Source organism: Alkalicoccobacillus porphyridii (assembly GCF_007293315.1).
Lineage (GTDB): Bacteria > Bacillota > Bacilli > Bacillales > Bacillaceae_D > Alkalicoccobacillus > Alkalicoccobacillus porphyridii.
Genome location: NZ_VLXZ01000008.1, coordinates 173,015 through 227,306 on the forward strand (window position 1 = coordinate 173,015; position 54,292 = coordinate 227,306).

The window sequence follows — 54,292 nt, forward strand, 5'->3', positions numbered from 1 at the left end:
AATACAGCGGCTGTAGTTGGCTTTGGTGCAGTAGCGCAAAATACAGTCGCCTTTACAGCGGCAGTGGATGCCGTTACTCATTTCCCGGGAAGTCCTCTAGTCGGAGCAGCTGTTGCAGTAGGTGTCATCGCAGGATTAACTGGTTCCTCGTCTGGAGGACAGCAAATTGCCTTGCCATTAATTGCTCCTCATTACTTAGATGCAGGTGTTGACCCTGACGCGCTGCACAGGGTGGTTGCGATTTCCTCTGGTGCTCTAGATACATTGCCACATGGTGGATATGTCGTTACAACCATACGAGCAATTTGTGGCGAGACGCACAAGGCAGCCTATGCATCATTTAGTGCAGTAACCGTTGTAGTTCCGTTACTCGGGGTTGTACTTGCTATTATCCTATTCTCGCTAGGTATGTAACAGATTATTAGAGTAGAAAGGAAGAATAAAGGATGTTTGTACCCGTCATTCGGTTTTTTGATCGCATTGTTCAACGTTATTTACCTGATGCCTTTATTTTCGCCTTAATCTTAACCGTGCTGGTGTATGTTCTTGGAGTGATCATGACGGATAGTTCCCCTGTTGAGATGGTTACTCATTGGGGAGATGGCTTTTGGGATTTGCTTGCCTTTACGATGCAAATGTCACTCATAGTCATTACGGGTTACATGCTTGCAAGTGCACCAGCAGTTACTCTGCTATTACGTCGACTATCATTATTTGCACACACGCCTGTTCAAGCTATAGTGCTCGTCACCATCGTGGCGCTCACGGCATGTTTAATTAACTATGGCTTTGGATTGGTTATCGGCGCTTTGTTTGCACGTCATGTTGCACGCCAAGTTCCGACTGTTGATTACAGACTATTAATTGCTTCTGCCTATAGTGGATTTCTTGTCTGGCATGGTGGATTATCGGCATCGATTCCGTTAACCATTGCCACCTCCGATCATTTTTTGGTAGACAGTCTTGGGGTCATTCCTATTACAGAAACTTTATTTACTCCCTATAATCTGTTTATTGTCGCTGCTTTATTTGTTAGCCTGCCGATCATAAATGCGTTATCATTGAAGGCTACTGACCAAAGCCAGCAGATAGATCCTGCATTTCTTGATTTGGGTAGTAAAAAGGAAGAGGCTGCAACAGTCGCTATCACACCTGCTGAAAAACTTGAGAATAGCAAAATTTTATCACTGCTGATTGGTCTAACAGGAATGGGATATGTTGTTTATTACTTTAGTCAAAACGGTTTAGACTTGAACATAAATATTGTTAATTTTACGTTTTTGTTTTTAGCCATCCTGTTTCATCGTACGCCAAGAAAGCTACTTCAATCTGTAACCGAAGCTGTTAAAAATGCAGGAGGTATCATCATACAGTTTCCATTCTATGCTGGTATCATGGGCATGATGGTGGCCTCTGGGCTCTCTGATCGCATCGCTTTATGGTTTGTTCAAATCTCAACGGAAGAAACCCTGCCTTTATTGACCTTTATCAGTGCAGGATTAATTAACATGTTTATCCCATCTGGGGGCGGACAGTGGGCTGTTCAAGGGCCAATCATGATTCCTGCAGCTCTTGAGCTTGGAGCTGACCCAGCACGGATTGCGATGGCTGTTGCCTGGGGTGATGCATGGACCAATATGATTCAGCCATTTTGGGCTTTGCCCATCCTTGCGATTGCGGGCTTAAAGGTTAGAGATATTATGGGCTTTTGCGTCATTTTATTGTTTTGGTCGTTTATTCCGATTGCGATTGGATTAGTATTTTTATAAAAAATAAGGAGGATGACATCAATTGAGTAAAAAACAAGTGTCAAACATTGAACAGGTGATTGATCACATTCAAGACGGAGCAACCATTATTGTTGGTGGCTTTGGTTTATGTGGAATTCCCGAGAAGGCGATTGTAGCTTTAGCCGAAAAAGGTACAAAAGACCTGACCATTGTCAGCAATAACTGCGGAGTGGATGACTGGGGCTTAGGCCTTTTACTAGCCAACAAACAGATTACAAAAATAATGGCCTCTTATGTAGGAGAAAACAAGCTGTTTGAACAACAATATTTGAATGGTGAGCTGGAGGTAGAGCTTGTTCCACAAGGCACACTTGCCGAGCGCATTCGAGCAGGGGGAGCTGGAATCCCTGGCTTTTACACACCGACGGGAGTTGGGACTGAAATCGCCAAGGGCAAAGAAACAAAAGAGTTTGATGGCAAAACCTATCTATTGGAAAGAGCCATTCAAGGTGACGTGGCTTTAGTTAAAGCATGGAAGGCTGATCCTTATGGCAATTTAATTTATCGAAAAACAGCTCGGAACTTTAATCCACTTGCAGCGGCGGCTGGTAAGATTACCATTGCTGAGGTAGAAGAAATCGTTGGAGTGGGCGAGTTAGATCCAGATTTTATTCATACTCCAAGTATTTATGTTCAGCACTTGTTCGAGGGATCTAACTATGAGAAAAGAATTGAACGCAGAACGGTCAGAGAAAAACAAACGAACGCAGGGAGTGATCAATAATGTCATCACGTCAAGCGATTGTCAAACGTGCCGCACAAGAGATTCAGGATGGGATGAATGTTAATTTAGGAATTGGCATGCCCACCTTAATTGCAAATGAAATTCCAGAAGATAAGGATATTTTTCTTCAGTCAGAGAATGGTTTACTTGGTATCGGCCCCTACCCAGTTGACGGTGAGGAAGATCCTGACTTAATAAACGCCGGAAAAGAGACGGTGACCGCACTCTCAGGAGCTTCCTTTTTTGATAACGCCGAATCATTTGCGATGATTCGGGGCGGACATATAGACCTTGCTATCTTAGGCGGCATGGAAGTCTCGGAAAAAGGAGATCTAGCAAACTGGATGATTCCAGGAAAGATGGTCAAAGGCATGGGTGGCGCAATGGATCTTGTACAAGGCGCCAACAAAGTCGTTGTCATCATGGATCACGTAAACAAAAAGGGAGAAACCAAAATCCGCAAATCGTGCAGCCTCCCCCTCACCGGCCTAGGAGTAGTCAATCGACTGATCACAGACCGAGCCGTATTTGATTTTACCGAAAAAGGCATGGTGCTCGTTGAGACATTAGGAGGATACAGTGTTGATGATATCAGAGGATGTACAGAAGCTGAATTTAGTGTGAAAGAAGCATAGCAAAAGGAGGGACCCTGATTGAAGAGGGTCCCTTTCTTTTTTGTTTGGGCTAGTTGGATTTTGGATCTTGGTAAAATGGGATCCTTCTTGCAACGGCCTCAGCTCTTCTTGGAGAAGAGGGTTGTGTCTTCGTAAGGAGCACATGTTTCTTGCAGAAGCCGCTGTTCTTCTTGGAGAAGAGGGTTGCGTCTTGGTAAGGGGCACATGCTTCTTGCAGAAGCCACTGTTCTTCTTGGAGAAGAGGGTTGGATCTTGGTAAAGGGCATGTTGATCTTGCTAGAGCCACTGTTCTTCTTGGAGAAAAGGGTTGGGTCTTGGTATAGAGCATGTTGTTCTTACTGAAACCTCAGTTCTTCTTGGTAAGGTGGTTCGCCTTGGGTCCAGCCCGTTTAATTGTGTAAATAGACATACCGATGCCTACCCTAAAACAAGCGGACAAAATAGGAGGGCCAACACCACCTGCGGGAAGAACAGGAGATCACTGAAAAACGATCTTTATAAGACTGCGAAAATTAAACATTTTTAGCGGAAGGAGAACCCGTAGACTCCTGCGGAACAGAACGAGTCTGAAGACATCGAAGTGGTGGTTTTCCGCTTCGAGGTCTGAGGCCGTTCCCGCGGAAAGCGTAGGGTTCTCCTGTAGCGGCCCCATTCCACTCATTCTTACGTGACTTTTTCAGTGACCTCGAAGAACAGGCTTATTGAAAAAAACGGGACTTTCTCGCGGAAAGTGTGCCACCTATTTTGGAGCGACGGACCAAGAGCTAATCCTGAGCCGCCCACTACCTACCCTTTCGCACCAGAGATCACAATGCCCTGAATAAAATATTTTTGTGCAAAAAAGAACAGGATGAGAGGTGGGACAACAGCCATGACAGAGGCTGCCATTAATAGCTCCCACGGTGTAGCAGCATAGGCGGCTGTAAAGTTAGCTAAACCTAGAGAGAGTGGGTATAGCTCTTGCGTATTAAGATAAATCAGTGGACCAATGAGGTCATTCCATCTAAACATGAATTCCATGATAGCCGCGGTTGCCATCGCTGGAGTGGAGAGTGGCAGGATAATACGAAAGAATATTGTAAAATACCCCCCGCCATCAATCATGACAGCTTCATCCAATTCCTTAGGAAGCCCCAGATAGAATTGTCGTAAAAGAAAGATTAAAAATGCACTACCAGCAAGGACTGGGACAGTAAGTGGTAGATAAGAATCAATCCAGCCAATCGTGTTAAACAATAGATATTGAGGGATCATAATGACTTGAGGAGGGAGCATCATAGTGCTTAGAATTACTGCAAATAGCACAGTTCTTCCTCGTGCTCGGAATCTGGCAAAGCCAAAAGCAATGACAGCTGAGAAAAAGACAGTTCCAATGACTGTGACAATGGTATACCAGGTTGTATTCCATAAATAGGTGGCGAACGGGTGATTTTCAAAGACCTGACCGTAGTTTGACCAATTCCACGAGGCTGGAAGTAATGAAAGTGGCTCGGAGACAATTTGTTCAAGTGATTTAAGTGAAGTGAAGACCATCCATAGAACAGGAAATAAAAAGATGGATAAGCCAACTCCTAATATGCAATACGTAATGAGCTTACCTATGCTAGATAATTCACCAGGGGCATAACTAGTTTTTCTAAATGAAAGCTTCATACCTTATCGCCTCCTTATTTGTCATACTCGTAGTGGACAGATTTTCTAGAAACATACAATGAAAGAAAGGTTAGGACAAAAATTATAAGGAATAAAATCCAGGCCTGTGCGGATGCATAGCCGATTCGGTTCTGGAAAAAGGCCGTTTCGAACAAATAATACACATAGAAGTAGGACATCCAATCGGGTCCTCCATCAGTAATGACATAGGCCTGAGTAAATATCTGAAAAGAGCTTATTAGGGCAATAATGCCATTAAACAAGATAACGGGAGAAATGAGTGGCACTGTAATCTTGCGAAAGCGAGCCCACATGTTTGCGCCATCGATGGCAGCTGATTCATATAGTTCCTTTGGGAGCTGTTGTAAGCTAGCGAGAAAGATGATCATGGTTCCACCAACGGCTGTTAGTTGCATCAAGGCAAAGGATGGAATAACGGTGAGGGGATCTGTAAACCATCCAGGCCCAGTTATACCAAAAGTGTTATATAAGAAAGAGTTCACAATGCCAAATTGCGGATTTAGGATCCACATCCATAAGAAGGCTACGGATACACCGGATATGATTGAGGGGGCATAGAAGAAGGTTCTAAAAAAGGCTTGCCCTTTAATATTTGCATTTAATAGCAGAGCGAGGGAAAGTCCCAAAATCATAGTAAAAGGAACAGCAAGTGCCGCATAGGCAAATGTAACGAAGAGGGAGCGATAAAAGATAGGGTCTTGGAAAAGATTCATGAAATTTTGAATACCGACAAAGTTAATCGCACTCAAAATGGAGTAGTCAGTGAAGCTAAAATAAAGGGAAGCGAGCATCGGTCCACCAATAAATAACGTGAAACCAACAACCCATGGAGAGATGAATAGCCAAAAATAACGTTCCTCGCGCCGAGTACTTGGAGATGCTTTTTGAATCGGTTCTTTATTAAGAGGGGGGATTTCCTTTTTAATTTCAACGGACATAATCATTTCCTCCTTGAGATGCAGATTAGTAAGTGAGCGTTTCAAGATTTCTCTGAAGCTCTTCTAAGGCGTCATCCACGCTTTTGCGTCGGTCATATACTGCATTAATGGTCATATTCTGATGTTTTAGAATCGGAGCAAAGTTACTAATCAGGTGATTATCCACTGGTCTACCATACTTTTCAATGCTTTCGTCAGCCTTTTGTAAGTCAGCAACAGATAAGCCGGTTCTTTCTGAAATTAATTCGTACCATAATTCTTTTAAACCACTATGTGCTGGACTTTCTAATGTCATTTCAACAAGCCATTTTGCTGCTTTATCAGGGTCCATGAGGAACTTTAAGAATTCCCACGCTTCATCTGGATGACGACTTTGGTCACTTATCGACCATGGGTCCACGTAAATAGGAATTTCTCGTTCGTCATTGGAATAGGGGTAGGCAGCAATGCCCCAGTTCATATCGGTACCTGAGTATTGACGTGTGCCCCAGCCACCCTTCATGACCATACCAATACGTCCGCTTAAAAATGGGTCACTTAATTGGGAGAGAGCAGCAATTTCACTTTGAGGAGGCATTACCTCGTATTTATTAATGAGGTCAAATCGACTTTGAATAGCCTCTCTATTACGAGGATTAGACGTAACCTCTGGCTCCTCCATAACCCCTGTTTCGTACGTTTCATCTGAGAACAAATCTCCTCCAAAGTACCATACGTCTCTGTTCGGGGAGTTTTCATTCAACAGACCATATATTCGTTGCGTAGGCGGTAAATCATTATTTGTGATGGCTTGTGCCGTTTCAATCATAGCCTCCCAATCCCAGCTCTCATCTTCCCAATCAGTAGGAGGATACTCAATTCCTGCTTCATCAAATAAGTCTTTATTATAATAAAGAGCTGAACCCATAGCTAAAGCGGGCAAGCCAAATACACCTTCCTCGTTTTCATAAATATCGAGCAAGGTTTCATCAATACCATCTGTTACATCAGGGTCTTGTTCAAGGTAGGGTGTTAGGTCTTTAAGAGCTCCAAGTGCGTAATAGGTACCAAATCCTGAATCTGCCCAGTTCGGTGACCAAACGTCAGGTACATTTCCACCAGCAATCATTGTTTGTAGCTTTTGATCAATTTCCCCCTGTGGAATGGTTTGAAGTCGTACGCTAATTCCAGGGTTTTCCTTCTCAAATTCATCGATGACTCGGTGCTCCCACTCAATTAAGTTTGGGTCACTCCGCACAAGCCACGTAATTTGAACATCATTTGACTGAGTAGCTTCCTGACTTGAGCAAGCAATCGCGATTGAACAAACAGCAAAAATAGAAGAAATCAACAAGCTTTTCTTATACCTCTTCATCATAAGTCCTCCAATCAATATGATTGTAAACGCTTACATTAATGTGTATTCTCGATGGTGTTGTTGAATACCTTCTGTAAAATAATGAGAAAATCATTCTCATACAGAAGTAGCTGTATTAAACTAGTAGATAAGACCGTAAGAAAGAGGGGAGTAAGATCATGATACGAAATGCAGTAAAACAAGATGCGGCAGGTATTGCAAAGGTTCATGTAGATTGCTGGAGAACGACATATAAGGGTCTCATGCCAGATTCCTTATTAGATAATCTTTCGTATGAGCAACGACAAGAGCAGTGGGAGAATGGTATAGGAACCCCGCAGCAAATATTATTTGTAGCAGAAGATGAGAACCAGGAAATTGTAGGTTTTGCCTGTGGGTCAAAACGAGAGTCAGCCAAAGAACCTCACGCTGGTGACTTGATGGCGATTTATGTCCTTGAAGAGCATCAAGGTAAGGGCTTTGGAAAAGAACTAACGGCACAGATATTTAATCGTCTTCATGAATTAGGCTGTCAGACTGTTTATGTGGAAGTGCTAGCGGAAAACAAATCGAAGTTTTTCTATGAGTCGCTAGGTGCAAAGCTATATCAAGAAGAGCAGATGAGTATAATGGGTGAGGATCTTGATGTCCTTATTTATCAATGGAAAAGCTATGATCATTTGCTACTATGAATGCATTGAATACATATTGAGCAAACGGTAGGTTTTCGATAAGATTAAAGTAGAGGAAGATCTACCACCTTATTCGTTCTCCAAGGAGAGAATGGTAAGTAAAAAGAGGAGACGCTCTATGAATGTAATTAAAGCGCTTTACGAGGTGAGCAACTGGTTAGCGAAAGTAATGTATCTACATTTGTTGTGGACAGGATTTACACTGGTTGGACTCGTTATTTTTGGCATTGCTCCAGCGACCACGGCATTATGTGCAGTCATTCATAAATGGTATAACGAGGATTTTGACGTACCCATCTTTAAAAACTTCTATGCTGTTTATAAATCTGAATTCAAAAAATCCAATGGATTAGGGTTTATTGTGATGTTTACTGCCCTTTTTCTTTATGTAGATCTTCAAATTTCCGAGCAATTTATTCAATCATTTTTTATCCATGCGATCATTCTTATCATTGGATTTCTTAGCTTGATAACAGCTATATATCTTTTTCCCGTTTTTGTGAGATATGAGTTACCTTTTTTCACTTATTTTAAACAATCCTTCTATATAGCCATAGCAAGGCCGATGGAGACCTTAGCCATCCTCGTTAGTTTTGTGCTAATGTACTTTTTGTTTAGCGTGGTTCCGGTACTGTTTGTCTTTGCCGGCTCGTCAATCATCGCAACCCCGATGGTATGGTTTGCGTATCGAGCATGTATTCAAATAGAAGATAAGAAAACAGCCGCAAGTAGTCAGCATGCGGTGGATCATTAATAATAAACCATCCGCTTAAGGACGGAATAAAGCCAACTCCTGGAGAAGGAAAGGGAGGCCACTGAAAAAGTAATATAAGAATGAGCGGAATGGCGCCGCTACAGGAGAACCCTTCGCTTCCCGCGGGAACGGCCTCAGCCATCGAAGCGGAAAACCACCACTTCGATTTCTTCAGACACGTTCTGTTCCGCAGGAGTCTACGGGTTCTCCTTCCGCTAGGGTTCTGACTTGAATAATTAAAGAACGTTTGCTGTCTTATAAAGATCGTTTTTCATTGGCCTCGAGGAAAGGGCAAGGCTGAATTAAGACTGGCATTAGCCAGGATTAGTTCAGCGCCCGCCCCCGGAAAGCGTGCCCCATTCCGTTAGAAAAGTCGATGCTCCAAACACCCTATAAATCTGTACCGCTGTTATTAGCGGTACAGATTTTTTTAATTTCTCCTCCAAAAAACATCGCAAATCTGCTAAAGATATATGTGACAATTCCATCCTCGTTTTACTATAGATTACCCAAGGCAAATCGCTTTGTAACCTGCAATGTAAAGCGATTGTTAATGCTGCATGTAAAGATGTACACATTGAAAAGAATATGACATATTGTAAAGGTTCTATCCGAAATAATGAAAGCGATTTCAAGTGAAAATTCAGATTTTTATAACTTTTATGAGAATGTTACATATTGATACAATTCCCCCTCAAATGTACGATGAGTACAACTTAAAAGGAGGAGGAAATTGATGGGGCTTAATACGAAAAACATGCCGGTTCAAAAGACTAGTGTAATGAAAGTTAAACCAAAGAAAAACCGAAAAATCTTGCAGAATTGGCAGCTTTACATATTTATTTTGCCAGCATTTCTATATTTCTTTATCTTTCATTATATGCCACTCTATGGCTTACAAATTGCCTTTAAGGACTTTACACCGGTTGCAGGAATATCAGGGAGCGACTGGGTTGGATTTAAACATTTTACACGTTTTTTTGAATCATATTATTTCTGGGATCTGATTCGTAACACGTTAGGCATCAGTGTATATGAACTAATTGTTGGTTTCCCATTACCGATTATCTTGGCACTTTTACTTAATGAAGTGAAGGACAATTTCTTTAAAAGGTCCGTGCAAACGGTAACATATGCACCACACTTCATTTCAGTTGTTGTTATTGCCGGAATGGTTATTGCTTTTCTATCACCAGTTACAGGGGTCATAAACCACGGAATTCAGTTTCTAGGGTTTGAACCCATTGCCTTTATGACTGATCCTGCCTGGTTTAAAACGGTCTACGTGCTCTCAGGTGTATGGCAAAGTACAGGATGGGGAACGATTATCTACTTGGCTGCTCTATCTGGTGTTGATCCCCAACATCATGAAGCCGCTGTTGTAGAAGGGGCCAACCGATTACAGCGAATATGGCATATTAATATCCCTTTTATCTTTCCTACAATGATTATTCTTTTGATTATGAACGTAGGGAATATTATGGCGTTAGGCTTTGAGAAGATCTTGCTACTCCAAAACCCATTGAACCTAGAATCTTCCAATGTTATCGCGACGTTTGTTTATAAAGCTGGTCTATTAGATGCACAATATAGTTTTGCTGCTGCAGTCGGACTATTTAATGCAGTGATCAATGCGATACTACTAATCATTGTGAATCAAATTGCAAGAAAGACCAGTGAGACAAGTCTTTGGTAGGGGGGAGAGACCATGAATACAAATATAAGAGAAACGAAAATTGATATCGCGTTTAAAGTATTTGTCTATGCATGTTTGACGGTTGCTTTAATGGCTGTCCTTTATCCTCTCATTTATATTATAAGTGCTTCAATTAGTAGTCCGAGATCCGTTAATAGTGGTCAAATGTGGCTTTATCCGATTGATATCACATTTGCAGGCTATCAGATGATTTTCCAAAATAGTGAGATATGGAGAGGGTATCTGAACACCATTTTCTATACGGGTCTTGGTACATTCATTAACTTAGCTGTAACAATTCCAGCAGCGTATGCGTTATCGCGTCGGGACTTTTTTGGAAGAGGCTTTTTTACAGGTATGTTTGTGTTAACCATGTTCTTTAGTGGCGGTCTTATTCCTACATACTTAGTCGTTAGAGACTTGGGCCTGATTGACACGATTTGGGCGATGGTTTTGCCAAACGCAGCTGCCGTCTGGAATATCATTATTGCTAGGGTTTTCTTTCAATCTACGATACCAAAAGGTTTAGAAGAAGCAGCAACAATAGATGGAGCCTCTAACTTTAAGATGTTTATGAAGATTATCCTACCTTTGTCTGCTCCGATTATTGCTGTAATGGCACTTTTCTATGGGGTAGGACACTGGAACGGATATTTTAACGCCTTGATTTATCTTTCAGACAGAAATTTATATCCTCTTCAAATGGTTTTAAGAGAAATCCTTGTTTTAAATGAGATGCAGTCTAATAATGCCGAGATGACAGGGGAAATGGCTGAAGCCCTGCATAGTAGGCAACAGTTATCTGCCATCGTTAAGTATGGTGTTATGATTGTTTCGACGTTACCGATCATTATTGTTTATCCATTTTTACAGCGCTACTTCGTAAAAGGTGTCATGATTGGATCCTTAAAAGGATAGCAATTGTTTACTTTAGCTGGAGGTGAAAGCCAATGTAAATGAAGCACACAACTGTTGCTCACGTTGCTGTTTAGACCCTGGCTTTATACGGATAAAATTGAATGAGGAGATAGCAATTCATTTATTTTTTATGACAAGTTATGCGCGTGACGTTCATTTCATTGGTAGATCAAAAATTGAGAGGGGTTAAGGGATGAAAAAATCATTAAAGGTTTTAACGGCTGTTGGTTGTTTAGGGGTTATAGCTGCGTGTAGTTCTAATGATACAGGTAATGACACAACATCAAACCCTGATGTTGAAGTAAATAAAGAGGGTTTCCCCATTGTAGATGAGGAAATTACGTTATCACTTATGGCTCCAGGAACTGGGTTAGCTGAGTGGAAGGACATGCCTACATTACAAGAGTACAGTGAAATGACAAACATTCAATTTGATTACACCACGCCTCCTAGTAGTGATTTTGCGACTCGTTTAAATCTATCTTTTGCTAGTGGAGATATCGCTGATATTATTTATGGCGCTGGTACGAGTAATTTAACACCTGGTATGGAGGTTGACTATGGTAGACAAGGGATTCTTATACCCTTAGAAGACTTAATTGCAGAGTATGCACCAAACATCCAAAGACTGTTAGATGAAAATCCTGAAATTGCAAAGTCCATAACAACAGTTGATGGCCATATCTATTCTCTACCGGTAATTAATCAACACCCACATGCGGGTTGGGCTGTGCCGATGTGGTATAACGGTGAATGGCTAGATGCCTTAGATGCAGATGTTCCTACAACAACAGATGAGTTGTATGACTTGTTGGTTAGATTTAGGGATGAAGACCCTAATGGCAATGGTGAAGCTGATGAGATTCCTTTGCTAGACGTGCAAATGAATAGTACTCGTAAAGCATTCATTGCAGCCTTTGGAATGAAAGAGTGGGGTATTGAAGAGGTTGATGGTGAAGTAAGATATGCTCCTATGACAGATAACTATAAAGAGTATTTGACATACATGAATAAATTATATGAAGAAGGATTACTGGATCCAGAAACATTCTCTCAATCAGATGAGCAGAAGAAAGCAAAAGGACAGGATAATAGAATTGGATTATTCCCTGATTGGTTCTCATTCTTTACAACAGGACAAACGGAAGAAGAAGCGGTTAATAATCCAATGTTTCATCCATTATCCAGTCCAATTACAGATGAACCACTCATACCTATTAACCCTGGTATTACAAGAGGTACCTTTTCTATCACTAACAATAATGAACATCCAGAAGCGTCTATTCGCTGGGTAGATTACTTCTATTCTGACGAAGGTGCAGATTTCTTGAATCAAGGGCCTGAGGGATACCTTTTCGAGTTTGACGAAAATGGTGAGAGAGTTGAGCTGGAGATACCGTCACAATATGAAAGCTCGGAAGATTATCGTGGTACATTAACGCCAGCTTACGGTATTCCAACTCCAACTGTTGTACAACGGGTTGAAGGAGTCGAACTATCTCCGTTTGATGAATTTCTGGATGCAGAAACAGCAGAAAAGGTAGATGCTTTTGGAGAGGTACCCATTCCACTTCTTTATTTAACAAATGAAGAACAGGAAATCGTAAACACAATTGAGGTTGATCTTCAATCATACGTTGAACAATTAGAGGCTCGTTTCATCACTGGTGTAGAGCCATTATCTAACTGGGATAAATACGTTGAAACGATTGAAAGCATGAATATTGAGGAATATGTTGATATTTATCAAGAAGCGTATGATCGTTGGGCAAGTAGTTAAGTTGAATGAAAAAAGCTCGTATATTACTTGAAGCTAAGTAGCGTACGGGCTTTTTCTTTTTCTAAGAGGGAGGACCTAATGACGAAGGATCACGAAGCAATTGAGGTAGTGGATGGTGTCCACAATTATAGTAATGAAGAGACATATATTGAGCCCAAAGAAGACATATTGAAGCAACAGCTGGAATGGTTTAAAGACCAAAAGCTCGGGCTGATGATGCATTGGGGGCCTTATTCACAGCTTGGAGTCGTTGAATCTTGGGCATTAAGCGATGAGGATGGGGATTGGTCAAGAGAAGATATCGATTGGGAGACAGATAGTAAGACATTTAAACAGCAATATGTTGATTTAAATAAAAGCTTTAATCCTGTTCGTTTTCAGCCAGAGCAGTGGGCAGAGTTAGCGAGTGAGAATGGGTTTAAGTATTTAGTCTTTACGACCAAGCATCATGACGGATATGCCATGTGGGATACAAAAACAACTGATTATAAAACGACGGGCAAAGATAGTCCGTTCTGTTTTCATAGATATGCAGATATTTGTAGACATCTTTTTGATGCCTTCCGAGCAAAAGGACTCGGAATCTCTGCTTACTTTTCAAAAGCGGATTGGCATGTGCCATCTTATTGGGCCCCGGATATGGAAAAGGGTGAACAGATGTGGCGAGGACCTTCTTATAATCCAGATGAATACCCTGAGCTTTGGGAAGAGTTTGTTCAGTTTACTCATGAACAAATGCGAGAGTTACTGACTGACTACGGTAGGATTGAGGTGCTTTGGCTGGATGCAGGTTGGGTGTCGACCAAAAATAACCAGGACATTCGTTTAGGTGAACTGATAGAGGAAGCTCGGGAAAGGCAACCATGGCTGCTTTCCGCGGATCGGACTGTGGGTGGACCCTATGAGAACATTATTACACCTGAGCAAATGGTTCCAAAGGAGCCCATTCATGTACCGTGGGAAAGCTGCATTACGATGGGAAGTGCATTCTCATTCCGCTTTGAGGATGATTATAAGTCTGGACGGGAGCTTGTCCACTTATTGATTGAGGTCGTTTCAAAGGGTGGTAACTTAGCTTTGAATGTGGCACCACAACCGGATGGACGATTACCTAGAGGTGCTATCAAAGGCATGAAAGAGCTCGGCACCTGGTTAAATGAATATGGAGAGGCTATCTATGAAACGCGGCCAATTGCCCCTTATTTTCAAGAGAACATTGCATTTACAAAAAAAGTAGACACTGTTTATTGTTTTTATTTACTAAAAGAAAACGAAGCTGTAAGCACCATAACCATCCCATATGAAGAAGAAGTCCACAATATTGAATGGATGCACAATGATACGAGTGTTCCATTTCGCAAATCAAGTCTTGGTATAGAAATTGAAAGTCCTAAGCTAGAAAGTACTAAAGACCTTCCGTATGTATTTGTATTTAAGCTAACGTAAGACAATGTGTGAAGGAGTGGTATACATGCAACGAATTAGAAGATGTTTAAACGAATTGGGTGCATTAATTTATAAAGACTCTGTTGACGTAACAGGCTGGATGGCGACTCGTGCCTTCTATCAAAGTCCAGGTTCATATGAGAGAAAGGATTCTGAGCCATTTCCTATTCATGTTGGCGATCATCTAATTAACTCTAGTGAAACGATGTTTATTGAAAATGAACTAACGATTCCTGAGAGCTTTGTGAATGAAAGCATTGGACTTGAATTTAAAGTAGGGCAGCATGGGATAAAAACAAACCATGAGGGCCTAGTTTATGTAGATGGTGTGCCCTATCATGGCGTGGACCGTAACCGTAGCTTTGTGCCGTTACCTGACGCTACATCAGGTAAGCGTACCTATCAAATAAAAATCGAGCTCTTTAATCCTGCGGCTCAGGTCGTTGATCAATTAAATTATCAAAATGAGCCGGCAGAGTTTGCTCCTGCCCCGCTTTATTTATTGGAAAGCAAATGCATACGTCCAAATAAGGCATTGGAAAGTCTATATTATTCAATGAAGGTTTATTTGGAGGCGGCAGTCCTGTTGCCTGAAGAAGATATGAAACGAATGAAAATAGTGAAGGAGCTTACACAGCTAAAGAATTGGATTATAAATACGTCTCAGGAGGATTTGCTTCAGGATGCCACGCTGGTTAAAGAGAAAGAAGCAGCTTTCATTCACTCATTATCAGAATTAGATCAGAATGAACGAGGATACATACATATGGTCGGTCAATCGCATATCGACCTCGCATGGTTATGGCCAATGAAAGAGGCAGTGAGAAAAACGAGTCGCACGTTTTCTACCATGAGTACGTTGCTTGATCAATACGAAGGCTTTCAATATGCACAAAGTCAGCCTCAGGCCTACGACTATGTCAAAACCCATTATCCAGAGCTCTATAAACGAGTCAAACAGCATATTCAAGATGGACGCTGGGAAATTGTTGGTGGGATGTGGGTTGAGCCAGATCTAAATATTCCATCTGGAGAATCATTGGTTCGTCAGCTTCTATACGGAATGAAGTTTTTTAAAGAGGAGTTTGATGTTCAGCCACGTATTGAGTGGTTACCAGACACCTTTGGTTATTGTGCGTCTTTGCCACAGCTGTTAAAAAAGGCGGGCTTAGACTACTTTATGACAACAAAGATGAACTGGAATGATACCAACCCGTTCCCGCATGATCTCTTTCATTGGGTCGGCATTGATGGGACGAGTGTTCTGTCGTATTTAAATCATGGTGTCAATGAGTATACCCATCCAAAAGAGATCAAGGAGCATTGGGACAGCTATAAGCAAAAGGCTGTTCACCCTGAACAGATGCTGCTGTATGGGCATGGTGATGGTGGCGGAGGCGTAACCAAGGAAATGATTGAATATGTTGAACGCTCCTCAAGCCTACCTGGATTACCGACGAATTCGTATAGTACAGCCCACCAATTTTTTGATCGGATTACAGAAGCGGAGCCTGATCTTCCATCATGGGTAGGGGACTTATACTTGGAGCTGCACCGTGGGACCTATACGACCCATGCAAGAAATAAACGCTGGAACCGTCAAGCGGAGGTTCTGTATCGTGATGCAGAGGTCTGGACAAGCTTTACAAATGCCTTTACTCAAGCAAACGTCCAAGCGGATTTAGAAGAGGGCTGGAAAAAGCTCTTATTTAATCAATTCCATGATATTATCCCGGGTACCTCGATTCCAGAGGTGTATGTAATATCGGAGGAAGAGTATAAGCAGCTTTTAGCTCTTGGTGAAGGGATAAAACAGGAAGCCATACAAACGCTTTCCCAGGAAATTCATACAGAAGGAAATGGTAACCCACTGGTCCTTTTTAATAGTTTGTCGTGGGAAAGATCCGAGGTTGTTACGGTAAAGGGAGGCTCTGACCTACTGGACGTCGTGGTTTATAATGAGCAGGATCAGCTGTTAAAGAGTGACGTTCAAGTTTTAGCTGAGGATGAAATAATCCTTACAATTCATGTCCCGGCCATTCCACAAATGGGGTATTGTACTGTGTGGTTACGACCAAAGCCTACTTCGTCAGAAAATCACGAAGAAGCAAACTTTCATCGTACATGGGAGACTAATTATTACAGCGTAGAATGGAATGAGCATGGAGAGATCTCTAGACTTTTTGATAAGAAGGCAAATCGAGAAGTGCTTAGAGAAACAGAAACCGCCAATCAGTTTCAATTGTTTCACGATCAACCAACGTATTGGGATGCTTGGGATATTGATCCACAGTTTGCAGAGCAAGCATTGGCAAAACCCCAGTTGATCTCATCAGAGGTTATCTTAAAAGGACAGACAAAAGACCAATTACGTTTCACGTGGCAGGTCTCACATTCTAAAATTGAGCAGGACGTCATCTTCTATCATCATTCAAAAAGAATTGATTTTGAAACAAAGGTTAGCTGGCACGAAACGCATAAGCTTTTGAAGGTGGCCTTCCCGGTTGATATTCAAGCTAGTAAAGCAACGTTTGAAATTCCCTTTGGAGCCATCGAGCGAGCGACGCATTCCAATACTAGCTGGGAAAAAGCACAGTTTGAAGTGTGTGGACATCGCTTTGCTGATTTATCAGAAGGAACCTATGGGGTCAGTCTTTTAAATGATTGTAAATATGGATATGACGTAAAAGGGAACACGCTTAGGCTGTCGCTACTCAGAGCACCAACATGGCCGGATCCAAACGCCGATCAAGGGGACCATGTGTTTACGTATTCGCTTCTTCCTCATGAGGGTACATGGATCCAAGCAAACGTAACACGTCAGGGCTATCAGCTCAACTACCCGGTGACAAGTGTGCTGACTACATCCCATACAGGGAGTCTGCCGTCGCAGCAAAGTTTTGTTCAGGTTCACGCTAAGCATGCCGTTTTGGATACGGTTAAGCCGTCTGAGGATGGTGAAGGAGTGGTTTTTCGTCTCTATGAATCTAGTGGAGGCAGAGAGTCGATTGAGATTAACTTAAATCAGTCTTTAACTAGTGCATATGAAACAAATTTATTAGAAGAGCAAACGAGTGCCCTCATAACTAAAGATAAAACGATATCAACAAAGGTCACGCCATTTGAAGTGAAAACGATTAAAATACACGAGTAAAAGTTGACGAGATTAAGAGGTGAGCACGTATGAAATATAAAGATTCATCACTCCCAATAGACGAACGCATAGAAGACCTGTTATCTGAGATGACCTTAAAAGAGAAGGTAGGTCAGGTTAATCAGAAAATGTATGGCTGGAATGCTTATGAAAAAACGAGTAACGGAATAGAATTGACGAATGCATTTAAGGAGGAAGTACAGTTTGGAGATGGAATTGGAGCCCTTTATGGGCTTTTCCGCTCAGACCCTTGGTCTGCTGTCACCTACGAAAATGGCATACCTACAAAAGACAATGCCAAGATCTCTAATCAAATTCAGCGTTATCTAATAGAACATACTAGGCTTGGCATTCCAGCGCTCCTATCAGAGGAATGCCCACACGGTCATCAAGCTTTAGATGGAACATTAATTCCAACGAATATTGGTGCTGGCTCAACGTGGAACCCTAATTTGATGGAGGAGGCATATGGCCATATTGCTACAGAGGTTCGCTCAAGAGGCGCACATCTCGGTCTCATATCCACTTTAGATATTTTGCGGGATCCTAGATGGGGAAGATCTGAGGAATGCTATAGTGAGGATCCATATTTAGCCGCGCAAATGACTAGAGCCGCCGTCCATGGGCTGCAAGGAAAAACGCCAGAGGAACAAAAGAATAAACTAGCTGCGATCCTCAAACACTTCGCTGCACAAGGAGCGGGGGAGCGGGGGCTTAACGCAGCTCCCGCTAATATAGGAGAAAGAGAGCTTCGAGAAATTCACTTGCCAGGCATGAAAGCAGGGGTAGAAGCAGGAGCACTAGGGTGTATGGCAGCGTATAACGAAATTGATGGAATTCCATGCCATGCCAATGAAGTATTACTAACGGATGTTCTCAGAGAGGAATGGGGATTTGAAGGCATTGTGATGGCGGATGGAACGGCTAATGATCGTTTGAATTTGCTAACAGGTAGCTATGAAAAATCCGGAGCAATGGCACTAAAAGCTGGAGTTGACTTAAGTCTGTGGGACATCTCTTTTACAAAGCTAGCTGAGGCTGTGGAAAAGGGTTGGGTCGAAGAAGAAATACTTGATCAGGCTGTGCGACGTGTACTAAAGCTAAAATTTTCATTAGGTCTGTTTGATCAGCCATTTACTGATGAAGAGCAGCTGAGAGCCGTGGTCGGAAACGAAGAGTTTAAGAAAGTTAATACTCAAGTTGCTCGTGAATCGGTTGTCCTGTTAAAAAACGACAACCGAACCTTACCATTAGATAAAAAAACGAAGAGAATAGCCGTAATTGGTCCAAATGCTAATCAAATCTATCATCAATTAGGAGATTATACATCTATCCAACCTGATCACAAGGGAACCACGATTCTAGATGGAATTGGCGATTTGAGCCAAGGAGAAGTAACCTTTGCAGAGGGATGTAGTGTTCGTGGTGAATCAAAGGAGGGGTTTGCAGAAGCGATTGAACTTACAAAAGCTTCAGATGTAGCGATCGTTGCGATTGGTGGCAGCAGCGCGCGGAATTTTGACATTCTCTTTGACATTAATGGAGCTGCGATCATGCAAGACAATCCAACAGATATGGATTGTGGTGAGGGTGTAGATGTTGCGGACCTTTCGCTTGGTGGTGTCCAATCTGAGCTTATAAAAGAGCTGGCCAAAACAGGTACCCCTATCGTTGCCGTGTTGATTCAAGGCAGACCACACGCAATTGCAGATATAGTAGATGACTGTGAAGCCATTATCTGTGGCTGGTATCCAGGCGAAGAGGGTGGAACGGCAATAAGTGAAATTCTATTTGGTGAAGTAAATCCAAGCGGGAAGCTTTCTGTATCCATGCCACGATCTAGTGCGCAGCTCCCAATCTATTACAACTATAAGGACCAAGGGAGAGATCCTAAATACTTAGATATGAATGCAGCTCCACTATTTCATTTTGGGCATGGCCTGAGTTATTCTACGTTTGACATTGGAAATCTTCACGTGGTTCATCCCCAGATATCTGTTAAGGATTTAGAGCAAGGAAAAATGGTTGAGATTCATGCAGATGTTACAAACGTAGGTGAGGTAGAAGGTGCTGAAGTCGTGCAGCTATATATTAATGATCTAGAGGCTAGTACCACCCGCAGAGTAAAGGAATTAAAAGCTTTTCAAAAAGTACTTCTTCAGCCGAGTGAAACGAAGAGAGTGACTCTCTATTTAGGAAAAGAGGAGCTATGCATCTGGAACCAACGATTACAATTTGTTCTTGAGCCTGGAGATGTCAAGGTGATGGTCGGAGCAAATTCTGTAGACACGATACAAACAAATATAACCATTACCGACTAATAAAGCGGTAGTTTTGAGGGATTTACGTTCAATAATCTAACAAAGATTATAAATTGAATGTAAATCCCTCTTGCTTGTAAATATGTTTATTCGCTATGATATACATTAGATGCCTAAACATTATAATGAATGTAGAAAAGATCGAGTTTTAGGCATTGGTTTTTAATGAGCACTTTTAAATTGAAAGGGCTTACTTTTGGTGGTGGAAGGGGGAGTAAAATGGCATTTGGCAACCTTAGATCTAAGCTATTATATAAATATATTATCTCCTATCTACTAATATTTCTTGTACCATTTACAATCATGAGTGTCGTCATTTATTTAAATGCAGTTTCTAGTTTAAGAGAAGAAATAGAAAACTCCAATGTCTATAATTTAGAACAAGTGAAGAACTTGACAGAGGAGAGATTATCCGAGTTAGATACTATCGCCGCCAGAATCTCTTTTGACCCTCGCTTAACACCTTATATGGTGAGTCATGGGTATTATAGTGGGGAAGCAACAGATGAGCTTCGTAAATATAAAGCAAATAGTGCAATTATCGAAGAGCTATTTATCTATTACAATAATAATGAAACCCTATATTCTACAAATGGATCTTATTCAATTGATGCTCTAGTGCAAAATAGTTATCAAATAGAACGTTTAGGTAAAGAAAATCTGTTAAATGACCTATCAACAAAAATACCATTGCTTCGAGCTGTTGACGATGTAGTGATTAACGAAGAAACGCATGAAAATTTAGTTGTTTATTTTGCACCAATTGCTCCTAATTCTGAAAAACCACATGGCACAGTGATGTTCTTTATTGAAGAATCTACCATTATTAATATGATAAGGAATATACTTGGAGAAATTGAGGGCAATGTTTATGTGTTTAATGAAGATGGACAAACGATTGCGTCTACTACTAGCGACGATTCTGTAAGTACAGCTGATATCTCATCTTTAGTGAACGGACGTACAGGGGTTAGCTCAGTTCAGATAGAAGGGAAGGATTATTCAACCGTTTCTGTACAGTCTGAAGTTAGTGGATGGACGTTTATCACGGTCATGGACCCTAACCAATTTTTTGGTAAGCTTTTTAACATGCAGCTTATCATTACATCGTTTCTCATAGGCATGTTCATTGTCGGTCTAATTCTTGCTGTATTATTTGGCAAAAATCAATACAAGCCGATTCAGGACTTATTTAATATAGCTAATAAAGGGGAGAAGCAGCCTCAATTATTTAAAGGTGAGAATGAGCTAGAAACGATCGGGAAATCCTTTGCGACATTGTATGAGGATCATGAATTACTAAATGAAACAGTAGATTTACATCAACCGTTTGCCCGTGAGCAATTCCTTGTTCGGCTATTAAAGGGGAGCTACAAAAGCAGTGACGAGATTCAGTCAATGATGGAAACTTTAAATCTATCATTTATGGAAGGGAATTATTTTGTTGCCATCGTTAATTTTGATACAGGTACTTTCTGTGAAGAGAATATAAATGAAAAAGACAATATTATCAGGGTGATATCGAATCTCTCTATTGATCAGGCAACAGCTTACGGTGTGGATTTGCTTTATTCTGATTCCATCGCCATTGTTATCGGCATCGCTTTTGAAGCAAATGATGAAAACAAACATAGAGAAGAGGTTATACAGGTTATTCAAACGCACTTTGAAGAGTACTTTGTACAAGTGCCAACGATTGGTGTCGGTCAGCCTTATAACAAAACATCGATGATCAATAGATCCTACATTGAGGCGCTGGCAACGGTAGAATACAAATTTTCAAAGCCGCAAGGAAGTATCATTTATTTTGAAGATATTGGAACAGAGTCAAAGCACTTGCTTGGTTATCTAAAAGAAGAGCAAGTGAAATATGTACAAAGCTTAAAACAAGGTGATCACACGGTTGCTACTGAGATGCTTACAGATATGTTTGATGCTATGGCGAGCAGGGAGCTATCCATCAATGAAATAAAGTGTATTTGTTTTGATATCATAAATACGACTTTAAAAACGGTATCTGAATTAGGCTTTGATAAACACATACCAGATTTTAATCAATTAATAGATTTTAAATCAATGGACCAATTGCATACAGAGCTTCAAAATGTAGTGGATGTGATATGTGAGGAAGTTGAGGTTAAAAAGGATAGCCATAATATTAAATTACGAGACGAGATCCTAACGTATATACAATCAAACTATAGAAAATACGAGATATCATTAGAATCCGTGGCGCAGGAATTTTACCTTTCTGTATCTTATTTAAGTCGGTTTATAAAGGAGCAAACGGGAGAGACATTTACCCAGTTTATTCAGAACCTCCGAATCCAGTATGTGAAGGAACAATTAACAGAAACAGATGAAGCGATTAAAGACATTGTGGTTCAAGTTGGATATAAGGATGTCGCCAATTTCATCCGCAAATTCAAAAAGATCGAAGGCGTTACCCCAGGGCAATATCGTAAACTTCATAAGTCGTAGAAAGAGCTCTGAGAGAACAGCAATGTCGGGACGAATTCACTCCCAAAATAGGGGGCGCGCTTACCGCAAGAGTACCTGAGCTAACGGGAGATGCCCTTTTATCTCAATGACCCTTATTGTCGAAGCGACTGAAAAAGTCATGTAAGAATGAGCTGACTGGCGCCGCTACAGGAGAACCCGACGCACCCGCAAGAACGGCCTCAGCCCTCGAAGCGGAAAACCGCCACTTCGATGTCTTCAGGTTCTCCTTCCGCTCATGTTCTAACTTAAACAATTGAAAAAAGTGCGCAGTCTGATAAAGATCGTTTTTCAGTGGCCTCCTTTATATCCCGGAGGTGTCGGCCCTCCTATTTTGTCCGTTTTTTTAGAAGTGGCAATGAAGTCTCTATTCACACAAAAGTAAAGGCTTGCCCCTTAGAAGGTATTAGCATGACTTTGAAGTATAAATTCTTATAGACTTGAACCGTTAATTATGATTAAAAGGAATACAGAAAGATTCGAAGGTTTTAATGAGTAAAGGCATATCGCCTTTACTTTTTCTTCTTTTTAGGCCAAAAAATTAACGTGATGATTCAAAGGAACACCTCAGCCTTTGATAAGATTAAGGTATTCAGCTTTCTAAAGAAGAACCAAAGGGTGAGAGATAAACACAGTCTATTAACTGAGTAATATTTGTAAGTTGATCTCTAACACAGAGGAAGGAATGGGCCGACTCATGGGGGAGGAAAGGGAGGCCACTGAAAAAGACGTTTTACCTTAAAAATAAATGCTAGATTAATGACGTGGAAAATGAACAATGTACCTCTTGTCACAAGGGTATCGGGAAAGAGAGGTACATCGGGAGGAAAGCGAAAAAAGTCTGCATACCAAGAGGAGCGGTAGATTTAGCAAGAGGAAAAACCGGCATACCAAGAGAAGCTGATGATATAGCAAGAAGCAAGAGCTCATAGCAAGAGAAAGGGCCTGCATACCAAGAGAAGCTTAGCAAGAAATTCATCAGAAATCCATCGGAAGACGATCTAAACTCGCGTGCGTAATTCGTTAAGCGCAGCCAATCCACCACCATCCCCACCACACGGGGATGGAAAATGCGCGAAATAGGTAGGGTATGCGCGAAAAAAAGTAAAATGCGCGAAAAACATCGGGTCATGCGCGGAAAGATCAATCCAGTGAGCGAAAAAACCGAAAATGCGCGAAAATCATCATGTGCTGCGCGAAAAAGCGGAGTGCGTGCGCGGAAGCCAATAAGCGCAACCTATCCACTTCGAGGGCTGAGGCCGTTCCCGCGGAAAGCGTAGGGTTCTCCTGTAGCGGCGCCATTCAGCTCATTCTTACGTGATTTTTTCAGTGGTCTCGAGGAAAGGGCAGGGTTGAAATAAGATTGGCGCTAGCCAAGATTAGTTCAACGCCCGCCCCCCGGAAAGCGTGCCCCATTCCTGTAGCGACGCCGAAGCCAAAATCATAGATTCTGCTCGATTCAAGTATAATTCGATCTAAATTAAAATGTGTATAGATCACATATAAATTAAGAAATGACATACTAACAATCCTCAATACCTCAGTGCAAAGCTAAAAATACAGATTCTTATGACGATTTTAACTAGTGTCTTAGAGATGCTACATATTGATTGAAGAGCATAAACTCATTAGTATTGTAAGCAGTTACATAAATATAAGTATAAAGATAAAATTAAGCTAAGGGTGTGAGAAGGTTGAAGTCATTACCAGAATCCATGGTTGCCTTAATTGAAGAAGTAAAAAGTCGTTTTCCAGATGATCCAAAAACTCAGAAAATGTTCGAGCAATGCTTCTCTAATACGTATGAGACGACGATTCGTCCACAGCAAGACGGCACGACCTTTGTGATAACCGGTGATATCCCAGCCATGTGGCTAAGAGATTCAGTAGCGCAAGTACGCCCATATTTATTATTAGCTGAGAAAGATCCGCACTTTGCAGAATTAATTCAAGGACTGATTGCTAAGCAAGTTTCCTACATTAATCATGACCCATATGCAAACGCATTCAATGAAGAGAGCAACGGCAATCGATATCATGATGATCAAACGGATATGACGCCTTTAATGTGGGAGAGAAAATATGAAATTGACTCATTATGCTACCCAATTCAATTATCGTATTTATTCTGGAGGGCAACGGGTCGGACCGAGCACTTTGACGATGCCTTTTTGCAGGCTGTTGATAAGATTCTAAAGACCTGGAGAATTGAACAGCACCATCATGAGCAATCTTCCTATTATTTTGTAAGAGATAACTGTCCTCCACAGGATACCTTATCTCATCAAGGCAGAGGGGCACCTGTTGCTTACACCGGTATGACCTGGAGCGGCTTTCGTCCAAGTGATGATGCGTGTACATATGGCTACCTGATTCCATCAAATATGTTTGCCGTTGTCGTCCTTCGACAGCTAGTGGACATTGCACAGGAAGTTCTTCAAAATGATGCACTTGCCAATTCAGCATTTGAACTAGCCAATGAGATTGATCAAGGCATTGAGAACTATGGAAAAGTGGAGCACCCTGAATTCGGAACAATGTATGCATATGAAACGGATGGTCTAGGTCATTACAATCTGATGGACGATGCCAATGTTCCAAGCTTACTTTCGCTGCCATACCTTGGTTATTGTAAGATAGATGACCCAATCTACTTAAATACAAGAGCCTTTATATTAAGCAAAAAAAATCCATATTTCTATGAGGGCACTGTGGCCAAAGGTATTGGAAGCCCACATACTCCGGAGAATTACATCTGGCATATTGCCTTAGCTGTACAAGGCATGACAGCAACGGATCAACAAGAAAAGGACGAGATTCTTTCTCTTTTTAAACAAACGGATGCTAATGAAAACTTAATGCATGAGGGCTTTGATGTAGATAATCCTGAAAATTATACAAGGCCTTGGTTTTCGTGGGCCAATTCTATGTTTAGTGAATTCCTCCTTCAATACTGCCAGTATTCAGTGAAGGGTAGTCCTTTATATGAACATATTGTCACAGCTTCAAAAAAATCATAATAAGAGGTGAAGAATGATGAAGGTAGGTCTCAGTACATACAGCTTACTTGCAGCAATTGAAGCGGGAGAGATGACGGTTTTAGATATTCTCCAGTGGGTGGCGGACAATGGGGGCGAGCATGTAGAAATTGTTCCTTATGGATTTAGTCTAGTCGATGATCGAGCTCTAGCAACAGCAGTTAAAGAGAAGGCTAGTGAACTAGGTTTAGTGATTTCAAGTTATTCCATGCCTGCGAACTTTGTTCAGGAAACGAAAGCGGAATTTGACGCGGAAGTAGCTCGGTTAAAAAAACATGTGGACTTACTTCATTTTATGAATATCCGTCATATGCGCCATGATGTCACATTGTTCACCCTTCCACCAGAAAAAAGAACCATTGAATACTTTGAAAATAGCCTGCCACAAATTATAGAAGGAAGCCGGCAAATCGCTGACTATGCAGCACAATTTGATATTACAACCACGATTGAAAACCATGGAATGGCGGTTCAGCATAGTGATCGTGTACAACGTGTTGTGCAAGCAGTGGATCGACCTAACTTCAAAACCACAGTTGATATAGGGAATTTCCTCTGTGTTGACGAGGATCCAATCGTAGGTGTTAGCAAAAATCTCCCACTCGCTTCTCTAGTTCATGTAAAGGATTTTTATATCAGACCGAGCTATGAGCATCCAGGTGAAGGAAAATGGTTTGAAAGCGCACATGGAAATTTCTTAAGAGGGTCTATCTTTGGGCAGGGGGATGTTAATACACGAGAAATAATAAAACGTATTAAACATTCTGGGTACGATGGATATCTTACATTAGAATTCGAAGGCATGGAGGATTGCCGATTGGGAAGTAAGATCGGTATGGATAACGTAAGAAGGCTTTGGGAAGAGGCATAAGCTATGAGTTTAGAGAAAGAGGTGAATGACTTTGATTACAATTGCCATTATAGGAAGTGAATCTGAAGCTCATGATCAACAGAAGCTGTGGTCGAAGGTGAAGAATGTTCAAGTTATAGCAACCGTTCCTATCACAGAAGCTGCGCAAGGTCTTTCAGATGAGCAGCTTTCAGCTTTACTTTTAGAGGATATTGATGTCATTGATGTATGTGTTTCGGTTGATCAAAAAATAGAGTTAATTCGTACATTTGCAAGAGAAGGGCTTTCAATTATAACCAGCTCTCCTCTGGCCAAAAGAGCGGATGAAGCCTCTGCATTTATTCATGAGTGTAAAGAGAAAAACGTTAGAATTTACAATCGAAATCATTTGAGGTTCTCACCGGAATACATTCATGCTAAAAATGAAGTTTCAAATGGTAGCTTAGGGAAACTCGGAGTAAATAGACTATCAGTAAATATGCCGCATCCTGGCAATGGTCAAGACATCTTCTTTAATCTAGGAATCTATCAATTTGAGTGGTTAGTCGAAGCGTTTGGCCGAGTCAAAAGAGTGATGGCTAAGCATGTTAAAAAGGAAAGTGTAGGTCAAGCGCCTGTTGAATATAGCTTAATTACGTTAAGGCTGGAGGATGATTCCTTTGTGCATGTTGAGCTGCGCTGGTTAGGAACAGAGCTGCGCTCATCATTTGAGCTCACGGGCGATAGCGGAATGCTTACTTATGATAGTAAGCAGGCGCAGCCGATCCAATTCAAGCGATACTCAAGTAGTGAAGATGTAGGGTCTGTTGGTGTTGAAGGTGCTCAGGTAAAAGAGTTAGAGAGTTTTGTAAACCATGTGGATTCTTATAGTGCAGCGGACAGCATCCATGCTTTACAGGTAGCTGAAGCAGCGAAGCAATCAGCCCTAACAGGAAAAGCAGTTGAGTTGAAAGAAGGTGGAATCAAGTGAAGATAGGAATTATTAGCTTCGCACACATGCATGCACTTAGTTATGCCTCTTCTATTACTAAACATAGAGACGCTGAGTTAACGTGTATATGGGATGCAGATGTAAACCGTGGCAAGGAAATGGCTAATCAATTTAACACACATTTTTATCCTTCTTTAGATGAGCTGCTTAACTCAGATATTGATGCTGTCATTATTTGCTCGGAGAACGTGAATCACCGAGAGCATGTGCTAAAAGCGGCTAATCATCAGAAGCATATTTTATGTGAAAAACCAATTGCAACAGAAGTGGAAGCTGCTGTTGAGATGATCGAAGCATGCAAAAAGCATAATGTAATTCTGCAGGTGGCTTATCCTGTTCGTTTTTCTACACCGATCCAAGAGGTAAACCAGTTAATTAAAGCTGGAGAGATTGGCGAGGTATTGGCAGTGAATGCAACCAATCATGGTCAAATGCCTGGAGGATGGTTTGTTGATCAAGCGTTATCTGGCGGCGGGGCAGCAACGGATCACATCGTTCATATCATGGATCTCCTGCGCTGGATACTGGAAGATGAAGTGTCATCTGTCTATGCAGAGCTCGATACTAGATTCTACGATATTGATGTAGAGGATTGTGGTCTTGTCCTGCTTGAGATGGAATCCGGAACCATTGTTTCAATAGACCCAAGCTGGTCCAGACCAAAAACATTTCCTACATGGGGAGATGTCACACTGGAAATTGTCGGAACAGAAGGCTCCTTATCTGTTGATGCCTTAAAAGAGCACTCCTTATTTTATAATGACAAGGCTAATCAAATTGAGCAAAAGCCTTGGGGTGAAGATATGGACGAAAAATTGGTCGAGGACTTCATTCAATGCGTGAAGGAAGGGCGTTCACCGTTTATAAGTGGGATCGATGGATTAAGAACGCTTGAGGTTGTCAAAGCCGCTTACCAAGCAGACAAAACAAAACAAGCGGTTTCTCTTAAACGTTTTGAATCCTAACTAGCATGAAAGGAGGTTCTTATATATGAAATTAGGCATGAGCTCCTACAGCCTGGTAGGAGCTATAAATACAGGTGAACTATCCATTTTAGATGTTTTGCAGTGGACAGCGGACAACGGAGGGCAGCATGTTGAAATTGTGCCCATCGGCTATTCATTAACGGACCAGCCGGAACTAATTGAAGAGATTGTGGAAAAAGCAAAAGAGCTGGATATCGAATTATCAAATTACGCTATTGGCGCCGACTTTCTAAAGGGTGACAGGCAGGAGTTTGAGCAGGAAATGGCACGAGTGAAGCAACAAGTAGATATCGCGCATGCTCTAGGTGTCAAACGAATGAGACATGATGTTTCTTTTAAACCACCAGCTGAAGCTACGATTGAGCAGTTTGAAGCGGATCTACCTAGATTAGTCGAGGGATGTCAGCAGATTGCTGATTATGCGACACAGTTTGATATTATAACAAGCATTGAGAACCATGGCTTTTATGTTCAAGCAAGTGATCGTGTGAAGCGCCTTATTCATCTGGTTGACCGTCCTAATTTTCGAACAACACTGGATACAGGGAACTTCCTGTGTGTGGATGAAGACCCTGTCGCTGCGGTGAAGAATAATATATCGGTTGCTTCGATGGTCCATGTCAAGGATTTCTATGTGCGTCGTGCTTCCTCCTATGATCCAGGAGAGGGCTGGTTTAAAACGACGGCTGGAAATCATTTAAGAGGGGCCATTACAGGTCATGGAGACATCCCATTACAGGATATTCTCAACACCATTAAGCAATCTGGCTATGATGGCTATATTTCCATAGAGTTTGAAGGATTAGAAGAATGCAAAAAAGCAGCAAAGATATCGATGGATAATGTACGAAGAGTATGGGATTCACTGTAATTTATTTTAATAAAGGAGTGATACATAAATGAAGCCAGTAAAAATAGGGGTAATTGGTGCAGGTTCCATATCCGAAATGCATTTCGATTCATATAAAAACCATAGTGACGTTGAGATTTACGCTGTTTGTGATTTAAATTTAGAAAGAGCAGAGGAAAAAGCTCAAAAATATGGCGCAAGTAAGTTTTTTTCAGACTATAACGAACTTTTGGCATTAGATGAAATCGATGCTGTGAGCATTTGTACGTGGAATAATTCACACGCAGAAATATCAATTGCGGCTCTACGTGCGGGTAAGCATGTGTTAGTAGAGAAGCCATTGTGTAAAACAGTGGAGGAAGCAGAAGAAATTCAAAAAGCTGTTCGTGAAAGTAATGGGAAAACCCTTCAGGTTGGATTTGTTCGCCGCTTTGCTACAAATATCCAAGTGTTAAAGAAATTTATTGATGCTGGTGAGCTAGGAGAGATTTATTACGCTAAAGCATCGTGCCTACGTGTTCTTGGAAATCCGGGCGGCTGGTTTGCTGATAAGGAGCGTTCGGGTGGAGGTCCACTGATTGATCTTGGCGTACATGTCATTGACCTATGCTGGTATTTGATGGGCAAACCAAAGGTTGTTTCTGTGACAGGGAATACGTATCAGAAATTAGGAAATCGAGCCAACATCCAAAATAAATCTTATTACAAAGCAGCCGATTTTGATTCCAGTAAAAACAGTGTAGAGGATTTGGCGAATGCATTGATCCGTTTTGAAAACGGAGCTTCATTAATGGTCGATGTAAGCTTCACACTACATGCCCAAAAAGAAGCCATGGACGTCAGTATCTTTGGTGATAAAGGTGGTGCAACCATCGAGCCTAAGCTAGAAATCATCACGGAGAAGCACGACACCATGTTAAATCTAACTCCACAAATTGATGCACTTACCTTCGATTTTGTCGCTGGCTTCCAGAACGAAGTTAACCACTTTGTTGACTGTGTTCAAGGTAAAGAAACTACAATTAGTCCTGTTGAAGATGGCGTCGAGATCATGAAGATCCTATCCGCCGTTTATCACTCAAGTGAAACCGGCACTGAGGTAACCTTTTAATAAATCCTTGTTTAAAAGGAGGTTAACATGAAAGTAGAAGATCTGGCACGACCAACAAAACAGCAGATTGCTTGGCAGAACCTAGAGCTTGGTTTTTACGTTCATTTTGGCATGAACACGTTTTGTGATCAGGAATGGGGAGACGGTACGGATTCCCCGAAATTATTTAACCCGAGTTCTTTTGACGCAAGACAATGGGTGAAGGTTGCAAAAGACGCAGGCTATAAATACTTTGTCTTAACGGCTAAGCACCATGATGGTTTTTGTTTGTGGCCCACTTCGACAACAAATTATTCGGTTAGTAATAGTCTATGGAAAAATGGAGAAGGCGATGTCGTCAAAGAATGCGCAGATGCTTGTAAAGAAGCAGGAATGCCCTTTGGTGTCTACCTATCTCCCTGGGACCGACACGAGCCTTGCTATGAAAACAAAGAAGCCTACGATGATTTTTACTGTGCACAGCTAACAGAGCTTTTAACACAGTACGGTCCAATTGTAGAGGTCTGGTTTGATGGCGCTGGCTCTGAAGGTCGGGAATATGACTGGGAACGTATCATTGGTATTGTGAAAGAATATCAGCCCGATGCGATGATTTTTAATATGGGGCAACCAACGATTCGTTGGGTTGGGAACGAAGAAGGAGTCGCTCCTTATCCATGCTGGAACACACGACAACAAGCGAGATTGAGCATGTTTACAGAGGATCAAGTCCACTGGTTACCAGGGACGCCCGAGTGGATGCCAGCTGAATGTGACGTGCCAATCCGAGGCAATCACTGGTTTTGGCATGAGAATGATGAAGACCGAATTCGATCTTTAGATGAACTAGTCACTATTTATGAGAAATCAGTCGGAAGGGGAGCGAATTTATTATTAAATGTTGCTCCTGATGATAGAGGGCTTATACCAGACGCTGATATAAAGCGAGTCCAAGAATTAAGTCAACGGATTCAAGAAAAATATGGTCAGCCGATTGCTACCACAAGTGGGAATGGGCATGACATCATTATTGAACTGGAAGAGAGTACAGATGTGAATGCTGTTATCCTCAAAGAGCAAATCGCTGATGGTGAAAGAGTAAGAGAATATCAAATTGAAGTGGAACAGCAAGGCGTCTGGAAGATCATCGCTGAAGGCTCAGCCATCGGACACAAGCGCATCCAATCCTTCTCAAACGTAAATACAAAAAAAGTAAAATTAAAGATAACAGAAGCAGTTGGAGAACCGGAGATTATTGAGTTCTCTGTATTTAATACAGAGCAGGTCGTTGATGGTGTGTGAAGGCTTTAGCTAGTGCATGACCAAGAGAAATAAGGGATACACCAAGAGGTTCTGGTATTTAGCAAGAAGGAGAGGTAAAGTCCTTATGATTGTGTAAATACGAATTCCAATACCTCTCTAAACAAGCGGACGAAAAAGAAGGGCCGGCACCTGCGGGATAAAAAGGAGGCCACTGAAAAAGAAGCTTTATCTGATAGTGAATCTTCTTATCAAAAAAATAGACCTCATTTCCTGTAAGAAATGTTCGTCATTTTTTTGATCAGAACAGTAGCGGAAGGAGAAACCGTAGACTCCTACGGAACAGAACGAGTCTGAAGACATTGAAGTGGCGCACTTCCACTTCAAGGGCTGAGGCCGTTCCCGTGGAAAGCGTAGGTTTCTCCTGGAGCGGTGCACATGAGCTTAGTTCTAGATGACTTTCGATGAAAAGGTTTAATGAGATAAGATGGCAGAGCTAGATTAGCGCGAGTACTCTCGCGGTAAGCGAGCCACCATTTTCGGGAGCGATATCCGAAGAACGAATCATGAGCCGGCCTCTATTTTCTTCATCGATGTAATTTACACATAAGCAAGGACTCTATCTATGAAGATTCTCAGCGCGATCCTTTTCATGCCATAATCCAGTCATATTTGCCACGTACTGAACATAAAAACGAAATGGGTAGACATTCCCATTTCGTTTTTTTAATGCCATCTCCAGATGATAATTTAAGAAAATTATGTGAAATGCAAAAATATAAAGACCTGGTACTAACAATAGGTATACACTTATTGGTAAAAGAAGGTTATGAGAAGGGAGTGGGTGCGGTGAATGAGGAAGAGAAGAAAAAGCAGCTTGAACGAATGGATACGGCAATAGACGAAATCGTCATTTTATATAAAGAGAAACGGATTTCTCTTTCAACTTTTGTAGACGTGAAGAAAAGCTTTGAAGAAAAAAAGGTCTCTCTTCTGGTAGAAAATAAAGCCGTGGAAATCAAAGAGCCTGTCATCAATTCTGAGCAAAAGCCTACTCCGGTTCAGCGAGAACCAGTAAAGAAGGCGCCGAAGCCAGCGCCACCAAAACCATCCATTATTAAAAAAGAACGTTCACCCGAGGAGAAGCGCAAACGTCGGCTCACCTATATTCTCACTTCTGGCGTGGCCTTGCTATTACTGGGCGGTGTGCTACTGGCATTGACCAATTGGCTCGTCTTGCAAGCCACAACAAAGGTCTTCCTCATAAGTGGTATTGCGCTTGTATTTGCTGGTATGAGTTATCTAGCTCATCGATTAAAAATTAAGCAAACAATGCTGGCTTTTCTCATGCTATTTGCCTTTTTTGTTCCTATTGTGTTTTTCTCGATTAGTTATTATGGTATTTTCGGTTCATATTTGTCGATGGGTGGGGAAGGAAGTATGCTGTTTGCAGCTCTTGCCTCTCTCACGTGTGCAGCACTTTATGCGTTTCTTTATAGTATCGAAGCTCATCGTGTGTTTCAAATTGTAACCCTTGTGGCTACAGGTGTTACTTCACTCTATGCGGCAGGCTTTATTGCTTCGACTGTTGAAGTATATGTGCTTATTTTGGCAGTATTTGTTTTCGTTCAACTTTTGCTTTGGAGGCCTATAGCAACGAACCGCTATGTAAAATCCTATCGATCCCTTTTGCCGTGGTTTGTGCTTTCACAGCTACTGTTGGTGGCACTCATACAGATGATATTATTTAATTGGTCTAATCTAGGATTTTTTAATTATATGCTCATTGGTACCTTATTTTTTCTATTGGCATGCAGGCATGCACCGTATCGGGGATTATCAATTCCTGCCGTTCTAAGCTTTTCCATTGGCTTAACTGGGTTTATTTTCACTGCTGAGTACATTCAAGCCTATATGTACGCCATTGTAGTATTGGTACTTCCTGCTGCTTTATATAGTGTTTGGATGATAGAACGTCGTTCAGAACGTGGCGCTATGATCTATCTGCCGGTGCAGATTATGTTTTATGTGTCGGTTGTTTTTACCCATCTATTTGGTCAGATCATGCTATTAGTTGAGAGTACTACACCTAATTTATATTTTTTAACAGTTTCTGGTGCAGCACTGTTGCTTTTACTAAGTGGATGGCAGGCTAAGAAACGACTGGCCCTCTTCTTCTCGTATTTACTTAGTTTCTATACTGTGTGGTTTTTGTTTGTTTTCTACGTGCCTGATTTAATCACCCGATCTATTATTGTATCGATTCTCTTTTTAGGAGCGTATGCATTAACTGTTTTTGCTAAGAAAGTGGACACGAGGCTTATTCGAAATCCTGTTAAGCTTGTTGCTGGTATTTCCTTTATCATGGTTGTGTTAGAGCTTGGTTCTGAGCAGGAATGGATTTACACAACCGTGCTGCTTGCTGTGATGTCTGTGTTATCATCACTCTTTGCTCTATATGAGCAGAAGTCGTTTAAAAAAGTGACTGGGATAGCTGGTGTATCAGCTCTGTTTCTAGCTACTATTACTGGGTACTCAGCTTTTTGGGGAACGAATGTATCTTCATTAAATATGCCACTAGAATGGGCAAATCATTATTTGGCGGCATCAGTCCTGCTAGTAGGTATGTACTTTGTTTATAAGCGATTACAAGGTGTGTTCATCGCCAATCTATCATTTATTGGTGGTGGCGCGCTATATCTTATCATGCTCTTCCAAGTGATGACTCATTATTCTTTGTTTTCAACTGTTTTTCCAGAGTTGCTCACCTTACACGCAATCGCTGGGTTAGGATACTTTCTCCTTGCTACGCTAGTTGTTTTTAAGAAAAAGGAGTTCTATTGGGGCGTATTTGCATTTAGTTTATTTGTATATTTAAGCTTCCTACATTATCCTTTTTCAGACTCACCACTTATATATTGGCTGGTTTTATTGTTTGTAGGAGGCATTTTTTCTGTAATGGGTCGTGCCATGAAGAAAAAAACAGCTTACGGAGGAAAGGTTTTCTTTATAAATGGGCAACTACTTGTAATCATCGTCTCAATCATTTATATGCCAGCCATCTATGTAGAGGCACTTTCTCCACATGGTTTAATGATTCCAATGGCCTTTTTACTTGCAGAGATAATTAAGCCTTTAGAAAAGCGGATACGTACGCTTCAGAGTATTGCCTTTGCTGTATTACTTTTACTCCACAACATGATTTGGTTTGACCATCTAAGCTTTGTGACTATTTCGGATAGCTTATTATTGACGGGCGGGCTCATTTTGCTTAGTACCATGTGGAGACCAATTTCCTATCAATCAAAAGCCTTACTCGTAAGCCTTGGAATGTTAAACACGTATCCACTTGGCATTATGGCTGCTGAAGCTCAGGAGTATGGATTGGTTAAAATTGCGATTGTCCTTATCATCTCAGCAGGCACGATATATTACATTGAAGAAAAGTGGAGAAAAGATCTGTACAGTTTGATTCCGCTCCTACTTGCCAGTCTAGTTGTAGTAACTAGTTCGGTTGAAACATTGGTTTCGGTTATCTTATTGATTTTGCTTGCTTTTGCGACAAAGGCAGCAGGTGTTCATTATATTGGCTGGTCTTTATTTAATCAGAAACGGTTTAATGTCTACCAGCTCACTAGTACAATCTTAGTACTAACGGCAAGCATTCAATTACGTGTAGATACCTCCTTTTCTACCGAGGTTGAGTTGGTTATGGCTACAGTGTTGTTTGCCTATCTTCTCTTATTATTTGCGAAAGAGAAAAATCAACATATTCGATATGTTAAAGCGGCATCCATCCTAATTGGATTTTATTATCCGTACCATTTGTTCATCTCTCTTGTACCGGTACCGGATGAATTTATGAGTTTTGTATATATCGTTCCTTGTATTCTATTGGTGAGTCTACTATTACGACTTGTTTCAAAGGATCAGTCCTGGAGACAGCCTGTTGAGATGGTTGTGGTGGTTTTTGGTTTTATAGGAATGAGTCTGTCAACCCTTGCAAATCAGACGCTTTATGGAAGTCTCACATTAAGTATTTTAGCCATTCTTGCCATCCTTGCTGGCTTCTACTTAAAATATGCTGCTTATTTTGTGACCGGTACAGTCGCCCTATTGGTGAATACACTTTATGCAACCAGGGCCTTTTGGGCAAGTGTGCCGTGGTGGATTTATTTGATGGCTGGCGGTCTGATCTTAATTGGTTTTGCTACGTACCAAGAGCTTAAGAAACGTGAGGAAGATACGACAATGGGCGATCAATGGCGACAGTTCATTTATCGCATTAAAAACTATTTTAAAAATTGGAACTAACTAGCTTAAGAAAAATAGTACACAAAAGAAAAGGTATCAACGTTACAGGGAATCAGATTATTCTGGTTCTCCTTTTTTGGTTTGGTAGGATAGCCCGTTGCCTAGCGATTAGGAGAGAGGATTTTTAATTACTTTTGTTAGATGAAGATTGGGTTTAGGAACTTGACCATTTATATAGCAATCAAAAAACTACGAACATATAATATCGCGAAAGGAGTGATAAAATGGAAGATTTATTGAAGGAAATACACGATAAGATAAACCATAAGAAGAAGGATCATGATAAGAAAGATCATGACAAGAAAGATCATGACAAAAAAGATCACAAGAAGAAAGACCATGATAAAAAATGTCATGATAAGAAATGTCATGAAAAGAAATGTCATCATGATAAAAAGTGCCACGATAAAAAATGTCATGATAAGAAGCCTATGATCATTAAACGTTGTTGTGAGAAAAAACATTGCCATAAAAAGTGTCCCAAGCATTGTCATAAGCATTGTCATAAACGCAGTTACAACAACTCGATTCAGTACTTTAGAAGGTCCGTGAGCAATGGATGCATGAATAATTCTTGCTTCGAATTCCCTGAATCCTAATAATGCAGGCTAGGACAAATATTATCCGAACATGGCCTAGGGCTGTGTTCGGACTTTTTTTTAAAAGAAGTATGGATGGAAATATTCTTCTATTACCTAGTATATTCTCGTTTTGTTAGGCCTTTTTCGTATAGAATAGACTTATATCACATAAATAAAACGGTTAAAGTGTAATAAGGGAAAAATGTTGATAGGATGTGGAGCGATGAAGAAACGAATTGCGATTGACATGGATGAAGTGATTGCTGATTTTATTCCAAAACACTTAGATAGGTATAATCAAGAGTATAATGAGCAACTCACTGTAAACGACCTTCAAGGTTGTACGCTGGAGTCTTTACGCCCAGATTTAGAAGATGTCATTAAGGGATACATAAGGGAACCGAATTTTTTTAGGGATTTAAAGGTAATAAAGGATAGTCAATCAGTTATTGAGGAGTTAAGCTTTTTATATGAGGTATATATCACAACAGCAGCTATGGAATATCCCACCTCATTCACTGCAAAGTACGAATGGTTAAAGGAGCATTTTCCTTTTTTAAGTGATATGAATTTTGTCTTCTGTGGTACGAAGAAAATAATTCGAGCCGATTATCTTATTGATGATAACACCAAACATTTTAAAACATTCGAGGGTCAAGGATTGTTATACACAGCACCCCATAATGTACATGAGACAGGTTACGTTAGAGTGAATAATTGGCAGGAGATCAAATCGTTTTTTTCTAAAGAGGACAAGTAGAACTTTGCTACACACCTGATTTTTTATAGTATGTATATACAATATCTGGTACACTTTTCTTTGAGGGGAGAGTTTACATACAGATGAAAAAAATTAGAATCTTGTCTATCCTTGCATTTGTCATATTAGCCTTTACTTTTTTTGCCCTTTTAGTTTCCGTCTTCACCATTGAGAATAATGAAACCGTTCGAGCAGGTCTGGTTGATTTATATGAACAAGACCCTAAAGTACAAAGAGATATTATGGCAGGGACGGACTCTGCGACGATTGATGAATTTGTTGATGAATCTATACAGATCTTTAAATCTGTTAGCATCATTTTGGCCGTTATGACATTTGTTTTGCTACTAATCATTGGTATTGGTTTATTCCTACAAAGACGATCACCAAAGACTTCAGGTATTCTCTATGTTGTTACTGGAGTTATTACTCTATTAAGTGTCATTCTTCCAGTTCTACTTATTCCCGCAGGCGTTATGAGCTTTAGACAGGCAAAAAACCAATCACAGAAGTTCAACGGATGAATGAAGAAGTGATTTCTCTATTTGCGGGTATGGGGGCAGTCATCTGTTTCGTCATTATTCTTCTACAAATTTTACTGGTCTTTGGAAAGCCTTATGGTGCACTAACTATGGGAGGGAAGTATAGAATTCTTCCGCTTCCTTTACGAGTAGCGAGTGGTATCTCAGCCATTATATTAGGAACCGTGGGCTATCTTCTTTTGCAACAAACAGAGATCTTACCAAAATTATTACCTTTCGAGCTCTCGAGAATCATTCTTTGGGCATTTACTATTTTCCTTGGTGTAAATGTCCTAGCAAATATTGCTTCAAAGAGTAGATGGGAACGAATCATTATGACTCCGCTGGCACTTATCCTTTTTGTTGTTTGTTTAGCCGTTTCTATCTATACATCTTAAATTGAAGAAGGGTGTGGTCAAGTTGAAAGTGAAGCTGGATATGGTTGGAATTGTAGTGAAGGATATGAGAGCAGCATTAGATTTTTACCGGGTACTTGGATTTAATATTTCCAATGATTTAAATGATGAACCTCATGCAGAAGTAAATCAGGACGGTGTTAGATTAGCTTTTGATACTCAGGAGATTGCCAGATCTGTGTATGGGTCATGGGATGAACCAACTGGACATCGAGTGGAACTTGCTTTTCTCTGCGAGAGTAGTGAGGAAGTAGATAGGGTCTATCGTCTAGTGACTGAGGAAGGTTATGAAGGCCATAAAGAACCTTGGGATGCTGTCTGGGGGCAACGCTATGCCATTGTAAAGGATCCGGATGGTAATTTGATTAGTTTCTTTGCATGACTTCACATTATTAAAGGAGGTGTGTCACATGTTGAGAATCCATCAAATGTGAACGCTTTATTAATTTATCTTTTTTGACAGCTAGAAAATGATAAAACCACCAAAAAAGATAAATGAGGAGAATGTTTATGAATATCAATCAGATTGAAAAACAAGTAGACACTAAACAACAAGAGGTTCAATTTTCGGGAACTGTATATGCCAAATTAGGGGAGCAGGAATTTTTGAAGAGCTATGGCTTAGCCAATCGTTCTGAAGAAATCAAAAATACAGGAGATACCCGATACGGTATAGCTTCTGGCTCTAAACCCATTACTGCAGCAGCAGTTTGTTTGCTTGTTGAGCAGGGGAAACTTTCATTTGATTCAAAGCTACAGGATTATCTTGCTGAAGAATTTCCTAACTTTGATAAAGGAATCACCATTCATCACTTGCTGACTCACACTTCAGGTATTCCAGATTATTTTGATGAAGATGTAATGGATGATTTTGAAGAGCTCTGGGTGAAGCATCCCATGTATTTAATTAGAGAGTTAAAGGATTTCTTACCTCTTTTTCAGAATGAACAGATGAAATCAAAGCCGGGTTCTGAGTTTCACTATAATAATGCAGGATACATTGTGTTAGGACTTGTTATTGAAAAAGTAAGTGATATGGCATTTAGTGAGTTCGTTCAAACATATATTTTTGATAAGCTTGGAATGCGGAACTCTGGTTACTTTGAATTGGATGCACTTCCTAAGAATTGTGCAATAGGGTATTTGGAGAAGCCTGACGGTGGATACCGGACGAACGTCTATTCATTACCTGCAAAGAGTGCTTCTGATGGGGGCGTCTTTGTTACGGTGGGTGATATGATGAGCTTTTGGGAAGGTTTGATTGCTGGAAAGCTGTTTAACCAAGAGTTAGTCAGTGTATATCTAACTCCCCATGCTACAATAGACAAAGATGATGACTTTTATTATGGGTATGGTCATTATATTGAAGCGAATGAAAAGGGGATTAACAGACAAATTCTCATGGGATATGATCCGGGTGTGAATTTCAGAGCTGTTTTCTATCCTGAGTCTGGATTACGTGTGATTGTTTGCTCTAATCTCTCTGATGGGGCGTATGATATGATTACAGAGGTTCAATCTGTTTTGAAATAAGGTATCAATTTTAATAAATAAAATGAAAGCAGTACTACTCTTCAGTGGTACTGCTTTTTGGTGAGTAGATTACTTAGAAGTAAGCTTCGGCGTCGCTCCCGGAATGGGGCACGCTTTCCGGGGGCGGGCGCTGATTACCTATCATCACCTGGTCAAGTCCTTATTATTATGTAAATAGTAGTACCGATGCCTACCCAAAAACAAGCGGACACAATTGGCGGGCCGACACATATTTAAACAAAAAACAGCCTCACTCCTTAGATGGAATGTTGGTCATTTGTTTCATCGGGAACATGAGCGGAAGGAGAAACCGAAGACTCCTACGGAACAGAACGCGTCTGAAGCCCTTGAAGGAGTGATCTTCTCCTTCAAGGGCTGAGGCCGTTCCCGTGGAAAGCGAAGGTTTCTCCTGTAGCGGTGTAAATGAGCTCATTTCTAATGACCTTTTCAGTGAACTCTATAATAAGGTTCAATGAGATAAATCAACGTAGTCGGGTTATCTCATTAACTTGCCTCGGGTAAATGCCTCCAATTTTGGGAGCGACAGACGAAGAAATGAATTATGGCTTTGTCCATAAAACTTCCAGATTTATTAACACATAAACATTCAACTAACGTAGCCAAAAAATCTTGTGACTCCCTGTGAGGCTGACTTACGGGTGCCATATATTTTGGGTGGAGCGATGTTGCTGCAGCTCTTTTTTGTATCATAAAGTGTGGATACATCATATGGTACATTAGGCTAGATAAAGAGGGAGGAGTATGTGTGGATAATTCCTTCAAGTCAGGAGCGTTGTTATTCATTGTCGTTATTATATTTGGGTTATTCGCCATTGGTGCTGGCAAAGATGATGATACGGCAGGAAGCGATGTAATTCTTACTCAATAACAGGAGGCACTGTTTCCATGACAAAGGGAAATAATCATTTTGAGGGTATGTTTACAAATTACAGCCTCTCACCACAACAAATTGCTGTGGTGACGGGTATTTTACTAGATGCATTAGTCGTTCAGGCTGTTTTAGTGGACAATAATCAACGAGTAGAAATTGTATTGGAAGGAAGCCTAAATGATGGTGGTAAAGTAAACACAGTTGTTAATGATATTTATAATATGAAATTTGGTGAGATTTTTAATGGATTCACAAAAAAATAAGAAAGAATCTTACATTAACTAAAACCTTTAGAACCTCATGTTTTAATTTGTGGGGTTTTTTATTTTTTAAAGGAATAAAGCTGAGAAATATGGGTACATAAAGGTTATAGGTCTTACAATTAATAATAATAATTAAGATTCCCCTATTATTATTAGGGTATGGCTTGTATACTAAAAGTGGACGAGAAAAATAATGTTCTTGTCTCTAAAAAAGGAATGTTCTGATGAATACAGTATCTGTACAAGCTGAAATTGCAAGTTATGTAGGAAAACTGTTAAGAGATAACTTTGGCAAAGGACCATCGTCTGTATATGTCTCTATAAAAAAACCATATATCACTATGCACCTAAGAGAGTTTCTATCTCCGATGGAGCGGGTATTAATGTCGCAGAAAAAAGATCTTAAAGTGGAAGAGATTAGAGACCTGTTAATGAATGAACTTTTACCTGAGATCAAAGCGATGTTAAATGCAAACCATCATCTAAATGTAACTGAGCTTTATTATGACTGGTCACTACATAATCGCTCGGGCATTATTGTTGGTATTTTTGATATAAATGATACCTCGGTTGATACGGCAGATGATTATCCGAATAAAGCAGCCATTCATCGTGAAATCGATCAGGTAAGTAAACAAGCAGAAAGACTCCCCGATTCAGTTGATTCATGGTTTCTTAATGACAGAACATTAGTTGTAAAGAGATCAGGAATTCTTGTACGAATTGAGAAGGAACTTATTCGCTCGGGATTCGAAGAGCCATTAAAATTAACTAAAAGACATCTAGAAAAAAGTCTGCTTGAAACTGGGGATTTTAACGATATCTTTAATGCTGAGATCATGGATATCTTTGTCGATTGGGACTTTCAAGAGGATATTAGTTACATTATATTTATTTTAAAACCAAATAAGAGCCAAGGTAGCAACGCTTCAGACAATTAGAGCTGATCGTAAGCCGAAAGGGATTAACCTCCTTTTCGGTTTTTTTATTTGAAAAAGGAGAGAGATACGATGAAATATCTTATCGATACAACGCAGAAACTTATACACAGATCCTCTTTCGTTCGAGATGCTTGTGAGTATCACACTACAACGTTAGAAAGTAGAGAAAGCACGCATGATGAAGCTTATGTTGAGAAGCTTATCAAACATCAGGACTACTCAAAATGTACTCAATGCTATTCAAGCTTTTTTAAAGGGTAACCTACCTACATATGATACACTAAGTGTAAAAATAACCCATATGGAGTTGAGTATTTGATTACACTTAATGAATATATGTTGATGCGACCATTAAAAAGTGAGGATATGAAAAGATATTGGGAGCTTGCCTACAAGGAATCAAATCCTGAATGGAAGAAGTGGGATGCTCCCTACTATGAACACCAAGCACTTCCTTATGAGTCATTTTTAAAGGATGTAAGCAATCATTATATGGAGCAGCAGGATGTATTTGGTCTGTTTGTTGACAATATCTTAATTGGGACTGTTTCGTATTATTGGGAACATGAGCCTTCAAATTGGCTCGAGACAGGAATTATTATCTATGACTCTAGTAAATGGAATGAAGGCTATGGCACACCATTTTTAAAAGCATGGATTACCCATCTCTTTGAAACGCTTCCATTGGTCCGAGTAGGGTTCACTACGTGGTCAGGTAATATGCGGATGATGCGACTTGGAGATAAGTTAGGTATGACTTTGGAAGCTAGACTGCGAAAATGTCGTCTTTATCAAGGAACCTATTATGATTCAATACGTTACGGGGTGTTAAGGGAAGAGTGGAATAACATATGATACAATCATATTTACATAGGACGAGAATCGCTAACAGTATTTAGCGATTCTTTTTTAATACATGAGGAGGCGAGAGATATGGCTCTTGAAATGAAGAAAAATTGTCTACGTTGTGAAACTTTGCTTAAAAACCATTTATACGCCTACATTTGCGTTCATGAATGTACATTCTGTCCTGATTGTACAAAAGAGCTGAAGAATATTTGTCCTAACTGCGGAGGAGAGCTAGTAAGGAGACCTAGAAGACCCGAAAGAAAGATAGTCTAATGATCAATTTGTAAAGCTGGAGTATGACACATGTCATACTCACTGCATGATGGTTACTACTTACACCAGCTCCTAAGTTAGCTTATAGTTAGTTTATAAGCAAGTGATGGAGGGAGATGTAGTATGACTAATACAGATCACGCTAAGAAGACCAAGAAATTAACCCAGCAGGTTTTGAAATATGCTAAGGGTGAAAATAAAAATAGTATTACTCAACTACTAAATACGTTTATACCGTTTATCGCGCTATGGGTTGGTGCGTACCTACTCATGAATATCTCTTACCTACTTTCTGTGCCTCTTATTATCGTAGCGGCAGGTTTTTTGATTCGAATCTTTATTATTTTTCATGATTGTTGTCATGGATCATTTTTCAAAAGTAAAAAAGTTAATCTGATATTAGGAACAATTACAGGCGTAATTACACTATTTCCATTTACCCAATGGAAGCGCGACCACTCTATACATCATGCTACTAGCAGTAACCTTGATAAACGAGGGACGGGAGATATTTGGGTCTTTACCATTGAGGAGTATCAAGCAGCTTCAAGATGGGAAAAGTTGATGTATCGTTTATATCGAAATCCAGTCGTTATGTTTGGACTTGGACCTATTTATTTATTTCTGATTAAAAATCGCTTTAATCGAAAAGATGCCCCTTTGAAGGAACGTATGAATACGTACACAACAAATGCTTTAATTGTAGCCTTTGCTTTATGTACAATATTGCTGGTAGGCTGGCAGGCATTTTTACTTATTCAAGGCCCAATCTTCTTTATTTCAGGTATGTTAGGCATTTGGCTTTTTTATGTACAGCACACGTTTGAGGATACGTACTTTGAGGAAGATGAGAACTGGGATTACGTGAAAGCAGCAGTTGAAGGAAGCTCTTATTATAAGCTGCCACCATTGCTTCAATGGCTGACAGGAAATATTGGGTATCATCATGTCCATCATCTTAGTCCAAGAATTCCAAACTACAAGCTGGCAAAAGCTCATAATGAAACAGAGCAGTTAAAGAATATTCCGACCGTTACATTATTAACAAGTCTACAGTCCCTAAAGTTTCGTCTTTGGGATACCACTGAGAAACGTTTTGTAGGCTACAAAGCGTTAAAGCAAATCCAACAATCTAACTAGAAAATATTGTTTTAGCCATGATAGGATGATCAGTATGTTAGACAAAATCCAAAAATTGAATTTTCACACCTACAGTGGAATATCGCCCTATATATGGGCGGTATTCTTCATTCTGCCCTTTTATTATATATTTCAATTTTCGTTTGAAGTAAATATGATTTCAAGTGTCATTCTTACGATTAGTTTTTTTATTTTCTATCGAATTGCCTTCTTATCAAAAGGGTGGCTTGTCTATCTTTGGACATTTATTTTGATGGGGATTTCAACATCTACCATTTTTTTATTTGGATATACGTTTTTTGCCTTTTTTATTGCTTACTTTATTGGTAACATAAGGAATAAACGTTCCTTTTATCTTCTGTATATCTTTCATTTGGTGAGTACCTCATTCTCTATAAATTATGGAATAATCTACGCACCAAATCTGTTTTTACCTCAACTGGCTTTTGTCATTATTGCTTGGATTAGCGTCATTTTGCTACCATTCAGTACACATAATAAAAATGAACGGGATATTCTTGAAGATAAGCTAGAAGATGCAAATGAACAGCTTTCCGAGTTAATCAAACTTAAGGAGAGACAGCGAATTGCACGTGATCTTCATGATACATTAGGGCAAAGTCTTTCAATGATTGGGTTAAAAAGTGAACTTGCCAGGAAGTTGATCTATAAAGATCCACAAAAGGCAGCTTTAGAAATCAAAGAAGTACAGCAAACCGCTCGAACCTCCTTACATGAAGTGAGAAAGCTTGTTTCCTCCATGCGAGGTCTAAGACTTAGAGATGAGCAAATCTTGTCTGCACAGATGCTTAAGGCAGCTCATATTTCTTGGGCACGGCATGAAGAAGATAAAGACCTGATAAATAATATTAATTTGATTACAGAGAATATACTTGCTATGTGTTTAAAAGAAGCGGTAACAAATGTTGTAAAGCATAGTAACGCAACAGAATGTGAGGTATTTCTCCAGACAGATCATGATCAGCTGATTATGATAGTCCGGGATAATGGAACCTTCAAAGCAGGAGAGAATTATTTTGAAAAAGGTAATGGTCTCGCAGGAATGAAGGAGCGTTTAGAATTCGTGAATGGAAGCCTCACGATTGATACATCAGATGGAACGGAGCTCCGAATCCAAGTGCCTTATGATATAAAAATAATCTACAAGGATGAGAATTCATGATTAAAATCTATATAGCTGAAGACCAGCAGCTTTTGCTTGGGGCGCTTGAGGCTTTGCTTAACTTGGAAGATGATATGGAAATCGTCGGAAAAGGAAAGAGTGGACAAGAAGCTGTAGATTATGTTCAAAAGCATAAGCCTGATGTGTGTATTATGGATATTGAAATGCCAGAGAAAACAGGACTCGAAGCAGCAGAGGAATTAAAATCATCTGGTTGTAAATTGGTGATACTAACCACCTTTGCTAGATCTGGTTATTTTCAACGAGCTCTTCAAGCTGGAGTGAGCGCCTATTTATTAAAAGATAGCTCAAGTGACGAGTTGGCCCAAGCAATCCGTCATGTCATGGATGGAAAAAGAGTCTACGCTCCAGAATTAATGGATGATGTGTTTCGTGAAACCAATCCTCTTACTGAGCGTGAGAAAGCTGTACTATCACTGATCGCTGAAGGGAAAAGCACAAAAGAAATCTCGGTTGAGCTAGACATTAAGATAGGAACTGTACGTAATTATGTGTCAGTTATCCTCGAGAAGCTAGATGTAAAAAACCGAATTGAAGCCGTTACACATTCTAAGGAGAAGGGATGGTTTAGTTAATATGACCATGCTCTCCCTGTGCTTGATAATGGAACAAAATAAGGATAGTGGGTAAGGTCAACGATGGCTTTACCCACTATTTTCTTTTTAAAGTATAGGGGGAAGCGCATCCAGACCAGACCTTATTTCCCAAGCTCTTTTCATAATTTTTAAGAAAAGAAAAGTTGTTTAGTGTTGAAAGATATCGGTAACTAATGAATACTTATAGATAGGATATTGTAATCATTAATGAAATAGTGAGGTGAGTAGCAATGGCTGTTTTTGTGATGCTTCTGTTCATTGTTTTCCCTGCTATATTAATCGTTTTAAGTGTTCTTATGAAACGATATAGATATATCGTTTTTCTTCTTGCTATTTTGCTACCCGTATCATTAATAGCATGGAATTCTGATATGGAAACCATTCTTGTTAACTTGGATGCCATTGCACTTTATACGATAGCGTATTGTACAATCTGTGGCGTAACAATGATGATTTCAGCTAAGCTAAGAAACTCAATTTAATTGATATATATAGAAAAGGGAGAGATTACGTATGCATCAAATGAAAAGAATTGCGGTTTTTTGTGGTTCAAGTCAAGGAACAGATCCAATTTACATGGAGGAAGCTAAAAAGCTCGGTAGATTACTAGCTGAAAAAGGCATAGGTCTTGTGTACGGGGGAGCGCAGGTTGGTTGCATGGGCGCTGTAGCTAATGCGTGTTTAGAAGCAGGCGGCGAAGTAATTGGCGTGATTCCAGAAAAGCTAATGAATGTGGAAATTGCACATGGCGGACTAACGGAGCAACACATAGTGAAAACCATGCATGAAAGGAAAGCGATGATGGCTGATTTATCAGATGCCTTTGTTGCGTTACCAGGAGGAGCGGGCACTTTGGAGGAGTGGTTTGAAGTGTTTACATGGTCTCAGCTAGGCTATCACCACAAGCCGTGTAGCTTCTTAAATGTGAATGAGTTCTATAATCCATTATTCGAAATGCTTGAGCATACCATAGAGCAAGGATTTATGCGACCGGCATATCAAGAGCTAATTATTACAGCGAATGATTCAGAGCAGCTTTTAGAGAAATTACATCAATTCACACCACTTGAGGTTTCTAAGTGGGGGAACTAGGGCCGGACCTACATGAATAATACAGTCCTTCAAGAATTAGTGAAAGATCAAAATGAGGAGATGGTCACGGGTGAGTGAATACGTAGACAAAAGTCAGTGGCCTGTCTGGGCTGAAGAGCCAATTATTATAGAAGAGCCGACTCCAATGTGGCAGGTTATGGGTGAAGAAGAGAAGAAAAAGTTGTTTACATTACTAGGGGCATTTGCTGTTAAAGAGATTGAACATATCGGCAGTACGTCTATCCCTAATCTGCCTGCCAAACCCATTATAGATATGATGGCGAAGATAAAGGACTTTGGTCAATTAAAAGAAATCATTCAAGTGTTAGAAGAGTTCGACTGGCATTATGTGCCGCAAGATTTGGATCAGCGAGAGTGGAGAAGGTATTTTGTAAAAGTACATAATGACAAACGAGTCGCTCACCTACATCTAGTAAAAGAAGGAACGCAAAGGTGGGATGAACATTTGAAATTTCGTGACACTCTACGAGAGAACAAGAATGTAGTTCAAGAGTATGCGAGTTTAAAGAAGAGACTTGCTATTAAGTTTACAGATGATCGCGAAGCCTATACAGAAGCAAAATCACAGTTTATTCAAAGCATCATTAAGCAATAAGTTTCATTGCAGAATTTCATTTAACTACCACTTCGGATCAAGGGGGACCAAAATGAAGCAAGCAAATCTGTTTGAACGTTTACATATAACCCATCCTATTATTCAAGCTCCAATGGCAGGAGGTATTTCAACCTCTGAATTAACCGCAGCCGTCTCCAACCATGGAGGGTTAGGAATGATTGCAGCAGGATACTTAACCCCCGCGGAATTACTTCAGCAAATAAAAGAAGTAAAACAAAACACATCTAACTGGTTCGGCGTTAATATTTTTGTTCCAAGCGAATACGAGGTGGAGGACTGTGCTTTACATACATCTCGAACATTATTGGAACCGATACGCGAAAGCTTGCATCTTCAGCAGTCAGAGCCGACACTCCCTCAAGCGAACAGAGACCTAGCTAACTACCACAAACTTATAGATCTATTAATTGAAGAGCGAATACCTGTCTGCTCGTTTACGTTTGGAATTCCTTCCAAGGAGATTATCCAAAGACTAAAAAAACACAATATTGTCCTAATCGGAACGGCCACAACCGTCAAAGAAGCGATAGAAATTGAACGCATCGGTTTGGACATCGTGGTACTTCAAGGAAGTGAAGCAGGTGGCCACCGTGCAACGTTTTTGCATGCTGAAGAAGAAGGCTTGGTGGGTTTAATGTCATTAATACCACAGACCGTGAAACTCATAAACATTCCAATCATCGCCTCTGGTGGCATCATGGATGGGCGAGGACTGATGGCAGCGCGTTGCTTAGGAGCAGCAGCTGTACAAATGGGCACGGCGTTCCTCACCTGTGAAGAAAGCGGAGCATCTGATATTCACAAGCAAGCAGTGACAAAAGCAACGGACAGCCAAACAACACTAACTCGAACCTTTTCAGGAAAAAAAGCCAGAGCCATAAATAATACTTTTATCAGACTGATGCAAAGTCGAGAAAAGGATTTGCCAGCCTTCCCAATTCAAAATACGCTTACAAAACCGATCCGCACCGTATCATCACAACAGAATAACCGTGAATACATGTCCCTATGGTCTGGCCAAAGCCCAATGCTCGCTAGTATACAAACGGCAGAAGAGCTGATTGATAGAGTGATGCAAGAAGCAGAGGAGATTTGGAATGGGGTGTAAAGGAACAAATAAAACTAAATTAATTATTCTTGGAGTTGGACATGCGAATCAGTTAGTTGCACGAGAATGCCAACCAGCTGTATACAGAGCTTTTTTTGATAGAGTAAAACCAGATGTCATTGGGGTAGAGCGAGCACCATTAGAATTCGCTCGTTCTCATTTCTATGAATTTACGCACGAACAACAGCATTTAATTTTGCCTTATGCAGAAAAAAATGCATTAAGCTTGCGCCTTTTGATTGGAGTCCATCATCTAATGATCAATATCTAGTATGGGGCACATCGGATTTGGAGCAGCCTCCATTTATTAGAGAACAGGGAACGTATAAAGATTTTCTATTCTTTCCTCAGCCATTTACATATGAGAATGACTTTTTTTATTCTGAAAGAAAAGAAGGAAAAGAAGAAATAGACAGATGGATAGCGAATGAAAAAGCAGGAGAGGCTGATTTTCCACGAAGGCTTTTTCTATATCGAACATTCATGCAAGCGATGCATATCAAACAAGTAGCAAAAGAAGCTAGTGGAAAGGTTGTTTTAGTTGTTGTTGGTCATATGCACAAGCACGACATCGAGAACATCCTAAAAGAAAACGAAGATATTGAACTTGTACAGTCATCCAGTTATGGGTACCCTTCAGACCAGGAAATTAATAACAATATAGAACAAATGGATCGCTCCTTTATACTGGCATTTAATTTGTTAGGGGTGCAGGCAAGTCACGGGGTGGATTGGGACTGGATGAGAGTATTAATTGAGGAGTTTCAAGGAAACATCGCTGAAACTATTTTGTTTCAAACGAGACTAGATGTGTTAACTAATAAAATCACACCAGAAGCAGCCATTCATCAATATCAAACCGCTTTAGACAGTGTAGAAGATAACAAGCGGTTTAGCTTTCAAAGAGATGTTGAAGGTGATCGGGTAGATACATACTATGATCCATTTGGTGGTGTTTCAATAAAAATTAGACTATTCATAGAGCTAGCTAGGGAGTATTACAAGCTAAGTCATCTCCAAAGAGTAGAGGAATTAAAAGAACACATTCTTAATCTAGACGAAATGAATTCCTTAAAGAAGCTACAAATACAAGGATACTGGGAGAAGCATTTGCTGGGCGAATCATAATACGAAGCAAAGGCGGCGGTGAAATGAAGGTGAAAGAAGCAAAAGCAATCACTACCGAATGGGTCTTGAACTTTTCTAAAAAACACTCATCCTTTCATAGCGCATATTTAGCTGGCTCTATTGTAGATAGAGAGGAGGAAACGACCCTGCCTCCCAGCTCCGATCTTGACGTATTAATCATACTTAACCAAGAAGAGATTCCATTAAAACCTGGGAAAATTCGATTCCATCACGTGTTATTAGATGTAACTTACCTACCCTGGTCACAGTTTCATGAAATAGAGGGAGTTCTAAGCTCCTATCATTTAGCTAATAGTCTCAAACATAATACAATTCTTCTGGATCCAACTTATGAGTTACATAATCTCCAATTAGAGGTTGCTCGACAATTTCCAAAGAAGAAATGGGTGGAAGCTCGTTGCGAAGACGCTATGAAGCGAATCACGAATAACTTGAATAGTCTAACCCAAAAGAGTCAGTGGGCAGATCAAGTGATGGCATGGCTATTTGGCACAGGAGTGATGTGCCATGTATTGCTTATAGCAGGACTTGAAAATCCAACGATTCGATTACGTTATCTTACCACTCGAACACTTCTTACAACGTATCAGCAGGAGACGGTGTACGAGAAGTTACTTGACCTTCTAGGATGTAAAGAACTTGGAGCAGAAAGACTCTTAGAGCACCTTGACCATTTAGAGCAAACTTTTGATGCCGCGGTATCTCATGCAAAAACGCCATTCTTTTTTAGTTCAGACATCACAGCTGATGCTAGAGTTATAGCCATTGATGGCAGCCGAGAATTAATCGTCGCAGGAAATCACAGAGAAGCGGTATTCTGGATCGTTGCCACCTTTGCACGCTGTCATCAAATATTCAACGCAGATGCCCTAAACCTCAGCGAATGTTACAAGCAGTCCTTTCAATTATTGTTAGAAGACCTTGGCATTCATGACGTACACGATCTCGAGCAACGCTCAACAAGCGTGCGAGCCTATCTCCCCACACTAAAAGCAAGTGCGATGAAAATTATGGATGAGAATCCGAGTGTTATTGATGAGTAGGCGAGCAATAATGATCGGCGGTAGTTCAGGGATTGAAAGCATATAGATGAGGATCTGGACCAGTTAACCAAGTAAAGGATGATTAGATGGTAAAAGCAATCTTATTTGATTTTGATGGGACACTAGCAAATACGTTACCCTTATGCTTTAAAGCCTTCCAACATGTGTTTCAATCCTTTGACGAGATCGAACATACAGATGATGCGATTAAAGATATGTTTGGTCCTTCTGAAACAGGAATTATTAATAAAAACCTGAAGCATAAAGATACGTCACGAGCCATTGAATTGTACTATGAGACATATACGTTGAGTCATCAGGAACTTGTTGCAGAATTTCCTGAGATGCTCAATCTGCTTCAGGATTTAAAGGATAAAGGCTATCTTTTAGGTATTGTTACTGGTAAGGCTAGGAGAAGCCTAGAAATATCACTTGAAGCACTAAATATGTCAAGTTTATTTGATACAGTGATTACAGGAGATGATGTGATACAGGCCAAGCCTCATCCAGAAGGAATAGAATTAGCATTAAAAAAGCTGAAGATAGATAAAGAAGAGGTCATCTTTCTTGGAGACAGTGATGCGGATATCTTGGCAGGTAAGGAGGCAGCGATAAGCACGATGGCTGTTAATTGGCTGCCAGATTATCAAGCAACCTTTAAAGTGAAACCAGATCATTTACTCCAACATGTGGATGAGCTAAGAGCGGTTATTAAGTCCATTTAAGAGGAGAGGTAATGGTGACCGCAGAGAACTCAGGTAAATATAACTATATAATTAGGGAGCTTGCACTTCAACAGGACGATATAGCTCAAGAGGTTTGGCAGTTGCAAATGCAATCTTATAGAGTAGAAGCGGATCTCATTGGTTTAGACGATTTTCCACCCTTGCGTCAGACTTTAGCTGATCTTAAGCAAAGTAAAGAAGTATACTATGGCTGCCATGACCAAAATGTATTGATGGGTGTCCTATCATTAGAGTTTAAGAAGAACTCAATACTCATTACTAGAGTAATTGTTCATCCAACACATTTTAGAAAAAGTGTTGCTAAAGCACTTTTGCTTTTTGTAGATTCATTTAAAAGTGAAAGCATAATGGTTTCAACCGCATCTAATAATATACCTGCAATACAGCTTTACTTAAGCAATGGGTACCAGAAAATAAAAGAAGTACATATGCCTGAGGGAATCATCATGGCTACATTTATAAAATCATGTACGTAGATCGTAAGCTAATACACGTAGCAATGGCGAATGTGGTTATTGAAAAAGAAGATTTATATGATAGTGAATCTTCTTTTTTTTAAACAGACCTCATTTCCTTAGATAGGAATGTTGGTCCTTTGTCTGATCGGGAACATGAGCGAAGTTTTCTCCTGCAGCGGTGCAAACGAGCTCAATTTTTAATGACAGTGGCCTCCTCTCGAATGCGCAGGAATAGTATGAAATGCGCGAAGCCTCTGCCTCAGCTACTTCAAAAACCGTGTAAATATTAAACCGTATCATTTTTTCTAAATTTACGATTGACTCTCACGTTACGTGATAGCTTATCTTTGATCTTAAGGGAGGCGAGTCAGATGTTCAAAATAAAAGAGGTAGCCAATCTAGTTGGAATCAGTGTGCGCACACTCCACCACTATGATGAGATTGGGTTATTATGTCCGGATGAAGTAACTGAATCAGGTTATCGCTTATATTCTCAACAAAACATTGATGACTTGCAACACATTCTCTTTTTTAAAGAGTTGGATGTCCCTTTAAAAAAAATCAAAGAAATCATGAGCAGTCCTGAATTTGATCAAGAGGAGGCGTTAAAACAACATCGATGGATGCTTGAACAACGTCGTAATCAGATTGATCAAATGATTAATACAATTGAAAGGACACTCAGATTTAAGAAAGGTGAGATTTCTATGTCTAATAAAGAAAAGTTTATGGGGTTTGATTTTACAGGCTGGAATAAGCACGAAGGCGAGGCTAGAGAACGCTGGGGCGATCAGGTAGTGGATGCCGCTGCTGAAAACGTTAAAGGTAAGGAAAAAGAGCTTGGTGAAAAAATGAATCAAATTTACCTTGACTTAGCAGCCATTCGCCATTTACATCCAGGTTCAGAAAAGGCTCAGGCGGCAATTGGAGAATGGTTTACGTTTTTAAATCAAATTGGTAGCTATTCTCCAGAGGCATTTGCTGGACTTGGAGAGATGTACGTAGCTGATGAGCGATTCAAAAAAAACATCGACCAATTTGGTGAAGGATTGGCAGAGTTTATGCGTGATTCAATGAAGGAGTATGCAAACGGAAAATAAGCAAGACGTCTAATATTTGATCAAACAAGGTTAAACCCACAAGAGTTATTCCTGTGGGTTCTTTTAAATCATTCCTGATACAGGAACCTGAGTGAATGCTGTCGAAACATAAGTGTAAGAGAAAGAAGGGATTAGTAACAGAGCGGAGGGAAGTATGTATTTAAAAAAGATTAAACTACTGCGTGAAAAAATTTCAAATAGTCGGGACTATCCTTTCTCCATTTCGAGTATTAAGAATTTGGATGAACTGAATCTAACGAAGGCTGTAACCTTTTTTGTAGGTGAAAACGGATCTGGAAAATCGACATTGTTAGAGGGGATTGCCGATAAGTGTGATTTTAATGTGGCTGGTGGAGGAAGGAGCAATATATATGATGTACATGCCTCACAATCAGCCTTGGGGGACTATCTTCGTTTAGGTTGGATGCCTAAGATCGGAAATGGCTTTTTCCTGAGAGCGGAATCCTTTTACCAGTTTGCTTCACATCTGGATCAATTAAAGCAGGACGATCCATCATACAATTATGATCGCTATGGAGGTCGTTCTTTGCATGAACAATCTCATGGAGAGTCGTTTCTCTCTTTATTTAAAAATCGTTTCGAAGGCAAGGCGCTCTATTTACTCGATGAGCCAGAGGCCGCTTTATCTCCAGCTAGACAATTAGCTTTTTTGAGAGTGATACATGACCTAGCAACTAAAAACGAAACACAATTCATTATTGCTACGCATTCTCCCATCTTACTTGGATATCCAGATGCAGATATCTATAGCTTTGATGAGCATCATATCGACTTAATTGATTATGAAATGACAGATCACTATCAGATTACCCATTACTTTCTCCAGAATCGAGAAAGAATGCTCTGGGAGCTTCTAAAAGAAGAGACTTGAAAAGAGTCTCTTCAATTATGCCTTCCAATAAGATAAGTCCATGCTTATGTTAAAAATAGTATTGATTCTTCGGCTGCCGCACCCGAAAATGGGGGCACGCTACCGCGGGAAGGCAATAAGATAACCCGACTACGTCGAGTTATCTTATTGAACCTTTTCATCGAGGCCACTGAAAAAAAAGCTTTATATGATAGTGAATCCTCTTATCAAAAAAATAGCTGTCATTCCCTTAAATAGAAACGTTCGTTATTTGTTTGAACAGAAAGTAGCGGAAGGAGAAACCGTAGACTCCCTCCAGAAAGGTTAATCTAACAATGGTTTGAGGCAGATATGACTAGAGAAAAATATATTTTTATAACGTG

Annotated in this window: 49 protein-coding genes (1 of these 49 only partly in view); 45 read left to right on the plus strand and 4 right to left on the minus strand. The window is 40.3% G+C overall.

Annotation, left to right across the window (positions count from 1 at the left end):
* The 4 genes in view from FN960_RS14015 to FN960_RS14030 are tightly spaced (at most 32 nt apart) and all read left to right on the plus strand, a layout consistent with a single transcriptional unit that may run on beyond the window.
* A protein-coding gene (locus tag FN960_RS14015) for a GntP family permease (protein WP_143849410.1) crosses the window boundary here: on the plus strand, positions 1-414 show its final stretch. The gene continues 900 nt to the left of window position 1, outside the view; only the last 414 of its 1,314 coding nucleotides appear in the window; its start codon lies beyond the left edge, outside the window; the stop codon is at positions 412-414.
* 32 nt (positions 415-446) lie between these two features.
* Positions 447-1,769, plus strand: a complete 1,323-nt coding sequence (locus FN960_RS14020) for a short-chain fatty acid transporter (RefSeq protein ID WP_143849352.1) — start codon at positions 447-449, stop codon at positions 1,767-1,769.
* A 22-nt stretch (positions 1,770-1,791) separates the two neighbouring features.
* Positions 1,792-2,514, plus strand: coding sequence for a CoA transferase subunit A (locus tag FN960_RS14025; RefSeq protein ID WP_143849353.1), 723 nt, complete (start codon positions 1,792-1,794; stop codon positions 2,512-2,514).
* A complete protein-coding gene (locus FN960_RS14030) occupies positions 2,514-3,149 on the plus strand; it encodes a 3-oxoacid CoA-transferase subunit B (protein WP_438799886.1) in 636 nt (211 codons plus the stop codon). Before FN960_RS14025 ends, FN960_RS14030 begins: the two co-directional genes overlap by 1 nt.
* A 786-nt stretch (positions 3,150-3,935) precedes the next feature.
* Here the strand turns inward: FN960_RS14030 and FN960_RS14035 are convergent.
* The 3 genes from FN960_RS14035 to FN960_RS14045 are packed head-to-tail and all read right to left on the minus strand — an operon-like array spanning position 3,936 to position 7,118.
* Complete coding sequence (locus FN960_RS14035) at positions 3,936-4,802, minus strand: carbohydrate ABC transporter permease (protein ID WP_143849355.1); 867 nt, start codon at positions 4,800-4,802, stop codon at positions 3,936-3,938.
* Positions 4,803-4,816: 14 nt separating this feature from the next.
* The gene (locus FN960_RS14040) at positions 4,817-5,761 is read right to left on the minus strand and encodes a carbohydrate ABC transporter permease (protein ID WP_143849356.1); all 945 of its coding nucleotides are present in this window, start codon (positions 5,759-5,761) and stop codon (positions 4,817-4,819) included.
* A 25-nt stretch (positions 5,762-5,786) separates the two neighbouring features.
* Positions 5,787-7,118 carry an ABC transporter substrate-binding protein gene (locus FN960_RS14045; RefSeq protein WP_143849357.1) on the minus strand — a complete coding sequence of 444 codons (1,332 nt, stop codon included), beginning with the start codon at positions 7,116-7,118 and terminating at the stop codon, positions 5,787-5,789.
* Between the two features lie 158 nt (positions 7,119-7,276).
* Between FN960_RS14045 and FN960_RS14050 the strand changes: the two genes are divergently transcribed.
* The 17 genes from FN960_RS14050 (at position 7,277) to FN960_RS14130 (ending at position 35,736) form a co-directional block, all read left to right on the plus strand.
* Positions 7,277-7,789, plus strand: coding sequence for a GNAT family N-acetyltransferase (locus FN960_RS14050; RefSeq protein WP_260682012.1), 513 nt, complete (start codon positions 7,277-7,279; stop codon positions 7,787-7,789).
* Between the two features lie 118 nt (positions 7,790-7,907).
* The gene (locus tag FN960_RS14055) at positions 7,908-8,543 is read left to right on the plus strand and encodes a YesL family protein (RefSeq protein ID WP_185971042.1); all 636 of its coding nucleotides are present in this window, start codon (positions 7,908-7,910) and stop codon (positions 8,541-8,543) included.
* Positions 8,544-9,279: 736 nt separating this feature from the next.
* A complete protein-coding gene (locus tag FN960_RS14060; RefSeq protein WP_143849360.1) occupies positions 9,280-10,239 on the plus strand; it encodes an ABC transporter permease in 960 nt (319 codons plus the stop codon).
* Positions 10,240-10,251: 12 nt separating this feature from the next.
* Complete coding sequence (locus FN960_RS14065) at positions 10,252-11,157, plus strand: carbohydrate ABC transporter permease (protein WP_143849361.1); 906 nt, start codon at positions 10,252-10,254, stop codon at positions 11,155-11,157.
* A 193-nt stretch (positions 11,158-11,350) separates the two neighbouring features.
* Positions 11,351-12,937 carry an extracellular solute-binding protein gene (locus tag FN960_RS14070; protein WP_143849362.1) on the plus strand — a complete coding sequence of 529 codons (1,587 nt, stop codon included), beginning with the start codon at positions 11,351-11,353 and terminating at the stop codon, positions 12,935-12,937.
* Positions 12,938-13,015: 78 nt separating this feature from the next.
* Positions 13,016-14,383, plus strand: a complete 1,368-nt coding sequence (locus FN960_RS14075) for an alpha-L-fucosidase (RefSeq protein ID WP_143849363.1) — start codon at positions 13,016-13,018, stop codon at positions 14,381-14,383.
* A 25-nt stretch (positions 14,384-14,408) separates the two neighbouring features.
* Positions 14,409-17,537, plus strand: coding sequence for an alpha-mannosidase (locus FN960_RS14080; protein ID WP_143849364.1), 3,129 nt, complete (start codon positions 14,409-14,411; stop codon positions 17,535-17,537).
* A gap of 29 nt (positions 17,538-17,566) precedes the next feature.
* Complete coding sequence (locus tag FN960_RS14085) at positions 17,567-19,858, plus strand: glycoside hydrolase family 3 N-terminal domain-containing protein (RefSeq protein WP_143849365.1); 2,292 nt, start codon at positions 17,567-17,569, stop codon at positions 19,856-19,858.
* Between the two features lie 219 nt (positions 19,859-20,077).
* Positions 20,078-22,339: a helix-turn-helix domain-containing protein gene (locus tag FN960_RS14090; RefSeq protein WP_185971043.1), complete on the plus strand. Its 2,262-nt coding sequence runs from the start codon at positions 20,078-20,080 to the stop codon at positions 22,337-22,339.
* Between the two features lie 1,733 nt (positions 22,340-24,072).
* Positions 24,073-25,377, plus strand: a complete 1,305-nt coding sequence (locus tag FN960_RS14095; protein ID WP_143849411.1) for a glycoside hydrolase family 125 protein — start codon at positions 24,073-24,075, stop codon at positions 25,375-25,377.
* 16 nt (positions 25,378-25,393) lie between these two features.
* A complete protein-coding gene (locus tag FN960_RS14100) occupies positions 25,394-26,266 on the plus strand; it encodes a sugar phosphate isomerase/epimerase family protein (protein ID WP_143849412.1) in 873 nt (290 codons plus the stop codon).
* A 25-nt stretch (positions 26,267-26,291) separates the two neighbouring features.
* On the plus strand, positions 26,292-27,215 hold the full coding sequence (locus tag FN960_RS14105) for a Gfo/Idh/MocA family protein (RefSeq protein ID WP_143849367.1): 924 nt from the start codon (positions 26,292-26,294) through the stop codon (positions 27,213-27,215).
* Entirely contained in the window at positions 27,212-28,201 is a 990-nt protein-coding gene (locus tag FN960_RS14110) for a Gfo/Idh/MocA family protein (RefSeq protein WP_143849368.1), read from the plus strand. Before FN960_RS14105 ends, FN960_RS14110 begins: the two co-directional genes overlap by 4 nt.
* Positions 28,202-28,226: 25 nt before the next feature.
* Positions 28,227-29,093: a sugar phosphate isomerase/epimerase family protein gene (locus FN960_RS14115; protein WP_143849369.1), complete on the plus strand. Its 867-nt coding sequence runs from the start codon at positions 28,227-28,229 to the stop codon at positions 29,091-29,093.
* 28 nt (positions 29,094-29,121) lie between these two features.
* Positions 29,122-30,183: a Gfo/Idh/MocA family protein gene (locus FN960_RS14120; RefSeq protein ID WP_143849370.1), complete on the plus strand. Its 1,062-nt coding sequence runs from the start codon at positions 29,122-29,124 to the stop codon at positions 30,181-30,183.
* Between the two features lie 27 nt (positions 30,184-30,210).
* Positions 30,211-31,464, plus strand: a complete 1,254-nt coding sequence (locus FN960_RS14125; protein ID WP_143849371.1) for an alpha-L-fucosidase — start codon at positions 30,211-30,213, stop codon at positions 31,462-31,464.
* An 807-nt stretch (positions 31,465-32,271) separates the two neighbouring features.
* Positions 32,272-35,736 carry a hypothetical protein gene (locus FN960_RS14130; RefSeq protein ID WP_143849372.1) on the plus strand — a complete coding sequence of 1,155 codons (3,465 nt, stop codon included), beginning with the start codon at positions 32,272-32,274 and terminating at the stop codon, positions 35,734-35,736.
* Between the two features lie 233 nt (positions 35,737-35,969).
* Here FN960_RS14130 and FN960_RS14135 read toward each other — a convergent pair whose 3' ends face one another.
* Positions 35,970-36,206 carry a hypothetical protein gene (locus tag FN960_RS14135; RefSeq protein ID WP_143849373.1) on the minus strand — a complete coding sequence of 79 codons (237 nt, stop codon included), beginning with the start codon at positions 36,204-36,206 and terminating at the stop codon, positions 35,970-35,972.
* A gap of 334 nt (positions 36,207-36,540) precedes the next feature.
* Here FN960_RS14135 and FN960_RS14140 point away from each other — a divergent pair, with 334 nt between their 5' ends.
* The 24 genes from FN960_RS14140 (at position 36,541) to FN960_RS14250 (ending at position 53,930) form a co-directional block, all read left to right on the plus strand.
* The gene (locus tag FN960_RS14140; RefSeq protein ID WP_143849374.1) at positions 36,541-37,077 is read left to right on the plus strand and encodes a 5' nucleotidase, NT5C type; all 537 of its coding nucleotides are present in this window, start codon (positions 36,541-36,543) and stop codon (positions 37,075-37,077) included.
* 83 nt (positions 37,078-37,160) lie between these two features.
* Positions 37,161-37,601, plus strand: coding sequence for a DUF4064 domain-containing protein (locus FN960_RS14145; RefSeq protein ID WP_143849375.1), 441 nt, complete (start codon positions 37,161-37,163; stop codon positions 37,599-37,601).
* On the plus strand, positions 37,598-37,996 hold the full coding sequence (locus tag FN960_RS14150) for a hypothetical protein (protein WP_143849376.1): 399 nt from the start codon (positions 37,598-37,600) through the stop codon (positions 37,994-37,996). The genes FN960_RS14145 and FN960_RS14150 overlap by 4 nt, the downstream gene beginning before the upstream one ends.
* Before the next feature lie 22 nt (positions 37,997-38,018).
* Positions 38,019-38,396, plus strand: coding sequence for a VOC family protein (locus FN960_RS14155; protein WP_143849377.1), 378 nt, complete (start codon positions 38,019-38,021; stop codon positions 38,394-38,396).
* Positions 38,397-38,524: 128 nt separating this feature from the next.
* The gene (locus FN960_RS14160) at positions 38,525-39,547 is read left to right on the plus strand and encodes a serine hydrolase domain-containing protein (protein WP_143849378.1); all 1,023 of its coding nucleotides are present in this window, start codon (positions 38,525-38,527) and stop codon (positions 39,545-39,547) included.
* Between the two features lie 766 nt (positions 39,548-40,313).
* Positions 40,314-40,436, plus strand: coding sequence for a hypothetical protein (locus FN960_RS23225; protein ID WP_260682014.1), 123 nt, complete (start codon positions 40,314-40,316; stop codon positions 40,434-40,436).
* A gap of 17 nt (positions 40,437-40,453) precedes the next feature.
* Positions 40,454-40,702, plus strand: coding sequence for a hypothetical protein (locus FN960_RS14165; RefSeq protein WP_143849379.1), 249 nt, complete (start codon positions 40,454-40,456; stop codon positions 40,700-40,702).
* 224 nt (positions 40,703-40,926) lie between these two features.
* On the plus strand, positions 40,927-41,643 hold the full coding sequence (locus FN960_RS14170) for a Na-translocating system protein MpsC family protein (protein ID WP_143849380.1): 717 nt from the start codon (positions 40,927-40,929) through the stop codon (positions 41,641-41,643).
* A gap of 336 nt (positions 41,644-41,979) precedes the next feature.
* Positions 41,980-42,498 carry a GNAT family N-acetyltransferase gene (locus tag FN960_RS14175; RefSeq protein WP_438799888.1) on the plus strand — a complete coding sequence of 173 codons (519 nt, stop codon included), beginning with the start codon at positions 41,980-41,982 and terminating at the stop codon, positions 42,496-42,498.
* Positions 42,499-42,576: 78 nt separating this feature from the next.
* Entirely contained in the window at positions 42,577-42,765 is a 189-nt protein-coding gene (locus tag FN960_RS14180; RefSeq protein WP_143849381.1) for a DUF1272 domain-containing protein, read from the plus strand.
* 123 nt (positions 42,766-42,888) lie between these two features.
* Entirely contained in the window at positions 42,889-43,905 is a 1,017-nt protein-coding gene (gene desA, locus FN960_RS14185; RefSeq protein ID WP_143849382.1) for a Delta(5) desaturase DesA, read from the plus strand.
* Positions 43,906-43,939: 34 nt separating this feature from the next.
* On the plus strand, positions 43,940-45,088 hold the full coding sequence (locus FN960_RS14190) for a sensor histidine kinase (protein ID WP_143849383.1): 1,149 nt from the start codon (positions 43,940-43,942) through the stop codon (positions 45,086-45,088).
* Entirely contained in the window at positions 45,085-45,684 is a 600-nt protein-coding gene (locus tag FN960_RS14195) for a response regulator transcription factor (protein WP_143849384.1), read from the plus strand. The genes FN960_RS14190 and FN960_RS14195 overlap by 4 nt, the downstream gene beginning before the upstream one ends.
* A gap of 251 nt (positions 45,685-45,935) precedes the next feature.
* Complete coding sequence (locus tag FN960_RS14200; RefSeq protein WP_143849385.1) at positions 45,936-46,187, plus strand: hypothetical protein; 252 nt, start codon at positions 45,936-45,938, stop codon at positions 46,185-46,187.
* A 40-nt stretch (positions 46,188-46,227) separates the two neighbouring features.
* Positions 46,228-46,797 carry an LOG family protein gene (locus tag FN960_RS14205; protein WP_143849414.1) on the plus strand — a complete coding sequence of 190 codons (570 nt, stop codon included), beginning with the start codon at positions 46,228-46,230 and terminating at the stop codon, positions 46,795-46,797.
* A 70-nt stretch (positions 46,798-46,867) separates the two neighbouring features.
* On the plus strand, positions 46,868-47,413 hold the full coding sequence (locus FN960_RS14210) for a GrpB family protein (protein WP_260682015.1): 546 nt from the start codon (positions 46,868-46,870) through the stop codon (positions 47,411-47,413).
* Between the two features lie 52 nt (positions 47,414-47,465).
* Positions 47,466-48,542: an NAD(P)H-dependent flavin oxidoreductase gene (locus FN960_RS14215; protein ID WP_143849387.1), complete on the plus strand. Its 1,077-nt coding sequence runs from the start codon at positions 47,466-47,468 to the stop codon at positions 48,540-48,542.
* The gene (locus tag FN960_RS14220; protein WP_143849388.1) at positions 48,532-48,813 is read left to right on the plus strand and encodes a hypothetical protein; all 282 of its coding nucleotides are present in this window, start codon (positions 48,532-48,534) and stop codon (positions 48,811-48,813) included. Before FN960_RS14215 ends, FN960_RS14220 begins: the two co-directional genes overlap by 11 nt.
* A 17-nt stretch (positions 48,814-48,830) precedes the next feature.
* Positions 48,831-49,670: a hypothetical protein gene (locus FN960_RS14225; protein ID WP_143849389.1), complete on the plus strand. Its 840-nt coding sequence runs from the start codon at positions 48,831-48,833 to the stop codon at positions 49,668-49,670.
* Between the two features lie 23 nt (positions 49,671-49,693).
* Positions 49,694-50,734, plus strand: coding sequence for a hypothetical protein (locus FN960_RS14230; RefSeq protein ID WP_143849390.1), 1,041 nt, complete (start codon positions 49,694-49,696; stop codon positions 50,732-50,734).
* An 86-nt stretch (positions 50,735-50,820) separates the two neighbouring features.
* Positions 50,821-51,459 (plus strand): HAD family hydrolase, encoded by a 639-nt coding sequence (locus FN960_RS14235; protein WP_143849391.1) that lies wholly within the window; start codon positions 50,821-50,823, stop codon positions 51,457-51,459.
* Between the two features lie 11 nt (positions 51,460-51,470).
* Positions 51,471-51,956, plus strand: a complete 486-nt coding sequence (locus tag FN960_RS14240) for a GNAT family N-acetyltransferase (RefSeq protein ID WP_143849392.1) — start codon at positions 51,471-51,473, stop codon at positions 51,954-51,956.
* A gap of 353 nt (positions 51,957-52,309) precedes the next feature.
* Positions 52,310-53,038, plus strand: a complete 729-nt coding sequence (locus FN960_RS14245; RefSeq protein ID WP_143849393.1) for a MerR family transcriptional regulator — start codon at positions 52,310-52,312, stop codon at positions 53,036-53,038.
* Between the two features lie 154 nt (positions 53,039-53,192).
* A complete protein-coding gene (locus FN960_RS14250; RefSeq protein WP_143849394.1) occupies positions 53,193-53,930 on the plus strand; it encodes an AAA family ATPase in 738 nt (245 codons plus the stop codon).
* Positions 53,931-54,292 lie beyond the last annotated feature (362 nt).

Bases quoted from the DNA above. Each gene is read 5' to 3' on its own strand.
- FN960_RS14020 (WP_143849352.1), top strand. From the start codon at position 447: ATGTTTGTACCCGTCATTCGGTTTTTTGATCGCATTGTTCAACGTTAT.
- FN960_RS14030 (WP_438799886.1), top strand. From the start codon at position 2,514: ATGTCATCACGTCAAGCGATTGTCAAACGTGCCGCACAAGAGATTCAG.
- FN960_RS14035 (WP_143849355.1), bottom strand. From the start codon at position 4,802: ATGAAGCTTTCATTTAGAAAAACTAGTTATGCCCCTGGTGAATTATCT.
- FN960_RS14040 (WP_143849356.1), bottom strand. From the start codon at position 5,761: ATGTCCGTTGAAATTAAAAAGGAAATCCCCCCTCTTAATAAAGAACCG.
- FN960_RS14045 (WP_143849357.1), bottom strand. From the start codon at position 7,118: ATGATGAAGAGGTATAAGAAAAGCTTGTTGATTTCTTCTATTTTTGCT.
- FN960_RS14050 (WP_260682012.1), top strand. From the start codon at position 7,277: ATGATACGAAATGCAGTAAAACAAGATGCGGCAGGTATTGCAAAGGTT.
- FN960_RS14055 (WP_185971042.1), top strand. From the start codon at position 7,908: ATGAATGTAATTAAAGCGCTTTACGAGGTGAGCAACTGGTTAGCGAAA.
- FN960_RS14060 (WP_143849360.1), top strand. From the start codon at position 9,280: ATGGGGCTTAATACGAAAAACATGCCGGTTCAAAAGACTAGTGTAATG.
- FN960_RS14065 (WP_143849361.1), top strand. From the start codon at position 10,252: ATGAATACAAATATAAGAGAAACGAAAATTGATATCGCGTTTAAAGTA.
- FN960_RS14070 (WP_143849362.1), top strand. From the start codon at position 11,351: ATGAAAAAATCATTAAAGGTTTTAACGGCTGTTGGTTGTTTAGGGGTT.
- FN960_RS14075 (WP_143849363.1), top strand. From the start codon at position 13,016: ATGACGAAGGATCACGAAGCAATTGAGGTAGTGGATGGTGTCCACAAT.
- FN960_RS14080 (WP_143849364.1), top strand. From the start codon at position 14,409: ATGCAACGAATTAGAAGATGTTTAAACGAATTGGGTGCATTAATTTAT.
- FN960_RS14085 (WP_143849365.1), top strand. From the start codon at position 17,567: ATGAAATATAAAGATTCATCACTCCCAATAGACGAACGCATAGAAGAC.
- FN960_RS14090 (WP_185971043.1), top strand. From the start codon at position 20,078: ATGGCATTTGGCAACCTTAGATCTAAGCTATTATATAAATATATTATC.
- FN960_RS14095 (WP_143849411.1), top strand. From the start codon at position 24,073: ATGGTTGCCTTAATTGAAGAAGTAAAAAGTCGTTTTCCAGATGATCCA.
- FN960_RS14100 (WP_143849412.1), top strand. From the start codon at position 25,394: ATGAAGGTAGGTCTCAGTACATACAGCTTACTTGCAGCAATTGAAGCG.
- FN960_RS14105 (WP_143849367.1), top strand. From the start codon at position 26,292: ATGACTTTGATTACAATTGCCATTATAGGAAGTGAATCTGAAGCTCAT.
- FN960_RS14115 (WP_143849369.1), top strand. From the start codon at position 28,227: ATGAAATTAGGCATGAGCTCCTACAGCCTGGTAGGAGCTATAAATACA.
- FN960_RS14120 (WP_143849370.1), top strand. From the start codon at position 29,122: ATGAAGCCAGTAAAAATAGGGGTAATTGGTGCAGGTTCCATATCCGAA.
- FN960_RS14125 (WP_143849371.1), top strand. From the start codon at position 30,211: ATGAAAGTAGAAGATCTGGCACGACCAACAAAACAGCAGATTGCTTGG.
- FN960_RS14135 (WP_143849373.1), bottom strand. From the start codon at position 36,206: ATGGCAATGTTTTTTCTCACAACAACGTTTAATGATCATAGGCTTCTT.
- FN960_RS14140 (WP_143849374.1), top strand. From the start codon at position 36,541: ATGAAGAAACGAATTGCGATTGACATGGATGAAGTGATTGCTGATTTT.
- FN960_RS14145 (WP_143849375.1), top strand. From the start codon at position 37,161: ATGAAAAAAATTAGAATCTTGTCTATCCTTGCATTTGTCATATTAGCC.
- FN960_RS14150 (WP_143849376.1), top strand. From the start codon at position 37,598: ATGAATGAAGAAGTGATTTCTCTATTTGCGGGTATGGGGGCAGTCATC.
- FN960_RS14160 (WP_143849378.1), top strand. From the start codon at position 38,525: ATGAATATCAATCAGATTGAAAAACAAGTAGACACTAAACAACAAGAG.
- FN960_RS14165 (WP_143849379.1), top strand. From the start codon at position 40,454: ATGACAAAGGGAAATAATCATTTTGAGGGTATGTTTACAAATTACAGC.
- FN960_RS14170 (WP_143849380.1), top strand. From the start codon at position 40,927: ATGAATACAGTATCTGTACAAGCTGAAATTGCAAGTTATGTAGGAAAA.
- FN960_RS14175 (WP_438799888.1), top strand. From the start codon at position 41,980: ATGTTGATGCGACCATTAAAAAGTGAGGATATGAAAAGATATTGGGAG.
- FN960_RS14180 (WP_143849381.1), top strand. From the start codon at position 42,577: ATGGCTCTTGAAATGAAGAAAAATTGTCTACGTTGTGAAACTTTGCTT.
- desA (WP_143849382.1), top strand. From the start codon at position 42,889: ATGACTAATACAGATCACGCTAAGAAGACCAAGAAATTAACCCAGCAG.
- FN960_RS14190 (WP_143849383.1), top strand. From the start codon at position 43,940: ATGTTAGACAAAATCCAAAAATTGAATTTTCACACCTACAGTGGAATA.
- FN960_RS14195 (WP_143849384.1), top strand. From the start codon at position 45,085: ATGATTAAAATCTATATAGCTGAAGACCAGCAGCTTTTGCTTGGGGCG.
- FN960_RS14200 (WP_143849385.1), top strand. From the start codon at position 45,936: ATGGCTGTTTTTGTGATGCTTCTGTTCATTGTTTTCCCTGCTATATTA.
- FN960_RS14205 (WP_143849414.1), top strand. From the start codon at position 46,228: ATGAAAAGAATTGCGGTTTTTTGTGGTTCAAGTCAAGGAACAGATCCA.
- FN960_RS14215 (WP_143849387.1), top strand. From the start codon at position 47,466: ATGAAGCAAGCAAATCTGTTTGAACGTTTACATATAACCCATCCTATT.
- FN960_RS14220 (WP_143849388.1), top strand. From the start codon at position 48,532: ATGGGGTGTAAAGGAACAAATAAAACTAAATTAATTATTCTTGGAGTT.
- FN960_RS14230 (WP_143849390.1), top strand. From the start codon at position 49,694: ATGAAGGTGAAAGAAGCAAAAGCAATCACTACCGAATGGGTCTTGAAC.
- FN960_RS14235 (WP_143849391.1), top strand. From the start codon at position 50,821: ATGGTAAAAGCAATCTTATTTGATTTTGATGGGACACTAGCAAATACG.
- FN960_RS14240 (WP_143849392.1), top strand. From the start codon at position 51,471: ATGGTGACCGCAGAGAACTCAGGTAAATATAACTATATAATTAGGGAG.
- FN960_RS14245 (WP_143849393.1), top strand. From the start codon at position 52,310: ATGTTCAAAATAAAAGAGGTAGCCAATCTAGTTGGAATCAGTGTGCGC.
- FN960_RS14250 (WP_143849394.1), top strand. From the start codon at position 53,193: ATGTATTTAAAAAAGATTAAACTACTGCGTGAAAAAATTTCAAATAGT.